This is a genomic window from Amycolatopsis sp. NPDC005003, from assembly GCF_053600695.1.
The window spans coordinates 57,672-115,342 of sequence record NZ_JBSGAI010000030.1 but is presented as its reverse complement, the minus strand read 5'-3'; the positions used below and the strand labels follow the sequence as shown (position 1 = coordinate 115,342).

The window sequence follows — 57,671 nt, the reverse complement described above, 5'->3', positions numbered from 1 at the left end:
CCCACGCCCAGCGGCGCGGGGGTCTCCCACTCCACGGATTCGATGTTGGCGTACCACTCCGGCGCGTGGGAGGGATCGATCGCATACGCGGCGACGTCGTCGCGAGGAACGTCGATCACGATCTCGGTCTGTACGTCGACAGCCATTCCCGCCTCCGACTGATGGCCCCGGAGCGGCCCACCCTACGGACAGCAGGACCTTGACGCGACACGAAGAACTCCTATTATGAGAGCCCGATCTCATCAAGGGAGTACTTGATGTCGAACGCCGAAATCTTCCGCACCTACCTGACGAGATTCACCTCCGGTGACCGCGAAGGCGCCGCCGAGCTGCTCACCGAAGACTTCCGGTTCCACGGCCCGATGCTGCAGTCCGAGGGCAAGGCGGGTTTCCTGGAAGGCTCCGCCGGGCTGTGCCCGATCATGCGCGGCGCCGATCTGCAGCGGCAGTGGGAAGACGGCGACGACGTCTGCTCGATTTATGACTTCAAGATCGAGACCGCGACCGGGGTCGTCTCGATCCCGATGGCGGAATGGACCACCTTCCGCGACGGCAAGCTCGCCGCCGCGCGCCTGCTCTTCGACACCGCGGCCCTCAACGCCGCGCTGCAGCCCGCCACCTGACATGCCCCGAGCCCCCTGGACCGGCTACGGGCGGTTCTGCCCCCTGGCGAAGGCCCTGGACGTCGTCGGGGAACGGTGGACGCTGGTGATCGTCCAAGAGCTGCTCAAGCGGCCGTCCCGCTTCACCGAGCTGCTCGCCCGGCTCCCCGGCATCGGGACCAGCGTGCTCACCGACCGGTTGCGCACGCTGGAGCGCGCCGGGGTCGTGGTTCGCGAACCCGGCCCGGTCGGCGGTGGCGTGGTCTACGCACTGACCGACCGCGGCCGGGCACTCGAAGGCGCGCTGCGCGAACTGCGGCAGTGGGGGGTCGGGTTCCTCGCCGACCCGATCGCCGATGGTTCAGCGGAGCAGCGCTTCGACGTCACCTACGTACGCGGCATCCGCGACCTGGCCGACGGCGAGTTCGAACTGACCATCGACGACGACCCGACCACCTTCCTCTTCGCCGAGGGCCGGCTGCACCAGCGCCCCGGCCCGGCCGAAGAACCGGAACTGGCCATCCGCACCACCGCAGAGTTCCTCCATCGCTGGGCCGCCGGCGAGGCCGGCTGGGACGACGGCCGAGCCACCGGCGAAGTCGTCATCGAAGGACCGGAGTCGGCCTGGCCGCGCTGGCTCGCCGCCACTGGCTACCTGCTCAGCGTCGATCAGGAGGAGGTAGCGCCGTGACCGGATCCCCGACCGCCTTCTTCCACGAAATGAGCGCAGACGCACTCGCCCGTCCCGGCGTCGCGCCGGGCTCAATGATGGGCTTCCCGTGCCTGCGGGTGTCGGGAGAGTTCTTCGCCTCCTGCGACCACCGCACCGGCGACCTGATCGTCAAACTGCCCGGTGACCGGGTACAGCAGCTGATCGCCGACGGCGTCGGCAAGCCGTTCGCCCCGGCGGGACGGGTGTTCCGTGAATGGGTCCTGATCACCGGCCGGGACCAGTCACTGTGGACCGCACTCATCAATGAAGCCCATGAGTTCGTCGATGGGACGCGGTAAGCGAGCCCTCGGCCGGGCGCCCGCGGTCAGATCTCGTCGAGTTGGAGGATCATGGCGCGCATGGGTGCGTAGCGGGCCAGGTTCGTGGCGTCATCGGCGGTGCGTCGGCCGATGTCGGAGGTGAACGCGGCTTCCAGGGCGGCCATGTTGTCCCAGTCCAGCATCACGACCAGGTAGCACGGCTCGCCCCGCACCGGTGCCGGTTCGTGACTGCGGGTGTAGCGGCGCAGGCCCGGAAGCTGTTTCGCCAGCGGGATGTGCACGTCGTTGTAGTGCCGTTCGAACGCTTCGATGTCGGACGGGGTTTCGTACAAGACGACGAATCGCACGGGTGTGGCGGCCGGGTCGGCGGTGGTGGTCATCTGGTGCGGTTCCTGTTCTGCCATGGGGTCTCCGGTACGCGGTGTGACGGTCTGGTCAGGGCAGCAGGGCGAGCTTGCCGACTGTGGCGCGTGCTTCCAGTTCCGCGAGGGCTTCCGGTCCGCTGACTAGTTCGTAGGTGGTGGGGCGGCTCGGGGTGAGCACTCCGGCGGCGAGGAGTTCGAACAGCTCGGTCATGACCTCGCCGAAGATCTGCGGGGCGGTCTGGATGAGGACGCCGATGTTCAGGCCGATCAGGTGGACTTGGTGCCGGTAGACGAGGTCCCAGTTGGTGAGTTGCGCGTCGCCGCCGGCGAGGCCGTAGACGACGACCCGGCCGGTGACCCGCTTGGCTGCGGCCAGGCTCGCCTCGAAGGTGGCGCCGCCGACCGATTCCAGCGCCAGGTCGACGCCTGTGTCGTCGGTCAGCCTGCGGACTTCGGCGGCGAGGTCCGCGGCGCGGGAGTCGAGGACGTGGTCGGCGCCCAGGGCCCGTACCACATCGTGCTTGCCCGGTGAGGCCGTGGCGATCACCGTCGCGCCGTAGTGTCTGGCCGCCTTCACCGCGGCCTGACCGGTCGCGCCGGCCGCGGCGTGGATCAGCACGGTCTGCCCGGCGCTGAGCCCGCCCAGCGGCTTCAGCGCTGCGAGGGCGGTCGGCCAGTTCACGACCAGCCCCAGCGCCTGCTCGTCGGCCCAGCCGTCCGGCACCGGCAGCGCGGCGGCCGCGGGCAGCACCAGGTACTCGGCGAAAGCGCCGCCGGTGATGCCGACGCCGACGACGCGAGCACCGGGAACCGGGTCGGTCACCCCCGCGCCCACGGCGACGACCTCGCCCGCGCCCTCGATACCTGCCAGGTACGGCGGCTGGGGGCCGCCGGCGAACGTGCCGCGGGCCTGGGAGAGGTCGACGAAGTTGACGCCGGCGGCGGTGACCCGGATCAGGACCTCGCCGGGACCGGGGCGCGGCACCGGCGCATCGGTGATCAGGTGCAGGTCCGGCGGACCCGTCAGGGTCCGCTGCTGGAGGGCGCGCATGGTGACGGGGAGGCTCATGGTGGTCGACTTCCTGTTTGTTTATCGAACGACCAACAAACCGTGTCATGACCGGCGAGCCCGGTCAAGGTAAACTTGATCGAACGACAAACAAGTACGGAGACCCATGGCTGCTCGTGGCAGGCCCCGCACCTTCGACCCGGACGTCGCGCTGCGTCAGGCGCTGGAGTTGTTCTGGGAGCGCGGCTACGAAGGCACCTCGCTCAACGACCTGGCCGAGGCCATGGGAATCGCCTCGGCCAGCATCTACGCCTGCTTCGGCAGCAAGCCGGAGCTGTTCGGCAAGGTCATGGCCCTCTACGGCGCGACCTCCGGCGAGCCGCCCCGGCGCGCCCTGCGTGAACAGCCGACCGCGCGCGCCGCGATCCACGCCATGCTGCGCGCCACCGCCGACGAGATCACCCGCTCGGACGCCCCGCACTACTGCATGCTGATCCTGGCCGCGCCCACCGGCGCGATCGAGAACCACGAGGTCCGCGAGTTCCTCGCCGACCGCCGGCGCGACCAGTTCGCGACCATCAAGGACCGGCTCGCCCGCGGCGTCACCGACGGCGACCTCACCATCCCGCCGGCCGGCCTCGAAGCCGTCGCCCGCTACTACACCACCGTCGTGCAGGGCCTGTCGATCCAAGCCCGCGACGGCGCCACCCGCACTGAACTCGAAACGGTCATCACCTGCGCGATGGCCGCCTGGGACGCCCTCACGTCCGCACCGCAAGAGGCCATGGGCTGAGCGTCAGGGCAGGTAACGGTCAATGCGCCGCAGGAACGTCCCGAGCAGGCCACGCTGATGCCAGCCCCTGCGGACAACGGCAGTTCGCGCGACGCGGATGCCGGCCCGCAACCGAGCCGCGAGGGTGGGGTCGTGGGCGTCTTCGAGTTCGATCGCACTCCGCTTCACCCAGCGCGCGCAACGGGTACAGATTCCGACCTCGGGATGATTGCCGAGGTGAACCAGCTCATCGTCTCGTCGTTCGGCGCCGCAGCACCAGCATGTCGGCTGAGCTGGGGGCGCCGCTTCGTGATGCGGCTGCGCTGACATGGTCGGCCTCTCGGAAGCAGGTGGCGTCAAGCATCCACCCCGCCCTCCGCGGTGCCAAGGCACCGGCCGGGCCTGACGCGGAGTGGACAGGCTAAGCCGTGCTGAGGTCCGGCAACCGGGCCCGCGACGCCCGCGTTTGCTGGGCGATCCCGCTTCGGCTTGACTCGATAGCCGGGCACAAGGGCCGACCATGACCATGGACCCACCGATACGCCCACGGAGATTTACGCGATGAAGATCGAGATCCTGCACGTGCCCGACTGTCCCCACCTCCGGCTGCTCGGCGATCGGCTCGAACAGGCTCTCGACGCCGACCCCGCGCCCGGCCGCCACACGATCACCCATGTCGTCGTAACCGACCTCGATGCCGCCGTCGCGACGGGCATGACCGGCTCACCGACCCTGCTCGTGGACGGCACCGACCCGTTCGCCGAACCCGGCAGCGCCGCCAGCGTGTCGTGTCGCCTGTACCGCGACGCCGACGGCCGGATCTCCGGAGCTCCCTCGGTCGCTGCCCTGCGCCACGTCATCGCGGCCAGTCTCGGGCGACCAAAACCGTGACCGGAACAGCCGCGAGGGCAAACAACCCCGATCGCACTTACGCAGCAGGGATTGGGACTTGACACCCCTCCCCCACGGGTTGCCTTGACCTGTGCCAGTTTGGGGCGATAGCCGTTCGCCGCCCGCTGCGTTATCGGTTGTGTCGGAGTCGTGTCGAGAGCCCGGTGCGGGGACGGTGAGGCGTTCGTCGTCGAGTTCGGCGAAGACGCCGACGGCGGAGCTGAGGTCGGTGCATTCGAGGTCGGCGAGCCAGAGCCATGGCGAGGGGGCGTGGTCGGTGAGGTCGTGGGTGAGAGTTGCCAGGACCCGCAGTCCTGCCCACAGCAGTGCCCGGAGCTGCTCGCGGCTGCGTCGTTCGTCGGCGTCGTCGTAGTCGATGGCCGGCTGGTCGATCTCGCCGCGCACCGTCTCCAGCAGCTGCTGCGCCAGGGCGGAATCGCCGCCGCCGTGCCCGGTCAGGGGGCGGAGGGTGACGGCGCCGGCATCGACGGCTTCGGGGGTATGGCTCACGTGAATCTGCACACGCCGCGCCGGAAACGGTTTCCGGCGCCATAACCGTTGCAGGGCAGGAGTTTCCGGCTTGGCCCGTTCAGTGGAGTAACGATCTGTGCAGGCTTGGTAATCTCTCAGTGAAGCTGTGTCTCGTCCCGGACCCCGGCGATGCACGCCCCGCGGGAAGAGCCGGGAGGCAGCATCATGGGTGTGCGCCTGCAAGTCGGGTCGATGCCGGGCAGGGATCACCGAGACGTGCCAGTCCGGCGATGGGCGACGACGTGCCTGCGCGCGGTCCGGCGCCTCCCGATGCCGGCTTTCGGCGGCCATCCGGGGAAGAGCACGGCGTGAGCACCGAGGAACAGTGGCTTCCCGGGCCGGACCGCCGGGTGCGGCCGGACGACCACGGCTGCGGCGGTTCCATTGCAGGTCGTGGTGTTCCATGAAGTCTTCGACGAGGACGTGGCCGCGCATCCGGTCGTCGTCGTAGTCGATGGCCTGCTGATCGATCTCCGCGCGCACCGCCTCCAGCAGCTGCTGCGCCAAGGTAGTGTCCCCGCCGCCGTGGCCGGTCAGCGGCAGACGGGCGCCGGAGGTGGCCTCGTGACGGCCGGCGGCGATCAGGAGCGTGCCGAGTTCGCCGGCGACTTCACGGCCCCAGGGGTGTTGGGTGACGGCGCCGGCGACGAGGTCGGCGGCGTCGACGGCTTCGGGGGTGTGGCGGCTTTCGCCGGTCGGGTCGTGCAGGTCGCGCACGGCGCCGGCGATGAGGAACTGGGCGGCCATCTCGAGCAGGTCGTGGCGCAGGTGTTCCGCGACCGGGAACCGCGGCCCGTCCTCGCGTAGCGGCGGCAGCCAGTCGCCGTCGGGGTCCGGGGCGGTCAGTTTGGTGGCGCGGAGGGATTCGGTGGTCCAGCCCAGGGGTGCGGGTGCGGCGTCGGCGAGGTGGCGGCCGAGGCTGGCGCCGATGGTCGTGGCGATCTCGAGGATGTCGGTGTCGATGGCAAGGCCGATCATGGCGCCGTCGCGGTAGCCCAGCACGCGCATGTCGAGCAGACCGGGCCCGGCAGCTGCGTCGTCCTCGGTGACGGCAGGATTGTCGTCTTCGTCGTCGAGCCATGGGACTGCGGGTACTTCCCAGCCGGTTTCCAGCAGCTCGACGATCAGCCCCGGCAGCTGAGCTGCGGCCGCTGCGTCGGTTATCGGCTCCGGTGCGGTCATCTCCAGCCACACGGCGTATGGCACGCCCCTCACCCCTCCACCCACGGGTTGCCTTGACCGGTGCCAGTTTAGGGAGAGAGCCGTTCGCCGTCCCGCCGCGTCATCGGCGGTACCGAATTCGTGTCGAGCGGGCGCGCCGGACGGGACGCCGCGGTGCGGGCCGGGTGCCGGTGGCGTCGTGGAGGAGGCGTGCGGTGGCTTCGGCGGCGTGGTGGGCGAGGTCGGGGAGCACGGTGGCGTAGGTGTCGGCGGTGAGGGTGATGCTGGAGTGTCCGAGCAGGGCTTGGACGGTGCGCAGGTCGTTGCCTGCGGCGAGGGAGAGGCTGGCGGCGCCGTGGCGGAGGTCGTGCAGCCGTACCGGCGGGAGACCCGATGCGGTGTTGAGCCGGCGGAAGATGACGGTCAGAAAGTCCGGCCGCAGCGGGGCACCGCGGTGGTCGGGGAAGAGGAACCCGACCGGTTCGCTGGCGCCGGGGTGGGTGGCCAGCCACTCGATACGCAGTCCCTGCAGGAGGGTCGCTGTCACGTGGTCCAGGGCGATCACCCGGTTACTTGAGGCGCTCTTCGGTGCGGCAAGCTCCAGGTGCTTGCCGATCTGGCGGACTTGGCGGGCCACGGTCACCGTTCTGGCGCGAAGGTCGACGTCGGCCCACTGCAATCCGGCTGCTTCGCCTCGTCGCAGCCCAAGCAGGGCGACGAGGTGGAACAACACGTAGAGAGGATGGTCGTGGTGGCGGAGCCAGGCGAGGAACTCGGCGGTCTGTTCGGCGGTCCACACCGCGACCGCCGGCCGGATCCCGCTTGCCTGCCATAGGGCGATCCGGGTCGGGGTCCACACCACCGGATGCGGCTTCTGTCCGGACGGTAGCTCTACGAAGCGAGCTGGGTTCGAGACCAGCAGGCCTCGGCGGACGGCGGCGTTGAGCGCGGCGCGCAGGGTGGCGTGGATGCGCTGCAGCGTGGCCGTCGACAACGGTCGGCCGGCGGCTGCGTGGGTGCGGATGAGGGAGGTGAACATCGCTTGCAGCCGGGCCGGGGTCAGCTCGGCGACCGGCTCACGTCCCAGGTGTGGGATCAGGTGGCGTCGGGTGTGCATGGCGTAGCTGCGCATCGTGGACGGCGCGAGGTTCTCCCGGCTTTCCAGCCACAACCGCAACCACTGCGCCACCGTGACCGCCGACCCTGAAGCGCCGTCCAGGGTGGTGGGGTTGTGCAGGAAGTCCCGCGCCGCACCTGCCGCTTTCCGTGAGGCGAACCCGCCGCGGCGCAGCTGCCGTCGCCTGCCGTTCTTTCCCGGCGGCAGCTCCAGCCTGAAGTACCAGCTCCCGTGCCCTCGTTCAGCCAGTTGTGGACATTGGCTCCCCAGCCTGCGACCCGTCCTGGGATCGAGGCACCCGCATCGCTTGAACAATCCATTGCCTGATGCCATGGTCATGCGCCTCATTCAGAAGAAACACCCGCGACCGGTTCCTCATGTGGTCGCGGAGGTGGTGTGCTGCCGCGATCACGGCGAACTCACCACGGGCGATGATCGTGAACCCGAATCAGGCTGATGTCCATAAACGACAGTCGATTCGTAACAAAATCCTTTGGAGGGAGAGGGTTTTGGCCGTGTGGCATCGGCCTCGGCCACGCAGTCAGCGTAGATCACCAAGGCACCTGGCCCATGCTTGACGGTGCGGCGGTTGATCGTGGCGCGCTTGCCTGGGGCGGCTGCGTCGACGCCACCGGTCGTGCCGGCCTCGCCTGTAACTTCGAGGTCGCCGGCCCCGATGACGCCGTCTCCGCCAGCGGCCCTCCAACGTGCAGAGGAGCTGCGAAAGAACGTCCACACTGGACCCAGAATCGGCGTCACTGCGTCTCCGATGGGGCTCCGTTGCTGGCGTAGTGCCTGACACTGTGCGACACTTGACGACACTGAAAGGCGGTGAGTCTGTCGCCTGACCTGCATTTATTGGCAGAGTCCGACATTTAGCGACACTCGCCGACATTAGTTTCCCGTAGACTTTTAATCCGTAGGTTCTGGGTTCGAGCCCCAGGCGGCCCACTACGATCATGCTTCTGACCTGCGGAAACGTTCGATTTGGCGAACTTTCTGCAGGTCAGGTGGATCTGTGTGTCCCGTTGTGTGTCCGCGGCCATGGGCTCCGGTGGACGGGTTGGCCTGTGAGTGCACGTCGGCACCGGATGTTCGATCTGGCGGCGGCGGTCGTTGTTGTTGCTGCGGGGAAATCGTCGTTGTGGCGGTGGGCGGTCGGGGCCCTCTTTGGGGGTGGGTCCGCGTCTGTGTTCGTCGGGCGTGGTGTGGCCGGGCGGTGTCGGAGGGGTTCGGCACGGCGCGCGTAACGGAGATGCATCGGAGCCCCTGGTGCTGGGCCGTTACCATCGAGTGGCCCTGTTTCCCCAGCCCAGGGTCGATATTTGGTGCTTGGTGAAGGGGTGAACCTGCGGACTTACTGACCGAGGGTCCGGTCTGCGCAGTTGCTGGCATGTGTCGGCACTGGGTGGTACTGCCCGCTACGTATCGGCAGTGGAGTGGGGTGCCGGGTCCGGTGCATACAGCCGGACGGTGCCGTGAACGGGGACGTACCAATCTTTGCGGCGGCCTGGTGGCGGTTGCTGGGGCAGAGCGAGACGTAGTAGTTGCCACCCGAGGTCGCCGGTCGTGGTGCTTTGGTCGGCCTGCGAGCGCATGCTGGCAGTGGGTGTTCGAGCCGGGGGTAGGCCCGGGGGCTGCTGGCGGTGCCGGAGCGGTTCGGCACGGCGTGACGAACGGAGACGCATCGGAGTCCCGCGGCGCTTGGCGTAGCCGCGTAGACGGGTGTTTATCCAGCTCGAGGTCGGCGCTTGGTGCTCAGTGAAGGCGGCGAACCTGCGGATTTGTCGTCCGAGGGTCAGGTTTTCGAAACAGTTGCCGATCTGTGCGGGCACTGGGCGGCCTTGCCCGCTACGCGTCGGCTGTGGAACGGGAGCCGTGCTCGGTGCGTACGGCCGGACGGTGCGGCGAACAGGGACGCGCTGATCTTCTCGGCGGCCTGGTGGCGGGTGCCGGGGTAGAGCGAGACGTAGTAGTCGGCGGTGGAGTACATCGAGGCGTGTCCGAGCGTTAGCCGCGGAAGGCGTTGATCTGTTGCCAAATGGTGTCGTGTGGTGCGTCGTGGTCGTTGAGGTTGCCAAGGGTCTCGACTGTTGTGATCACAGCTGATGCGCGGCTTCGTTGGTCGGGGCGCTGCTGCCAGTATGCCTGCGGGATCTTCAGCACAGTTGTGAGCAGGTCGCCTGGATAGAAGTCACCTTCGGCGAGCGGGTTCTGCTCGAGGTGGTTCAGCGCGATGGGGACCAGCACGTCGACGCTCTCTTGCTGGAGCAGGAGAAGGCGGAGGTCTTCGATGTCCATGGAGCCGACTGGCTTGTGGCGCAGCTCGTAGGCGGTTTGGATTAGCCGAGTGGCGTCGGCTGGTGGGTTGCCCCAGTGGTGGTCTTCGATTTGCTCGAGGGTGAGCGATTCGTCGACGTCAGGACTGGTCCCCATGGCTCCTCATGTCAGCTGTCTTGGTCGTGTACGTGAGGCGGCTATCCGCGTGGTACCCACTGCTCACTGTAGTCGAGTAGGCCACTGGCCTCGGAGAGTTCGGCCTCGATGGCGGGGCGGTCTTCGGGCGCCAGTCGTGAGTCGCTGAGCTGACGTTTCAGCCGGTTGATCTGGTTTGAGAGGCCGTTCTGGGCCTCTCTGACTTCGGTGACGTGGTGATCCTCGGCGGAAGGCTTCCGATCGGCGTCCTGCGCGGTCGCCGGCTTCGAACGCGCCTGATGGCTCCAGGTCGAGGAGCCGCGTCGCGGCCGCGGCGCTTCCGCCATGGTTGCCGGTGAGCCGAAACGTAGCACCTGTTCGCACCACGGCCCCTGGACCCGTTGGAGCGCGCCGCGAACCGTCAACGAACCAGGCCCACGGCGCCGACAGCGGCACGTAGTCCGCCTTGCGACGGCAATCCGTTCAGTCCAACGTGGACAGGTCGATTGAGTTGGCCAACACGGCGTAGCCGCTGTCGTTGGGGTGGATGCGGTCGCCGCTGTCCCACGCGGGGTTCAGCCAGTTCTGGTAGTCGGGTGCGCCGGAGTTGGGGTAGTTCGGGTCGGTGTTGCGCATGATCGCGTCGAAGTCGATGATCGCGTCGAAGTGGTTGTCGGTGCGGATGAACTGGTTGACCTGGACACGGTTGGTGTCCTTGGCGTCGTCGTTGCCGAACCACCCGCCGCGACGCGGGGTCACAGTGGCACCGACGACTCGTAGGCCGGCGGCGTGTGCCCGGTCGGCCAGCTGTTTGAGTCCGTCGATCAGGGTGGCGGCGTCCGTGCCCAGGTAGAGGTCGTTGGAGCCTTCGGCGATGATCACTGTTCGAGCGCCGTTGTGGCCGAGTACGTCCCGGTCGAACCGCTGTGCCCCGGTCGGGCCGACTCCACCGGGGGTGATCAGGGTGTTCCCCGCGACCCCTTCGTTGACCACCGACAGCGGCGTGCCCGCGGCCTGCAACCTGCGCGATAGCACGTCCGGCCAAGTGCTGAAGGTGTTGACAGTGGCGTGTGCTCCGTCGGCGACCGAGTCACCGAGGACGATTACGGCGCCGGTGGTGTGGCCACCAGCCACCTCGATGCTGGACACCCAGGCCACGTTGATCCCGTGGCCCGGATACGGGCCGGGATCACCTGTGTGATCTCCGGCGCCGCCGCCGAAGTCGGTGCAGTACTCACCGATCAGCCCTAGTTCGTGGTTGGGGTACTCGGTGACGGATCCGGCGGAGAATACGCTGACCGCGAGTTGCTCGCCCGCAGTGACCGGCATGGGTACCGGGTCGCTGAACACCTCGCCGCCGGATGGGATCGTGACCACGGATCGGCCGCCGAAGGTGACCTCGTGCAGGGTGGCGGGGACGATGGTGCTGTCGGTGTCGCGTTGCGCGACAGTGACCCGGTTGAACGTGGTGGGCGTGCGGACGAACTGGTTGGTCAGCCGGATGCGGATCCGTGTGCCGTCCGCGCTGACGCGTTCGGCGTTGCGGCAGCTGAAGTTCGAGGCGTTCAGCGGCATCGCCTCGTGCATGGCAGTGCCCCAGGCCGCGATCCACTTGGTGTCGGTGGTTCCCGAGGACGCCGACCCGGCCGCGCACGCCACGGCGGTCAGCGCAGCCAGGCTGACGCCGATACTTCTGCTCCACGGGTTCAACAACTGCTCCCAGTTCGTAGCGGTATTGATGCGGTTCGTTCGGGTTCAGCACTGGTGCGCAAGCGCTTTCGGTGGCTGAGAGCGCGGCGTGATCGACAAAACGGGGCTTACCGCCGCCATCGGGCCCATCCCGGGCGGGTAGGGCAGTGGCGTGGACCGTTGGGACAGAGTCACCTTGTCGCTGTTCAGCCCAGGTTGGGTGCACCATCGGCGGTGTCGTCGTGGGCACGACGGCATCGTTCGGTGTCTCGGCTATTGGCCGAGGTCTGTCCAAGGTCCCTGAAGGTTGCCGCTCTGGACGCGGCATTGCCCTGTCTGGACGATTCCGATGCGGTTGCCGGCCAGGTCGAAGGCGGTTGTTCTGTCGGACTCGGCGAGCCAGCCGAGGTTGGGAAGAGCGTCGTCTTCGACCCAGACTTCGCTGTTGGTCCGGAGGACGCCGATTCGGGTGCCGTCGAGGCGGACTGTGGTGACCGTACCTCGTTGGGTGTCCCACGGGGTGGTCCAGCCGCCTCTGAGGTCGCCGTCCTTGATGTAAACGTTTCCGTTCTTGACGGCGGCGAAGCGTTGACCGGAGAGAGCGAAGTCGGTGGTTGCGTCGATCTCGGCGAGCCAGCCGAGATCGGGGAGAGTGTCGTCTTTGACCCAGACTTCGCTGTTGGTCAGGAGAACCCCGGTTCGGGTGCCGTCGACGTGAACTGTGGTGACCGTACCTTGCTGGGTGTCCCACGGGGTGGTCCAGCTGCCTTGGAGGTTGCCGTCCTTGATGTAGACGGTTCCGTTGTCGACGGCGGCGAGGCGTTGGCCGGAAAGGTCGAATTCGGTGATGTCGGTGGATTCATAGAGCCAGCTCAGGTTGGGTAGCGCGTCGTCCTTGATCCAGAGGTCGCCGTTGGCCAGGAGAACACCGACGCGAGTGCCGTCGGCCCGGATCTTGGTCACCGGGTTGTTGCGGCCGTCCCACTGCAGGCTCCAGGCGCCGTCACCGTTTTTGAGGTAGGCGGAGCCGTTCTGGAGACGCATCGCCCGGGCGTCGGTCAGCGAGATGTCGGTGGCGTAAGTGATCTGCCGGATCCAGTCGGTGATGTTGTCGATCCGGGCTTCGGTGCCGCCTTGGCGGGTTTCCGTGACCGCCAGGCAGCCGTGCTGCCAGGAGGTGCTGTGCAGTGTGACGAGTTCGGTGGCGGTTCCGGTCTGGCGCAGGGTCGGGCCGCCGGCGTCGCCCTGGCAGGTGTCCACCCCGCCGGTGCCGGTGATCGTCGTGGTGGTGTCGGTGGTGGCAGCGACGGTGACCGGGGCGGTCCGGGCCTGGTTGGGCACCCAGGTGTCGGCCGTGCGGCCGTACCCGACTGCGATCAACGTCTCGCCGGGGGCGGGTGCGGTCGTGCTCAGGGCCGGTGGCGCGATGTCGGTGACCGGGGTGTCCAGGAGGGCGAGAGTCACATTGGTGCCTGCTTTCGGCGTGACGGAGGTGACGTGCGCGGTTCGCCCGGCGTTGGTGGCGGTGCGGCCCAGCGTGACGGTGGTCGGCTGGGGAGGTGCCCCGGTTCGGAGGCCGGCGTCGCCGAAGCAGGATGTGGCGGTGAGGATCCAGGAGCTGTTGATCAGCGTGGCCGTGCAGGAACGCTGACCGGCTCCAGGATGCCCGACGTCCAGCCGGCCGGCGAACGGGTATGTCCCGTCGGGTGCTGATGAGCCACCGCTGGTCGTGGGGCCGGCCGCTGTGGCAGGTGTGCCGGCTGTGAGTTGCAGCAATGTGGTCGGCGGGTCGCCGGGCTTGGCTCCGGCGCCGACGGGTGTGGGCCCGCTGGGGTTCACCTGGACCGTCGTGTGCTGCCCGGCGTCCGTGGTCAAGTCGGCCTGGACCTGGTGGCCGGTACCGGCCACTTGGCCGTCGCCGCGGATCTCGAAGACCGCGGGCACTTTCAGTGACAACTGCGCAGGTGTTGAGAGGATCTTGAAACATATCCTCCCACCGGCGCCGGCGGAGGTATTGCTCGTGCGGACCCGGAGAAGACCGATGTTCCCCTCGGGCGGTGTTGCACAGTCGGCGAACACCAGATGGCCGTCACCGGAGATCAGCGTGACGTTGTAGGTCGCTTGGATCGCTGCGGCACCAGGGTAGGCGTAGTCTTCGACCAGCGCAGCCTGCTGGTCACCATCAACTGTGGCGGCATTTGCCGCGGGTTCGGCGGCCAGGGTGCCTGGCAGGGTGGCCACGGCGAGAGTGCTCACGATGAGCGCGATCCGTTCTTTCATGAGCTCCCCCTGTTATGTCGGACGCGACGCTCTGCTCACTTCGGCCGCGGTATGACGTCCTTCGGCACCGCGAAAGCATCCCGGCATCAATGTCCGATTTATCCGCTCTCTGGGTGCTGCGAGTTGAACGTCGCCCAGCCCTATCGCGAAAAAGCGGATATTCTTTACTGGTGCCGGGGGTGATTTAGGTCATATTCTCACGCTTCATGATAGGTGGTTAGCGTGAGCAAAAATGTCGTTTCGCGACGACTTTCGGGGGCTGTATACGCCATTTGGCGGTATGGGCGTTGGTTTAAATGGGGGCTGAGAGATGTTCGCGCGTCGGGAATCGGAACGGTTTGTTGTCGGGCTGCTCTTGCTGGTCATCGCGTTGTTTGCGGGAATGTTGACCGCACCGGCCGCGCTGGCTGATTCGGAGCCGCCGCCGGACGCCCCGGCTCCGCCGATGACCGACCGCGATCGGGTGGTGCAGCTGTGGCGGCTGGGCAGCCCGACGGTCAAGGCGGATGCGGCGGCGGCGCTGATCGGGACTGATGCCGACATCACGGCCTTCTTGACGGTCAAGCTGCCGCAGGATCGCAAGGCCGACGACCGGATCAGCGTGAACCGGATGCTGACCGCCGGCGGCCCGACCATCAAGGACGCCGCTCAGCGCGCCCTCGACGCGACCGACGACGCGGCCATCTCCGCGTTCCTGTCCTCGGGCTGGCAACTGCCCGCGAGCGTGGATCGGCGCATCCACGTCGACCAGATGCTCGCGGCCGGCGGACCGGAACTCCAGAAGGCCGCACAGGTGGCGCTGGATGCCGACACCGACGACGCCATCCAGGACTTCCTCGACAGCGGTTGGAAGGCTCCCTACGAGGTCGACCAGCGGATCCGCGTCGACCAGGCGTTTGCCGCCGGCGGGCCGGAGACCCGCGTGGCCGCGCAACGGGCCCTCGACGCCGACACCCTCGAGGCCTACGCCCAGTTCCTCAACCACGATCGGGAGGTCGCCGAAGCTCACGACCTGGAAACGGCCACGATCGCGCAGCTGGCCGCGGCGGCCAAGGACGCCGGCGAGGAAGCAGCGAGAGAGACGGAGGCGTCCAAGGAGGCCTCCGCCCGTGCGGTGACCGAAGCGCAGCTGGCCAAACAAGCCGCCGAGGCGGCGGCGACCGCGAGCGCCAACGCCCACAACGACGCGAACGCTGCGAGTGCCGCGGCGGTGCAGGCCGCGGACGCTGCCGACAAGGCTGCCTCGGCCGCGCGGGAAGCCGTCGGTGCGGCGAACGCGGCCAGTGTCGCCGCGCGGGTTGCCTCCGGTGCCGCAACGCGTGCGGCGACCGCGGCGACCAAGGCCGGACAGGCCGCGTCGCAGGCCTACAAGTCTGCTTCGGCCGCGGCGACAGATGCGCAGAACGCCGATACGGCTCGCCAAGATGCGGAAACCGCACGGAACGCCGCACAAGGCGCCCGAAACGCGGCCGCGGCCGCCAAATCCGCCGGCGACGCGATCACCGCGGCCAAGAACGCGATCTCGGCGGCCGGTTCGGCCGGGAACAACGCCGCCGCCGCGGCCCGCGCGGCCGAAGCGGCCAGCAAGAACTCCGCCGTGGCCCAGGCCCAAGCCGCCAAGGCCCGTCAGGCCGCCGCCAGTGCGGCCGCCAGCGCCGCCCGCGCCACGCGATCGGCGCAGGCCGCCAGCGCATTCGCCGACACCGCGGCCAACGCCGCCTACGCCGCCCAAGCCGCCGCGGAACGAGCCGCCACCAACGCCGACGCCGCCGCAGCAGCCGCACTCGACGCTGCCAACCACGCCCACAACGCCACCGAAGCGGCCAGCCTGGCCACCACACACGCGAACGCCGCGACCCAGGCCGCCCAAGCCGCCATCACCGCAGCCAACCAAGCCAAGACCGTCTACGACGCCGCCCGGACCGCCGACGCCGCCCGCCTCGCCACCCAATTCGAACGCGACGACGAGCTCGCCCTCCGTCTGAGCGCCGCAGCCGACCAAATCTCCATCGCCGACCGGTGGAACAAAACCCAGAACGACCTGCGGACGGCCGAGACGAACCGGCTGATCATCGAAGCGACCGCCCCAAGCACTGCCCCTGCACTCGCCTTGACCGACGCCCGCAAGGCTGCCCTAGCCCTGGCTACCAGCGGCGGGCCTTGGACCCAGGCAGCCGCCCAGAACGCCTTGGCCGGCCCGGACATCATCGCGATGGACTTCATCCGCACCGGCCTCGCGATCGCCGCCGGCCAGGACGACCGCGTCACCCTGGCCAACCTCGAGCGAACCGCAACCGACGGCTTCAAGAAGGCCGCCGACACCGCCCTGGCCGGGAGCGACGCCGATGTGCAGGCGTTCCTGCGCAGCCAGGACTACCCCGACCGCGAGGTCGATGACCGGATCGCTGTGGACCAGATCTTCGCCGAAGCCCAGCGGGAGGGGAACTTCGCGACCCAGGCTGCGGCGCAGCAGGCCCTGGACGCTGATACCGACCAGGCCCTCCGGCAGTTCCTCGACGCCGGCAAGACCGCGAACGCGATCAACGACGACCTGATCAAGGCCAACCAGATCTACGCCGCCGACACCAGCGGACCTGAACTGAAAGCAGCCGCCCAGATCGCGCTCGACGGCACTCCTGCGATGGTCCGAGACTTCCTCGTCTCGGGCCAATACGTGGCAGCCCAGCGGGACCAGGACAGCGCCGCCCACGACGCCCAGGTCTCCGGCTACCTCGCCCAAGCACTGCAGACCGCGCAGACCGCGGCGCAGAACGCGGATCTGGCCCAGCAGGTCGCAGCGACCGCTCGCGGTGCCGCCGCCGAGGCCACCGGCTACGCGCAGCAAGCCGAAATCGACCGACTGGCCGCCGCTACCAGTGCGCAGCAAGCCCACGAGTCGGCCGTGGCGGCCCAGGACGCCGCCACCCGAGCCGCACACTCCGCCGCGACCGCCAACACGGCCGCGGCAAACGCCCGGACGTCGTCGCGCAAAGCCGCGATGTCGGCGGCTTGGGCGAACTCGTCGGCGAACTTCGCCGCACGGATGGCCTCGGATGCGTACGGTTCTGCCCGTGACGCGTTCAACAGCGCCGTGGCGGCCGGGGGCAACGCCGAGAAGGCCAAGACGGCGGCGAACGACGCGGTCTCCGCGGCACTGGCCACGGTCAAACGGAAGCAGGAGGAAGCCCACGGGCTCATCCTCTTGCACTGCAAGAGCCTGCCGGGTGGCATCGGCTACGACGAGTGCATCCAGTTCGCGCAAATGCCCGACGCCGACCAAGCGATGCGCATCCTGGACAACGACTGGCTCTGCTGGCACACCGCGAACATGGGACAGGCGTTCCAGCGGGCATGCCTCGACGCCAGGACCAGCCCAACGTTCGGCACCGACCTCGCTTTCACGGCGGCAGCTCAGGCTTTCAACGAACTCGGCGCAATCTACAGCGCCGTCGGCGCCGTCGAGGGCTTGACGATCGGTGGAGTGCTGTGCGCCGCTTTCGAACCGTGCGGTCTCCTGGCTTCCTCGATCATCCCCGAGGGAACAGCGTTCACCTCGTGGATGGCCATCGCGACGGGCGACGCCCTCGTCACTGCCCGGGTCGGCGGCCTCATCGAGGAATCGTTCGTTGACTCGGCCGTGTCGAATTCCCGGATCTCGGGTGCTGCCGACGACTTCTGGCGTTTGTGCTCACCGAACAGCTTCGCCGGCGACACACAGGTTCTCATGGCCGTCGGCGGCTTCCGGCCCATCAAGGAACTCCGCCCGGGCGATCGGGTCACCGCTACGGACCCGGTCCGGGGGATCACCGGCCCGGAGACGGTGGTGCAGACCATCATCGGCGCTGGCCACAAGCGGCTCATCGACCTGGAAGTGTCGTCGCCGAACGGCGCGTCGGTCATCAAAGCGACCGAAGGGCATCTTTTCTGGGAGAACGGTACGCACTCGTGGATCGCGGCCGGCGCTCTCCGGCCCGGGCAGAACCTGCTGACCGAGTGGGGCATCCCGGCGGTCGTCGGTTCGGTTCGGCCGCACGACGAGGTGCTCGACGTCTACAACCTCACGATCACGAACGTCCACACCTACTACGTGTCCGGCGGCCGGACACCGGTCCTGGTGCACAACAGCAACACCGCCTGCGGCCTCGGTGGTTTCAAGATCGGCGTGGAGGGTGCTGATATCGAATCCGTAGCCCGTGGGTTCGGAGGAGAATTCCTGCTCAACGGGTCGCCCAGCAACATGATGATCAACGCGAGCCGTTACGGAAGCTTCTGGGAAAAACTCGCCGTCGTCATCCGCGACATTGCGGGCAGTCACATGTACAACAACGGAAACAAGCGCACGGCTCTGGCGGTCGCCGAACTGCTGATGGCGCGCAACGGGGTGACCAGTGGCCCGACGTCGGCGGACCTGAGTAACGTGATCTACCAGGTCGGCAAGGGGCAGTTGACCAGTGTCGAGGACATCGCGGCCGCCTTGCGCGGGTACTGAGAGGACTCTTGTGGACATCGAAACTCTGATGACCCGGCTCGCGCGGGCCGGTGTCACCACCCTCATCAAGGCCGATGACGAGCGGATGGCCGAGGACGGGGAGACCTGGACCGTGGTCCTCTCGGGGGCCGGACTGGGTGATCAGGGCGGTATCCGGGCCGAGGCGGCCGATCTGCATTCCGGGTTGACGGAGGTTCTCGGACGGCTCGCGACCCGGCCGGGTGATTGGTCCTGGCTTGGTGAATTCCAGGAGTGAGTCCGTTCGGGCACCCGGATAAGACGCGTTGCACGAGGCTCAGCTCTCCGCCGGTTTCGTCCACGCCACCTGGACCAGCCCTGTCCCGTGTCGCAGCGCTGCCCAAGCCGAACACAACCCCCAGCTCGTCGCCGACGCCCTCACCTACGGACAGCAGCAGCTGGCCACCGGGCAGTTCCCGCGCCTCGCGGCCCTCTACCAACAACAGTCAGCGGCCGATCAGAAGAGCAACGTCGACCCGCTCACGGTCCAGTTCGAACACGGTCTAGTCGCTCTCCTGGACGGGCTCACCCGCGCAAGAACAGCGACGATGCCCTTCCCGGCCGGTCAGGCCCGAGCGGCCCGGCATGACCCGCGCCAAACCGGGCCCGCCCAGCGGTGAGGACGTGGTCGGGGGCGCCGTGGCCTTGGTAGGCGTCCCGGACGTGGCGATGAGTAGTGCTCGAGCTGCTGTTTGTCGAGCAGCTCGCAGGGTGCCGGGGACGAACGCGATGGTCGATCGGGGCGGCAGTGATTGCGGGGGAGCGCGGGCGTCCGTTGTTCGGCCGGGGCGTTCCAGTCTGGACGCGGCCGGTGTCAGGTCATTCTCGTGTGTTCCAGACCAGGGGCGCTTTGCGGATCCATGCGTCGTCCTCGAGTGTCTGGATGAGGAACTGGGCTAGGTCGGCGCGGTTGATCCGTGCGCCGGGCTTTTCGGTGCCGGGCTCGGCGGCTCGCACCGGGCCGCCGGTGGGCTTGTCGGTCAGGGTGACGGCGCGGGCCAGGGTCCAGTCGATGCCGGAGGAGGCGCGGAGGACCTGGTCGACGCCGGTGTGGTCGTCGAAGCCTGCCTTGATGTTCGACAGCCTGATGAACGCCTTCACCAGTGGGTTGAGCCTGGCCCAGTCGTCGCCCGCGCCCTGTGTGGACGCCAGCACGATGCGGTGGATGCCCTGCTCGCCCATGACATCGAGAGTTCGGCGGGCGGTGTCGGTCATGAACATCGGCGGGCTGACCGGCTTGGCCCACGGGTTGTCGGAGGCGCGGGCGTTGTTCAGCACGCTGATCACCGCCTCGGTGCCTTTGGCGGCCCGGCGGATGTCGTCGATGTTGGCCGGGGTGCCCTGGATGAGCTCGACGCCGGCCGGTGCGTGCACCTTGTCGGGGTCGCGGACCAGGGCGCGGACGCGGTGGCCGCGCTGGGCCGCGTGTTCCAGTACGTGAACGCCGGTGCGGCCGCTGCCGCCGAGGACCAGGAGGTTGCTCATGGTGATCAAAGTGCCTTTCGGGAGTGCGGGGGTCCATTTCCTACAACTTGTGCGTAACGCCATGATGGACCAGCATGGAAGGCGATACAAAAGGCACATCGGTGTGCGTACCGGAGAGGAATGTGCGTCATGGCGACGGCCGACGGAGCAAAGGTGACGGCACGAGCGGCGGCGGTCGGGCCGTGCGCGGCCATCCCCGCCGAGCACATGGACCTCATCCGCCAGACCCTCGACCGCGTCGGCGACAAGTGGAGCCTGCTGCTCATCGCGGTCCTGGAGTCCGGACCGCTGCGCTACACCGACCTGCAACGGCAGGTCCCCGGCATTTCCCAGCGCATGCTCACCCTCACCCTCCGCCAGCTCCAGCAGGACGGCCTGATCACCCGCACCGCCTACGCCGAGGTCCCTCCGCGCGTCGAGTACACCCTCGCCCCGCTGGGCCGCGGCCTGCACGAGATCGTCACCTCGCTGATCGGCTGGGCCGCCGACCACCACGACGAGATCCGGGCCAATCGCGAGCGCGCCGCAACGGCCGGACCATGACCACCGCGAGGGCTGATGTCGCCCTCAGCCGCTGACCTCCGCCAGCACCGGGAGTTGCCCGCTCAGGTAGCGCTCGGCGCAGAGTGATCGCTGCACCTTGCCGGACGTGGTGCGCGGGATCGTGTTCGGGGCGAGGGCCACGACCGCGTCGGGCGCGTGTCCGATCCGCTCGCGCAGCGCGGCCAGTACCGCCGTGGCCACCCGGTGCGGGGAGTCGTTCTTCTTCCGCATCTCGAAGGCCACCACCATCCGCTCGCGCCCGGGCACGCCGAATGCCGCGCACACCGGGCGCGCTCCGGGCACGGCCGTTGTGACGTGCTCGTACTCCTCGGGGTGGATGTTGCGGCCGCCCACGATGATCACGTCCTTGATCCGGCCGCACACCACCAACCCGTCCGGAACCAGATAACCGAGGTCGCCGGTGTGCAACCAGCCATCGCGCAGGATTTCCGCGGTGGCCTCGGGCTCGTTCCAGTACCCGCGCATCAGCGACGGGCTGCGTACGGTGATCTCCCCGACGGTGCGCTCGGGCAGGGCGTTGCCGTGCGCATCCCGGATCTCCACCGACACCCCGGGCAGGGGGCGCCCGCAGACCGCGAGGGACCGCACGTCCTCGGTCGTCTCCGGCACCGGCGCGGCGATCCGGTCGCGCTCCAGCCGGTTGCGGTCGACGTGGTCCCAGCGCGGCTCGTCGCCGTCGCCGATGGTCACCGCCAGGGTGGCCTCCGCGAGCCCGTACATCGGGGTGATCGCCCGGGGCGACAGGCCGTACGGCGTGGTCGCGGCGAGGAACTCGGCCACCGAGTCCCGGTCGATCGCTTCCGCGCCGTTGCCGCACACGCGCAGCGCGGACAGATCCAGCTCCCTCGGCCGCAGCTTGAGGATCTTCGCGGCCAGCTCGTAGGCGAAGTGCGGGGCCACGGTGCTGGTGGCGCGGTACGTGGAAAGCGCGTCCAGCCACGAGTCCGGCCGGGCCACGAAGGACTCGGTGGGCTGCAGCACGAGCCGTACCCCGTGGGCGATCCCGCCGATCGTCGAGACCAGCCCCATGTCGTGGAACAACGGCAGCCAGCTCACGTGCAGGCTGTCGAGGGGGTTCGGGGCCAGCGCGGTGCAGCAGAGCGCGGCGTTGGCCAGCAGCTGCCGGTGGGTCAGCGTGACCGCGCGCGGGGACCCCGTGGTGCCCGAGGTGAACTGCAGGTACGCGACGTCGTCCGGGTGCGGGTCCGGGGGAGGCGGTGCGCTTTCCTCCCTCGATTCGGTGAGCAGCTCGCCGCACCTCACCAGCCGATGCCGGCGCCCGAGGTCGCCGGACGCCAGCTCAGCGAACGCGTCGGCGACGACCGTGCAGGTCGCACCGATGTGCGCCAGCCGCCGGCCGAATTCCGGCCCGGACCTGCCGAGCTGGCTCGAGCGGGGCGGCAGCGGCAGGATCGCGGGCACCGCCCCCAGCGACCACGCCCCGAACAGGCAGGCGAGCAGCGCCGGCGAGGTCGGCGAGATGAGCGCCACCCGGTCGCCGCGGCCGACCCCGAGGCGGGCCAGGCCACCGGCGGCGCGCCGGGCCGTCTCCACGAGCCTGCCGTAGGGCAGCGGTGTCTCGCGCAACCGGCTGTCGATCACCGTGATGCCGCCGTAGCCGCGGGACGCCGCCTGCGCGAGGACCGCGGGCAGGGTTTCCGCGCCGAAAAGCTCCCACGACCCGAGGTATGGCGTTCGGCGCCCGTACGCGGTCATCTTTCCCCTGTTCTGCCGATCGCATTTCCGGCGGTTCGGTGCGAATCTAGCTGAATCGACGCGGTGTGGGGAGGTTGCCCGAAGCTGCGGTTAGCCTGGAGTAAGCCGGTTTTTAGCGCTCCTTAAGACAATTCCCTTGACTGTCCGGGCCGGTGTCCCTAACGTGCTCCGTGTGGGGGTGGCCGACGTGCTGCGGCGCGGCCATTTTCGAAGCGGGGGTTCGGTTTTGTTCGAGCGGGGGGGCTTTTCTGGTGAGTACCTATCGAGAAGCGGGTCGTGGTGCCTGCGCCGCGCTTCCGGTGGCCGAGGTGGTCCGGCAGTCGCTGGCCAAGGTCAATCCGGACGCCGAAGCGGCCAATTCGACGGACGATTCGCTGTCCGCGCTGAACCTCAGTTCCCTGGAAATGGTGGCCGTTGTGATGCACGTCGAGGATCACTACGGGATTCAATTCGATGAAGACCGGCTGGCGTTCTGCGACACCGTGGGCGAATTCTGCGCCTACGTGGAAGAGGAATTGTCGAGTCGCCGATGAGCCGGGGTGGCACGCCGGGCGGAAGCGCGTCCGCCTGGCGAAAAGAAGCGCTGAGCCTGTGGTCGGACACCCGTGATCCGCAGTTCTACGGCCGCTTCGACGTGGACGCCGCCGAGGCGCTCTCGGTGGTCGCGGCGGCCGAGGCGCACCACGGCCGGTCGCTGGGCATCTACCCGCTGGTGGTCAAGGCGGTCGCGACGGCGGTCGCCGAGTTCCCCGACCTCAACCACACGCTGCGCCGGGGACGGTCCCGGCCGCACGGGACGGTCGCGCTCGCCCAGCTCGCCTACGACCCGGCGGACGGCCCCGCCCGCGCTGCCCTGCACAAGTACGTCGTCCACGACCTGCACACGATGACGCTGGACGAGATCGCGCGGGTGAACACCGCCCGGCTGCTGCGCACCTTCCGCCGCACCGACCCGGTGGCCCGGCGGCGCGAGCGGTTCACGGCCGCGCTGCCCGGCGGCGCGGTCGGCGCCACGCTGCGGGTGGTCGACTGGCTGGTCCGGTGCGGCGCCGACCTGTCGGTGATCGGCTTCCCGGCCGGGCCGCGGGGGTGCGGGATGGTCAGCAACTTCACCGGTGCCGTCGTCGACGACGTGGGGGCACGGATGAGCCCGCTGTCCCGCGCGCCCTTCCTGATCACCGTGCCGTCGGTCCGCAGCCTGCCGTGGGTCCGGGACGGGCAGGTGGTCGCGTGGCCGGTGCTCAGGCTGTTCGGCACGTTCGACCACCGGCTGGTCGACGGCGCCCGTGCCGTGCTGTTCGGCTCCCGGGTCCGCGAACTGCTGGAACGCCCGGCCGAGCTCGTCGCCGGCGAAGGGTTCGCCGTCCCCGAGGCGGTGCGGGCACCGTGACCGAGCCGGCCAGCCTGCAGCCGCTCCGGTTCGCGGTGCGGAAGTTCGTCCGTGAGCAGGTCGTCCCGTACGCCGAAGACTGGGAAGCGGACCGCCGGTTCCCCCGCGAGCTGCTGGCGGACCTGGGCGACCGGGGGTTCCTGGCCGCGGCGGACGGCGCCGATCCCGGGGCGGAGCTGTGGCAGCAGGTCGTGCTGACCGAGGAGCTGGCCGCGAGCGGGTACCTCGGCCTGACCCTGTCGGTGGGCATCCACGCCGCGGTCTGCCTGCCCGCGCTCGCCGGTCTCGCCGGCGGGACACCCGAACCGGCGGCGGCGGCCGGCCAGGCGGCGCGCGGTCGCGTGCTGCTCGGCCTGGCGCTCACCGAACCCTCGGGTGGGTCGTCCCTGCGCACGCGCACCACCCTGGCGACGCGCCGCGGCGGCGACTACGTGCTCAACGGGGAAAAGATCTTCATCACCAACGCCCCGATCGCCGACCACCTGCTGGTGCTCGCCGCCACCGACCCCGAGCGGAACCACCGCGGGCTGAGCCTGTTCTTCGTGCCGGCCACCACCCCGGGCTTCTCGGTCAAGGAGACGATGGCGCTCGACGGGCTGCGCAGCTCGCCGACGGGCCGTGTGGTCTTCGAGGACTGCGTCGTCCCGGAACGCTTTCTGCTCGGCAAGCGGGGTCTCGGGTTCACCTACGCGCAGCGCTACGCGGGTTACGAGCGGCTCTTCGGGGGGATCGGCTGCGTGGCGTTCGCGGAGATGGTGCTCGACAAGACGATCGAACGCCTCCGCACGCGGCAGCTCGACGGTGTGCCGCTGGCCCGGCACCAGGCTGTCCGGCACCGGATCGGCGAACTGTCCGCGGGCCTGGAGGCCGGGCGCCAGCTGGGCTACGCGGCGGTGCGGCTGCTCGCCGGCCGCCGCCGGGCGCACCGGGAGATCGCGATGACCAAGCTGCTCACCACCGAGACCGCGCAGGAGGTGGTCGCCCAGTGCGCGCAGTGGCACGGCGGATACGGGTTCCTGGCCGATCACCTCGTCGCGCGGGCGATGCGCGACGTGCGGATGGCCACCGTCGGTGGCGGGCCGTCCGAGGTGATGAAGGAAATCGTCGCGGCCTATCGCGGCGTCTGAGATCGTGGAGCCGGGCCGGGAGGCTCCCGGCGCCCGGCCGGAGAGAGCGGAGTACGCGGTGAACCTGTGGTTGCGCCTGTTGCTGGTTTTCATCCGGGCCCGGTCCGCCGGCCGGACCGAACCGCTGGCTCCGCACACCATCACCCTGCGCATGCTGCCCACCGACCTCGACCTGAACGGCCACGTGAACAACGGCCGCTACCTGTCCATGCTGGATCTCGGCCGCACCGACGTCGTGGTGCGCAGCCGGCTGTTCGAGAACGCGCGGCGGCACCACCTCAACGCCGCCGTCGCCGGGGCCGCCATCCGCTACCGCCGTCCCCTGTCGGCCGGGCAGCGGATCCGGCTCCGCACCCGGCTGGTCGGCTGGGACGACCGCTCGTTCTACGTCGCTCATCGCATCACCGCGCGCGGCAACGTGGCCAGTCTCGCGCTGGTCCGCCTGCGGGTTTCCGGTCCGGCCGGTCCGGTCTCCACGGCCGAAGCGACGCCGTTGCTCGGGTTGCCCGCTCAGTCGCCGCCCCTGCCGGAGGCGGTCGCCGCCTGGGCCCGCGTGGAGACGTCGCTGGACGCCGCTTCCGCCGACGACCCGGCACAGACCGGTGCCGAGTGACCGCCGGGCCGCGCACCGTCTTCATCACCGGAGCGTCCGGCGGCATCGGGCGGGCACTCGCCCTCGAGTACGCCCGCCGCGGCGCCGACCTGGCCCTGCTGGCGCGGCGGGAACCCGAACTCGCCCGCCTGCGGGCCGAAATCACCGCACTGGGCCGCCGGGCCCGGATCTTCGTGGCCGACGTGACCGACCCCGAGCAGGTGCGGCTCGCCGTGCACGAAGCCCAGCACGACCTGGACGGGCTCGAACTGCTGCTGGCCAACGCGGGCGTCGGCGCGTACGCCGAGCTCGCGGCGATGCCCTGGCCCGACATCGCCGCGGTGCTCGACGTGAACGTGCGCGGCACGATCGCCACGGTGGCGGCGGCGGTGCCGGACATGCTCGCCCGCGGGCGCGGGCAGGTGGCCGGGATCAGCAGCATCGCCGGGCGCCGCGGGGTGCCGGGCGGTTCGGTCTACGGCGCCAGCAAAGCGGCCGTCTCGGTGTTCCTGGACGCACTGCGGCTCGAACTCGCCGGCACGCCGGTGCGGGTCACCGACATCCAGCCGGGATTCGTCGACACCGGCATCATCGTCCGGGGCGCCTACCCGACGCCGTGGATGTGGCCGCCGGAACGCGCGGCCGCCGTGATCGCCGATCGGCTGCCGGAAGCGCCGGCGGTGCTGGCGTTCCCCTGGCAGACGCACGTGCTGGGCACGGTACTGAGCCACCTTCCCCGCGGGATCTTCGACCGGCTCGCGCGGGGCGTGGCGCGTCGCTGAGCCGGACCGCACGGAGGTGGTCGTTTAAGTGCTCCTTTACAGGGTCTTTTGGCGCTGCTGATAGCGTCCCAGACCGAGATTGATGATCTGGGGTTTACTGGCGCGCCGATCAAAGGGCCCGCTAATTCTTAAGCACTCCTTTAGTTCTGTTTTATGAATTGTTGTTAAGCTCGCCTTTGAATAGTGGATATTGAGGGGACGCTATGACCGTGCGTGAAATGCTGGTCACCAAGCAGGAGGACGCCAAATTCGGTGTCGTCGTCGAGGGGTTCGACGCGATCACCGCGACCGACGCGGAATTCGCCGAGCTGAAGCGCCAGGTTTACGAAAGCAAGATCGCCGTGCTCAAGAACCAGAACCTTTCGCCCGACGAGTTCGTCGAGATGGGCAAGCGGATGGGTGAGCCGTCCGCTTACTACGAGCCGGTGTACCACCACCCGGACAACCCGCTGATCTTCGTCTCGTCGAACGTTCCCAAGGACGGCAAGCAGATCGGCGTGCCGAAGACCGGGAAGTTCTGGCACGCGGACTACCAGTTCATGGACAAGCCGTACGGTCTCACCCTGATCTACCCGCAGGTCGTTCCCGAGAAGAACCGGGGCACCTACTTCATCGACATGGGTGCCGCCTTCGAGGCGCTGCCCCAGTCGCTCAAGGACGAGGTCGCCGACGCGGTCGCGGTGCACAGCCCGCGCCGGTTCTTCAAGATCCGGCCGAGCGACGTCTACCGGCCGGTCGGCGAGCTGCTGGCCGAGATCGAGGAACGGACCCCGGAGGTCCGGCACCGCGCCGTGGTCAAGCACCCGGTCACCGGCGAGCAGGTGCTCTACATCAGCGAAGGCTTCACCACCGGGCTGGAGGACGAGAAGGGCGAGGAGATCCGCGGCGACCTGCTGAAGCGGCTGCTCGAAGCCGTCGGCCAGCTGGACATGACCTTCGAGCACGAGAACATCCACCTGCAGCGGTTCTCCAAGGGCGACATGCTGGTCTGGGACAACCGCAGCCTGGTGCACCGCGCGCTGCACACCGTCACGCCCGAGCCCGCTGTCTCCTTCCGCGTGACGCTCTACGACGAGCACCCGTTCGATGCCGACGCGTGAGCCGTTGCCGACGTCCCCCGTCCCTGCGCCAGCGAAGAGGAATTCATGACGAGCAAGTGTCCTTTCAGCGGGGAAGACGCAGCCCCGGTGTTCGACGCGGAGTACTTCGCCGCTCCCTACTCCCGGTACGCAGAGCTTCGCGAAGCCGGCCCGGTCCACCGGATCTGGTTGCCGGAGGGCATGCCCGCGTGGATCGTCACGCGGTACGACCTGGTGAGCGAGCTGCTCAAGGACAAGCGGCTGGTCCGCAACCGCAGGCACGCCAACGAGACCTACAAGAACGAGCTGCTGCCCGAGGCGGTGCGGGAAGGCAACCTCCACATGGAGGACGGCGAGCTGCACACGCGGCTGCGCCGGTTCATGAACTTCGCGTTCACGCCCAAGCGGATCGACGCGCTGCGGCCACGGATGAGCAAGGTCGCCGACGAGCTGCTCGAGTCGTTCGCCGCCACCGGCGGCGGTGACCTGATGACGGCGTTCGCCGAGCCGATGCCGATCGCGATCATCGTGGACATCCTCGGCATCCCGGCCGACATGCACGGTGACTTCCACACGTGGAGCGACATGATCATGTGCGGCGACCTGGAGGACGCGCACACGGCCGGTGGCAACCTGATCAAGTACACCTTCCAGCTGATCGAGCGCAAGCGCGCCGAACCGCTCGACGACCTGCTTTCGCACTGGGTGCACAGCAAGGACGAAGAGGGCAACGGCCTCAGCGACACCGAGATCGTCGGGATGACCTTCTTCCTCCTGCTCGGCGGCTACGTCACGACGTTCGGCTCGTTCGGCACCGCGGTGCTCGGGCTGCTGACGCAGCCGGACAAGGCCGAGCAGCTGCGGGCGAACCCCGGGATGATCCCCGAAGCCGTCGAGGAGTTCCTGCGCTGGGACGGCTCGGCGCAGAACTCCATGCGGCGGTTCGCCCTCGAAGACATGGAGATCGAAGGCGTCACCATCCCCAAGGGCGACACGGTGATCCTCTCGCTGGGTTCGGCCAACCGCGACCCGCGCCGGTTCCCCGACCCGGACGTGCTCGACTTCGACCGCGAGGACAAGCAGCACTGGACCTTCGGCCGGGGACCGCACCACTGCCCCGCCAAGGAACTGGCCCGGATCGAGCTGCAGGTGATGATCGGCAAGCTGCTCTCCCGGTTCCCGGACCTGTCGCTGGCCGTGCCCGCCGAGTCGATCGAGTGGCGGCCGAACTACATCTTCCGCGCACCGCGCAAGCTGCCGGTGTCGATCTGATGCCCGAGTCGTTCCACAGTGAACTCCGACGAGGTTGATATGCCGAGCAAATGCCCAGTCCACGAACTGCCCGTGCCGTTCGACGAGGGATACTTCGCCGATCCCTACCCCATCTACGCGAAGCTGCGGGAAGACGCGCCGATCCACCGGGTCTGCCTGCCGGAGGGCCCGCCGGTCTGGCTGGTCACCCGGTACGACGACGTCGCCGAACTGCTGAAGGACCGGCGCCTCGTGCGCAACCGCAGGCACGCCAACAGCGACTACGAGAGCGAACTGCTGCCGGTGCTCGTCCGCGAGGGCAACCTGCACATGGAGGACGGCGAGCTGCACACGCGGCTGCGCCGGTTCATGAACTTCGCGTTCATGCCCAAGCGCATCGCCATGCTGCGCACGCGGATCGAGGAGGAGACCAAGCGCCTGCTCGACGAGATCGAAGCCAACGGCGGCGGCGACCTCATGCACATGCTCGCCGCGCCGCTGCCGATCCAGATCACCATCGACCTGCTCGGCATCCCGCGCGACATGGGCGGCAACTTCCGCGGCTGGAGCGACGCGATGCTCGGCGGGGTGATGGAGGAGGCACGCACCGCCGGCAAGCAGCTGATCGAGTTCATCTACCACCTCGTCGAGCGCAAGCGCCAGGACCCCGACGACGACCTGATGTCGCACTGGGTGCACGGCAAGGACGAGGAAGGCCACGGCCTGAGCGAGCAGGAGATGGTCGGGATGACCTTCTTCCTCGTGCTCGGCGGGTACGACACCACGGTCGGTTCGATGGGCAGCAGCATCCTCGCCCTGCTCACCCAGCCGGACCAGGCGGCCCGGCTGCGGGCGAACCCGGCGCTGATCCCCGACGCGGTGGAGGAGATGCTGCGCTGGGACGGCTCGGCGCACAACGCGCTGCGCCGGTTCGCCATCGAGGACATGGAGATCTGCGGCACGCCGGTCAAGGCGGGCGACACGGTGATCCTCAGCATCTCCTCGGCCAACCGCGACCCGTCCCGCTTCCCCGACCCGGACGTGCTCGACTTCGACCGCGAGGACAAGCAGCACTGGTCCTTCGGCCGCGGCGCGCACCACTGCCCGGGCAAGGAGCTCGCCCGCATCGAGATCCAGATCATGATCGAACAGCTGCTGACCCGGTTCCCGGACATCAAGCTGGCGATCCCGAAGGACCGGATCGAGTGGCGCCCGAACTACCTGATCCGGTCACCGCGAAAGATCCCGGTGACCATCCGATGATCACCGGTGAACACCCGGCCGGGCAGCTCGCGCGGTACGACACCGACCGCGAGCTGCTCGAGCGGGTCCTGCGGGTGTACCGGGAACACTGCCGGTACCTGAAGACCGCGGAACTGACCGCGCGGCCGGACCCGCCGGCCGAGGTCGCGGTGTCGGGCGCCTTCGCGATCCCCGAGTCGTGCTACATCGACGACACCGGGCACTTCAACGCGGTCGAGTTCAACATCTGTTACAACCAGATGGCGTACTACCTGATCGCCAAGGCGGTCAAGGACGGGCTCCACCCGGTCTTCGCCGGGTGGACGCTCGACGACTTCTGGCGGCTGCAGCTGGGCAACATCCTGATCACCGACTTCAAGAGCACGTTCAAGCGGCAGATGCGCGGGAAGCTCTTCGAAGGCCGGGTGGCCGTCACGGACGTCGTCCGGCTCGAGAAGACCGAACGCTGGGACCCGTTGGTCGTCATCCGCACCAAGTGCGGGTTCTGGGACGAGACGGGCGGAAACTGCCGAGGTGAAGTGAAGATTGCCATCTCCAATCCCGTCTGACGAGCGGCCGCAGGCCGTCGAGGAGCTGCTGGCGCTGCCGAGGCCGGATCGGCGGGACATGCTGGAGGCGCTGATCTCCGCCGAGTTCCGGCAGGCCCTGCTGATGTCCGAAGAGGACGAACTGCCCACCGACGAGAACTACTTCGCGCTCGGCCTCACCTCGTTGCGGGCGGCCGAGATCAAGCAGCGGCTCGAAGCCCGGCTCGGCTGCGAGCTGGACACCTCGGTGCTCTTCGACAGCGCGACCATCCGGCAGGTCGTCGACTTCGTCGCCGAAGTGGCGCTGCCCGGTGTCGTCGTGGCCGCCCCGGTGGCCGCGGCGGAGGCACCACGGACGGGTCATCGGCCGCTGGTCGACGACCTGATCAAAGACCTTTACGAGCGCTGACGTCACGCAAAAGCCGCCACGCCAGGCGGTGCAAGGGAGGAAGAACGGTGTCCGAGACTCGTGCCGACCTGTCCCGTGAGCTCGACGATGCCCGCGCGGCTCTGGGCCGGCAGGAGAATCTGCTGCGCGAGCTGCTGCTGGAGAAGTACGAGCCGATCGCCATCGTCGGGGTCGGCCTGCGCTTCCCCGGCGGCAGCACGACGCTCGCCGAGTTCGAGGAGTTCCTGCGGGCGGGCCGGTCGGGAACGGGCCCGATCCCGGACGACCGGTGGGACGTGGACGGCTACTTCTCCGCCGAAGGGACGGTGAAGGGCAAGACGTCGGCGTCGGGTGGCGGTTTCCTCGGCCAGATCGACCGGTTCGACCCCGGGTTCTTCAACATCTCCCCCAAGGAAGCCCAGTACATCGACCCCCAGCACCGGCTGGGGCTCGAGACGGCGTGGGAAGCGCTCGAGGACGCCAACATCGACCCGTCCGCGCTGCGCGGCGCCAACGGCGGCGTCTACGTCGGCATTTCCTGTTTCGACTACACGCTGGAGATCGGGGCGCTGGCCGACGACGAGCTCGACGCGTACGTCGGGACCGGAACCGCGCACAGCGCGCTGCCCGGCCGGATCTCCTACCTGCTCGGCTGGCGTGGCCCGAGCATCGCGATCGACACCGCCTGCTCGTCGTCGATCGTCGCGCTGGACCTCGCGGTGCAGGGACTGCGCCGCGGCGACTGCGAAATCGCCATCACCGGCGGGGTGAACGCGATCCACCACCCGTTGAACCACATCGTGTTCTCCCAGGCCGGCATGCTGTCCACGGACGGCAGGTGCAAGACGTTCGACGAGTCGGCGGACGGCTACGCCCGCAGCGAGGGCGCCGGGATGATCGTCCTCAAGCGGCTCTCGGACGCCAAGCGGGACGGTGACCGGATCCTGGCGCTGATCCGCGGCACCGCGGTCCGCCAGGACGGGGAAAGCGGCGGCCTGACCGTGCCCAACAGCGTCGCGCAGGAAGCGGTCATGCGCGCGGCGCTGGATCACGCTTCGCTCCGACCGGACGACGTCCAGTACGTCGAAGCGCACGGCACCGGGACCTCGCTCGGCGACCCGATCGAGATGCGCTCGATCAGCGGTGTGTTCGCCGGCTCGCACACCCCCGAAAAGCCCGTCGTCGTCGGCTCGCTCAAGACCAACATCGGCCACATGGAGGCCGCCGCGGGCATCGGCGGCGTCATCAAGACCGCGCTGCAGCTGCACCACGGCCGGATCTACCCGCACCTGCACGTGGACCACCCGTCCGGCCACATCCCGTGGGACCGCGCCCCGGTTGCCGTGCCGCGGCAGGTGGTGCCGTGGCAGGCACCGGTGCGCCGGGCCGTGGTCAACTCGTTCGGCTTCGCCGGCACCATCGCGTCGGCCGTCCTCGAGCAGACTCCGGACAAGCTCGCCGCGCCCGCCGAACCGGCCGCCGTGCCCGCCGGGGAGAGCGAAGTGTTCGTCCTCTCCGCCAAGAGCCCCAAGGCGCTTCGCCTGCAGGCGGCCAAGTACCACGACTTCCTCACCGCCCACCCGGAGGTGGAGCCGCGGGACGTCTGCTACACCGCGGCGGTCGGGCGGGCGCACTTCGACGAGCGGCTGGCCGGCGTGGTGTCCGGCCGGGACGAACTGCTCGAGCTGCTGGCCCGCGAGCCGGCCGCCGCGAGCGGTGACACGTACAAGGTGGCCATGCTGTTCACCGGCCAGGGCTCCCAGTACCCCGGCATGGGCCGCGCGCTCTACGAGCGCTACCCGGAGTTCCGCGCGCGGCTGGACGAGTGCGACCGCTTGTTCGCCCGGCACCTCGGGCTGTCCATCCGGGACCTGATGTTCGACGCCGACGCCGACCGGCTGGAGCGGACCGAGTTCGCCCAGCCCGCGCTGTTCGCCGTCGAGTACGCCACCGCGAAACTCTGGCTCAGCTGGGGGATCGAGCCGAGTGTCCTGATCGGGCACAGCATCGGCGAAGTGGTCGCCGCCGCCATCGCGGGGCTGTTCTCGCTCGAGGACGCGGTGCTGCTCGTCGCGGCGCGCGCCAGGCTGATGCAGTCGGTCTCGGCGGCCGGGGGCATGGTGTCCGTCGCGGCGACGGCCGACGAGCTCGCCCCGCTCGTGGCGGAGTACCCGGACCTGGCGATCGCCGCCGTCAACGCGCCCGGGTTCTGCGTCGTCTCCGGCGCGGCGGACGCGCTCGCGGAGATCGTCGAGCGGCTGACCGCGCAGGGTGTGAAGACCAAGCCGCTGGCGGTCTCGCACGCGTTCCACTCGCCGCTGATGCACCAGGTCTTCGACGCGTTCGCCGCGGCCATCTCCGGCATCGCGTTCCGTGAACCGGACCGCACGCTGATCTCCAACGTCACCGGCGCGGTCGCGCCGCCGGAGCTGATCTCGACCCCGGAGTACTGGGTCCGGCACATCGGCGCACCGGTGGACTTCGCCGCGGGCATGGCGGCCATCGCCGAACGCGGCAGGCACGCGTTCGTCGAGGTCGGCCCGGCGGCGACGCTGCTCGGTCTCGGCCGCCGGTGCGTCGACCCGGGCGGGCACCTCTGGCTGGGCAGCCTGAACGCCGACGACACCACGGGCGAAGTGCTCAGGAAGTCGGCCGCCGAGCTGTACCGGGCCGGGTTGCCGATCTCCTGGGCGGACTACTTCCGCGGCCGGGAAGGCCGGCGGATCACGCTGCCGGCGTACGCGTTCGACCGCAGGCGGTACTGGCTGCCCGCGACGGCAGGCCGCAAGCAGGACGGCGGCGGGGCGAGCCTGCACCACCCGCTGCTCGGCGCGCCGGCGCAGCACGAAGACGGGACCAGGGAGTTCCGCGCGACGATCAACCCCGACCAGCCGCGCTACCTGCGTGACCACGTGGTCATGGGCCAGGTCGTGGTGCCCGCCGCCGCGTACGTGGAGGTGCTGCTCGCGCTCCAGGACGTGGTGTTCGGCGAGACCGGCCGCCCGCTGCGCGACGTCGGTATCCACGAGCCGCTGATCGTCTCCGACGAATACGAGGTCGAGGTGCGGACGGTGGTGCGGCTGTCCGGAGACGGCCGCGCCGAGGTCGGGATCTTCAGCCGGATCGCGGGCGAGGAGAACGGCATCGAACGCCGTCACGTCACCGCCGTCATCGACGCGCCCGCCGGCTCGCTGCTGCCCGAACTCGCCGAGTCGGCATCCGTGCTGCGTGGCCGGGCGGCGGCGCCGGTGGACGCCGAGCCGGTGGTCACGTCGCCCGAAGACCTCTACGCCGACTTCGACGACCTCGGCCTGTCCTACGGCACCGAGTTCGCCCGGATCACGTCGCTGGTGCGGGAAGGCGAAGGCGTCGCGGTCGCCGAGCTCCGGGGGTACGACACCGGTTCCCTCGAGCACCTGCCGCCGTTCCTGCTCGACAACGTGATCCAGTCGGTCGCGGGCGTGCTCGACGACGGCGAAAGCTACCTCCCGGTCGGGTTCGGCACCCTGCAGCTGCTCAAGAAGCCGAAGGGGAGCACGCTGCGCAGCCTGCTGCGGATCACGAGCGACGACCTCACCAGCCGCGAGCTGACCGCCGACATGCTGCTCCTCGACGGTGACCGCCTGGTGTTCGTGGCGCGCGGCCTCGCCTTCCGGCGCGTCGTCGCCGGACCGAACGAGCAGCGCCGGCAGCTGTTCCACGAAACCCGCTGGATCAAGCGTTCGCTCGTGCGCACGTCCCGGGCCGAGCCGCGCGACGTCGTCGTGGTCAACCGCACCGCCGACCGGTTCGGCAACCTGGCCGGCGCCCTGGAGTCCGCCGGGATCCGGGTGCGGTACGCCGCGGACGCGGCCGGCCTCGCGGCGTTGCTCGCCGAGCGCAAGCCGACGGACGTGTGCTGGTTCTGGCGGCCGGCGGCCGCGGGCACACTGCACGAAGAGGCCGAGCGCAACTACACCGACCTGCTCGCCGCACTGGACGTCCTGCAGCGGAACAGCTTCGGCCAGGGCCAGCGGTGCTGGCTGGTGACCGAGGGTGCGCAGCGGCTGCCGGGTGATCCCGCCGGTGCCGGCACCCCGCCGCTCGCCGCTTCGCTGTGGGGCTTCGGCCGGTCACTCTGGTCGGAGAGCCCGGCGTACCGGCCGACCCTGGTCGACGTCCCCGAAGGCGATTACGCGCCGCTGCTGGACGAGTGGCAGCTGGCCGAAGCCGACGAGTTCCAGATCGCCTACCGGGACGGGCACCGGCACGTACGCCGGATCCAGGCGGTCGGCCCGGCCGGACCCCGTGACGAGAACTTCACCCTGTCCACCGGCAAGGACGGCGAGTTCGCCGGGATCCGGCGGACGCCGATCGAGGACGTGGACCCGCAGGGCACCGAAGTGCAGGTCCGGATCCACGCCGCGGGGATCAACTTCAAGGACGTGCTCAACGCGCTGGGGCTGCTCGAACAGCACGCTGTCGACACCGGTACCGAGTACCACGAGCTGCCCCTCGGGTTCGAGGGTGCGGGCACGGTGCTCGCGGCCGGCCCCGACGCCGAGTTCGAGCCCGGCGACGAAGTGATCGTCAGCCACCTCGGCTGCATGCGCAAGCGCGTGACCGTGCCGTCGGTGATGGTGGTGCGCAAGCCGCCGAACATCGGCTTCGCCGAAGCCGCCGGCCTGCCGACGGCGTACGTGACCGCCTACTACGCGTTGCACACGCTGGCCGGGATCAAGCGGGGCGACCGGGTGCTCATCCACGCCGCGGCCGGCGGGGTCGGCCAGGCGGCCGTGGCGCTGGCCAAGCTCGCCGGGGCCGAAATCTACGCCACGGCGAGTCCCGGGAAGCACGAATTCCTGCGGGCGCAGGGCATCGAGCACGTGCTGAACTCCCGCACCCTGGAGTTCGCCGACCGGCTCCGGGACCTCACCGGCGGCCGCGGTGTCGACATCGTGCTCAACAGCCTCAACAAGGACTTCATCCCGGCGGGTGTCGGCGCGCTGGCCGACGGCGGCCGGTTCGTCGAGCTCGGCAAGATCGGCATCTGGTCGCCCGAGCAGGTCCGTGCGGTGCGCCCCGACATCGCCTACCACAACTTCGACCTGAGCGAGTTCCCCGAGGCACAGCTGCAGCGGATCAACAAGGACATCCTCGAGACCGTGTCGGGCCTGCTGGCCGCCGGCGAGATCGCGCCGATCACCACGACCGAGTACACGCTCGACGAGATCGAGGAGGCGTTCGGCGTCCTCAGCCGCGGCGCGAACATCGGCAAGCTGGTGCTGGACTTCACCGGGCGTCCCGCGCTCGGGGCGGGACCGGGGATCGCCGTCGACCCGGACGAGACGTACCTGATCACCGGCGGCCTCGGCGCGCTCGGCGTGGTCACCGCCCGCAAGCTGGTCGACGAGGGCGCCCGGCACCTGAGCCTGGTCAGCCGCCGGCAGCCGGACGAGCGAACCCTCGCCGAACTCGCCGGGCAGCTCGGTGCGGACGTGCAGTTCGAGCTGTACCAGGGCGACATCGCCGACGCCGTGGACGTCGAGCGCATCGTCAAGGCGATCGGCGCGAGCGGCCGGCCGCTCGGGGGCATCGTGCACGCCGCCGGTGTCCTGGCCGACGGGCCGATCTCGTCGATGACGTGGGACCAGATCGACAAGGTGTTCCGGACGAAGGTCTACGGCACCTGGCTGCTGCACCAGGCCGCGGCGAAGTTCCCCGAGCTGAAGTTCTTCGTCGGCTACTCGTCGATGTCCGCCGCGCTCGGCCCGGCGGGCCAGGCGAACTACGCCGCGGGCAACGCGTTCATCGACGCGGTGATGGAGGACCGCGCGGCCGCCGGCCGGCCGGCGCTGAGCGTCGGCTGGGGCCCGTGGGCGGAGGTCGGCATGGCGGCCGGCCTCACCGAGCAGATGATCAAGGGCATCGAGGGCCAGGGCCTGCGGTTCCTGAAGCCGCGGACGGGCGCGCGGGCCCTGTGGAAGCTCCTCGGCCAGCCCGTGACCGGAGTACTGGTCGGCGAGGTCGAATGGGACCGCTTCGTCCCGTCGCGGCCGGCGGCCAACGCGCTGTTCCGGTCGGTGGCGCGCAGTGCCACGGTCGCCGACCGGTCGGTGGACCTGGCCGCGCTGCTGGCGCTGCCGAAGAACGACCGGCGGGCGGCGATCAACGAGGCCGTGCGCCGCCGGATCGCCGACCTGCTGCGGTTCGACGACGCCGACGACATCTCGCCGCAGGCGAAGTTCATGGAACTCGGCGTGGACTCCCTGATGGCCGTGGAGATGAAGAACGTGCTGGAGTCGGCGTTCCGGGTCGCGCTGCCGACCTCGGCGGTGTTCGACTACCCGTCCGTCGCGCTGCTCGCCGCGTTCGTCGACGAGCAGCTCGTCCCCGCGTCGGCGACGGAGGACACCGGGACCGGTGCCGTGGCGGTCATGTCCGAAGAGGACATCGACGCCGAGCTCGCCGCGCTGCGGGGGATGTGAGCGGTGAAGGACTACATCGACTCGCTCGAGCGGCTTCCGCACAAGCAGCTCGTGATGCTGCTCGCGCGCCAGCGGCTGGCGGCGACCCAGGGCATCGCCGTGGTCGGCATGGGTCTGCGCTTCCCGGGCGAGCTCGACGGTCCCGCGGCGCTGTGGTCGGCACTGCGGGACGGCCGGGTGGTCTTCGACGGGGCGCCGGCCGTGCCGCTCGACAGTGCGGGCCGGCCGCGCTGGAACCTCGCCGCGCCGGATCTGCGGCCGTACGCGGACCTGCTGCGCAAGGGTTCGTACCTGCGATCGATCGACCTCTTCGACGCGGAGCGGTTCGGGATCGGCGACGAGGAAGCGCGGTACCTGGACCCGCAGCAGCGGCTGCTGGTGACGTGTGCGGCGGAGGCGCTCGCCGACGCGGGCGTCGACGACGTGACCGGCTTGCGGGCGGGCGTCTTCGCGGCGGTGAGCACCGTGGAGTACAACTACGCCGCGCTGCGCAACGGGGTGAGTGACGACGGCCTGTCCGCCTACATGGGACCGGGCAGCGCACTGAGCGCGGCCGCCGGCCGGATCGCCACCTGCCTCGGGCTCGACGGTCCCGCGCTCACCGTCGACACCGCGTGTTCCTCCGCGCTGACCGCGCTCCACCTGGCTTGCCAGTCGTTGCGGGCGGGCGAATGCGACGTCGCGGTCGTCGGCGCGTGCCACCTGCTGCTGGCGCCGGGGACCTTCGGGGTGTTCGCGAAGTCGGGGATGCTGTCGCCGACCGGGCGGTCACGGCCGTTCGACGCCGCCGCGGACGGCTACGTCCGCGGCGAAGGCTGCGGGGTCCTCGTGCTGCGACGGCAGCAGGACGCGGCGAAGGCCTACGCGGTGATCAAGGGGACCGCGGTGTACCAGCACGGTTCGCGCGACACGATCGGCCGGGTGTCGGCCACCGGCCAGGCACGCGTGATCCAGCACGCCCTGCGCGCCGCGGACGTCGAGCCAGAACAGGTCCGGTACGTCGAGGCCCAGGCGAACGGGGTGCGCCTCGCCGCCGTGATCGAGGCCGAGGTGCTCGCGGACGTCTACGAGCGCAAGGGAGCCGACCGGCCACCGCTGCTGGTCGGCTCGGCCAAGGCGAACCTGGGCTATCTCGAGACGGTCTCCGGGATGGCCGGCCTGATCAAGGCCGTGCTGGTGGTCCGGAACGGCGAAATCCCGCGGCAGGTGGGTGTTTCCGTGCCGGACCCGGACGTGGCGTGGTCGCGGCTGGGGCTGGAGATCCCGCGGGAGAACACCCGGTGGCCCGGCAGCGGCCGCCGGCTCGCGGCCGTGAGCTCGTTCGGGTTCACCGGGACCTACGGCCACGCGATCGTGGAGTCCGTCCGCGACGAGGTGTCGTACGCCGGTTCCGAAGTCGCCACCCGCACCGGCCGCAGCTACTGGCCGGAGACGCACCGCTGGTCATGAACGGACAGGAGCGAAAAACCACCATGTTCTACGGCGAGCTTCGGACTCTCGACGAGACGGTCGCGTTCCACGCCCGGAACCGGCCTGGGCACCCGGCGATCCTCTGCGAGGACCGCCGGGTCAGTTACGCCGAGCTGCACCGCCGCAGCAACCGCGTCGCCCGCGCGCTGGCCGCCGCGGGCGCCGGGCCGGGCGCCAGAGTGGTCTGGCTGGGCCGGGACTCCGAGCACTACTACACCCTGCTGTTCGCGTGCGCCAAGGCGAAAACCGTGCTGGTGCCGGTCAACTGGCGGCTCACCGCGTCCGAGACCGAGCACGTGCTGCGCGATTCGGGTGCGCACATCGTCTTCGCCGAACACGACTTCCGCACGGTGGTCAAGGAAGCCGGGGCCGGCCTGGCCGTGGCACCCGAGGTGGTGACCGTCACCGCGTCGGACCCGGACGGCGGCCTCGACGAGTGGGCGCGCGAAGCCTCCGACGACGACCTGGGCCTGCCGGTCGACCCGGACGACCCGATCGTGCAGATGTACACCAGCGGAACCACCGGGCTGCCCAAGGGTGTCGTGCTCGCGCACCGGAGCTTCTTCGCGGTCCGCAACGCCCTGGCCGAGGCCGGTCTCGACTGGATCGACTGGCGGGCCGGGGACATCAGCCTGCTCGGCGTGCCGGGGTTCCACATCGGCGGCCTGTGGTGGGCGCTGCAGGGCTTCCACGCCGGCATCACCAACGTCGCCCTGCGCACCTTCACCAGCGGGGACGCGGTGCGCCTGATCCGCGAACACCGCGTCACGACCATGTGCGTCGTGCCGGCGATGCTGCAGATGATGCTGGCCGAGCGCGCGGTGACCGACGACGACTTCGCCAGCGTGCGCAAGATCGTCTACGGCGGCTCGCCGATCGGCGAGCGCCTGCTCGCGCAGGCCATCGAGCGGATCGGCTGCGAGTTCGCCCAGATCTACGGCCTGACCGAGTCCGGCAACACCGCGGTGTGCCTGCCGCCGTCCGAGCACGTCGTCGGCGGACCGCGGATGACCGCGGCCGGCCGGCCGTACCCCGGGTTCGCGCTGCTGGTCAAGGACGAAGACGGCAACGAGCTCCCGCCGCGCGAGATCGGCGAGGTCTGGATCCGCACCCCCGGCCACATGCTGGAGTACTGGGGGCTCGCCGAGGCGACGGCCGAGACCCTGGTGGACGGCTGGCTGCGCACCGGTGACGCCGGCTACCTGGACGAGGATGGCTTCCTGTTCATCTGCGACCGGATCAAGGACACCATCATCGTCGCGGGCGAGAACGTCTACCCCGCGGAGATCGAGAACGCGCTGACCAAGCACCCGGCCGTGGCGGAGGCCGCCGTCGTCGGGATCCCGGACGAGCGGTGGGGCGAGGCGGTGCACGCCTTCGTCGCGCCGGCGCCCGGTGCCCAGGTCAGCGGCCGCGAGCTGATGATCTTCCTGACCGGCCGCCTCGCCGGGTTCAAGATTCCGACCGGTTACGAGTACATCGACAAGTTGCCGCGCAACGCCAGCGGGAAGATCCTCCGGCGGCAACTCAGGGATTCCTTCTGGCAAGGAGCCACCCGTAAGGTGAACTGACCGGCAATCGGAAGGATCGAGAATGAACTCGTTGGCTGCCATCCAATTCGGCCTGAAAGCCGCGGCCGCGGTTTCGCCGGGCCTTGCGGGGAAACTGGCGTTCCCGTTGTTCGTGCGCACCGGGGCACGGGCGCCGGTGCGCCCGGCCGAACAGGCGGTACACGACGCGGCCACGACCGAGCGGCTGCACGTCGACGGCAAGGAGCTCGCGGTCTACAGCTGGGGCGAGAGCGACCGCCGCGTGCTGCTCATGCACGGGTTCGACAGCCGCGCGTCGAGCTGGGCCGCGCTCGTGCCGGGCATCTTGGACCGCGGCATGTCGGCGGTGGCGTTCGACTCGTTCGGGCACGGTGCTTCGGAGGGCGACCGGTCGACGATCGTGGACACCGCGGCCGCCGCGCGGGCCGTGGCGGACAAGTACGGGCCGTTCCACGCGATCGTCGCGCACTCGTTCGGCGGGCTCTGCGCGTACCACACGATCCGGACCGGCGTGCCGGTCAACCGGCTGGTCACCATCGCGGCGATCTGCGATTTCGGCTACCTGCCGGTGCTTTTCACCAAGCGGCTGGGGCTCGGCAGCAAGGTCGTCGACGACCTGCGGCGGCGCAGCGAGCAGTACTTCCTGCCCGAGCAGGACATCTGGAACCGGTTCTCGGCGACCTACCAGGCGGCCGACCAGACGTGGCCGCTGCTGGTGATCCACGACGACAAGGACAAGGAAATCGACGTAGCGCAGGGGCGGAAGATCGCGAGCACCTACGAGCAGGCCGAGTTCGTGGAGACCTCCGGCCTCGGCCACCGCCGGATCCTGGCCGACAGCGAGGTGGTCGGCCGGACGCTCGAGTTCATCGCCCGGGACGAAACCGGGTGAGCTGCTGATGGAACAGGAAGGGGACCGATGACCACGGGGCACCAGGCTGGGGAAGTCGACGCCGGGATCCGCGACGAGATTCGCCGGATCGTCGCCGACATCGTCGAGGTCGACGTCGAGGAGGTCGGCTGGAACAGCCACTTCTGGGACGAGCTGGAAGCGGATTCGCTGCAGGGCATCGAAATCCTGTCGGCGCTGGAACGCAAGTTCCGGATCACCATCGAACAGTCGGCGCTGTCGGTGATGCACGACGTGCAGAACACCTACGAGGTGGTCGTGGCCGCCCTGCGGGTCGCCCAGGCCGGAGCGCGCTGACATGCCGGTGCAGCAGTCCGGTCGCGAGCCTGTCGTCATCACCGGGCTGGGTGTCGTCAGCAGCATCGGTACTGCCGTGGGGGAGTTCGCGGACGGGCTGCGGCAGGGGCGTTCCGGCGCCCGCCCGATCACGGCGTTCGACACCGAGGGGTTCGCGCACACCACCGCGTGCGAGGTCCCGGATTTCGAGCCGGAACGGTGGATCACCCGGCTGGCGCCCGGCGAACTCGGGCGGGCGACCCAGCTTTCGGTCGCCAGCGCGCGCATGGCGCTCGGCGACGCGGGCCTGACCGAAGAGGCGGTCCGCGAACGGCGGGCGCTGGTCGCGATCGGGACGACCTACGGCGAGTCCGGCGAGCTGGACCACATCGTCCAGCGGCAGGTGGCGAGCGGCACCGACGGCGTCGATCCCGCCGCGGCGGTGCGCTCGTCGTCGAGCAGGCTTTCGGTGGACGTGGCCAGGGAACTGGCGCTCACCGACGTCGAAGCGGTGACAATCCCGACCGCGTGCGCGGCCGGCAACTACGCCATCGGCTACGGGTTCGACGCCGTGGCCGGCGGCGAGGCCGAAATCGCGTTGTGCGGGGGCGTCGACGCGTTGCTGCGGATGACTTTCGTGACGTTCTACCGGCTCGGCACCATCGCGCCGGAGCACTGCCAGCCGTTCGACCGCAACCGCAAGGGCATCCTCACCGGCGAGGGCGGCGCCGTGCTGGTGCTGGAGACGCGGGCTTCGGCGCTCGCCCGTGGCGCGCACATCTACGCGGAGGTGCTGGGCTACGGCTTGGCCTGCGACGCCCACCACCCGGTCGCACCCGACGAGGCGAGCGTGGCCCGCTGTGTCCGGCAGGCGCACCGCAATTCCGGGATCGCACCGGACCAGGTCGACTACATCTCCGCGCACGGCACGGGGACCCGGGCCAACGACGTGATCGAGGCGGCCGCGATCAAGCAGGTCTTCGGTTCGGCACCCCCGCCGACGTCGTCGATGAAGTCGATGCTCGGCCACAGCATGGGCGCGGCGAGCGCGCTCGCCGCGGCGGGTTGCGCGCTGGCGCTGGAAAACGGGTTCATCCCGCCCACCGTCAACTACACCGAGCCCGACCCGGAGATCGACATCGACTGCGTGCCCAACGTGGCGAGGAAGGAAGAACTCCGGGTGGTCCAGAACAATTCGCTCGCCTTCGCCGGCAACGACGCGGTGCTGATCCTCGGCAAGTACGACCAGAGCGGATGGCGATGACCACTTCAGTGATCACGGCGTGGGAAACGTTCTCGCCGTTGGGGCACGGCGCGGAAGCCCACGTGGCCGGCCTGTTCTCCGGCGAAGGGGTGCGGGACGCGGTCGAGGGCTTCGACGTCCGCGCGATCCTCGGGAAGAAGGGGACGCGGGCGATGGACCGGACCGCGGGCCTCGCCGTCGCGACGACGGGCCGGCTGCTGGACAAGATCGGCCGGGACCGGTACGCGGCGGACGACCTCGGCCTGGTCCTGGGCACCAACGACGGCGTCCAGAGCGTGATGGACTTCCTCCGCGACACGTGGACCAGGGACAAGCCGTACGACGTCGATCCGGCGCACGTGCCGCGGACCCTGATGAACTTCGCGGCCGGGCAGTGCGCGATCTGGTACGGGATCAAGGGCCCGAACACGACCATCTGCGGCAGCCACGCAACCGGGTTGCTGACGTTGAACTACGCGCGCCGGATGCGCGGCAACGGGCACGCGAAGGCGGCGGTCTGGGGTGTGGTGGAGGAGCTGTCGGCCGGCCGCAAGGCGGTCGAAGCGGCCCGTTCGGCCGAGCCGAACCCGAGCGAGGGCTGCGTGATGTTCCTGCTCGAAGCGCCGGAGGCGGTCGGCGAAGACCGCCGCGCGCTGGCCGAAATCCTCGCCGTGGACTTCGGCGTCTACCACGAACCGGACGAGCTCACGCAGGCACTCGGCGCGTGCCTGCGCCGGGCCCTGCGGCGCGCGGGTGCCGACGCCGGCCAGGTCGCTGCCGTCGTGCCCGCGTCTTCGCTGAGCCGCGGCGCCCGCGAACGGGCGGCCGTCGCCGAGGTGCTGCCGGACGCGCCGGTGCGCACGAAGACCGCGGAACGACTCGGCGACACCGGGGCGGCGTCGGCCGCCTACCAGATCGTCGAGCTGCTCGCGGAGCCCGGAGAACCGGGCCGGATCGGCGTGGTGACCACCTCGGACGCGGAAGGACGGGTGGGATGCGCGGTGCTCCGGATCTGCTGACCCCGCTCGAATGGCGGTTCACCCGGACGGGCCCGGACACGGTACGGACCGGCGTCGACCCGGGCTCGGCGTTGTTCGCCGGGCACTTCCCGGCGCGGCCGGTGGTTCCCGCCGTGTGCCTGATCGACCTGGTCCACCAGGCCGCCGTGGAACTGGGGCGGCCGGTGGGGACCGGGCGGCTCGACGTCGCCAGGGCCCGGTTCGTCGGCGCGGTGCGGCCGGGTGACGAGCTCGAGGTGACCGTCACCGTCCAGCCCGACGGGCAGCTGGTCGGCGAGGTGCGCAGGCTCGGCGAGCCGGCCTGCCGAGTCCGGTTCTCGGCGCCGTGACCGCCCGGCACGCACTGCGCGACCTGCTTCCGCACCGCAGCCCCATGCTGCTGCTCGACGAGATCACGACGGTCGAACCCGGGGTCCGGCTGGTGGCGCGCCGGACGATCGCGGCGGACGCGCCCTGGTGCCGGACCGGGCTCGCGCCGTACCTGCTCCTCGAATCGTGGCTCCAGGCGTGCGCGGCGCTGGCGTGCTGGGAGGCCCCGCAGCCGGAGGGGGAGGTGCTGGTCGCCGGGCTGCGTGACGTGCAGGCCGTCCGGCCCGCGCGGCCCGGCGAGACCGTGGAGCACCACGTGGAACTGGTGCGGCGGGTGACCGGTTCGGCGATCTGCACGGGCACGGGCTCGATCGGCGGCGAGACGGTGCTGTCCGTCGGCCAGGTGACGATCGGTTTCGAAGACGGGAGGGGACGATGACACAACGCCGGGTGGCGCTCGTGACCGGTGGTTCGCGGGGGATCGGGCGCGCGATCGTGCTGCGGATCGCGCAGTCGGGTTACGACGTGGCTTTCTGCTACCACTCCCGGCGGGACGAAGCGGCCGAGGTGGAGAAGCTGGCGGCCGAGCACGGCGCCGCCACGCTGGCCTGCCAGGTCGACGTCACCGATGCGCAGGCGGTGCAGGCGTTCGTGCGGCGGAGCGAGGACGAGCTCGGCCCGGTCGAGGCGGTGGTGACCTCCGCGGGGATCACCCGCGACCGGCCGATGGTGGCCATGTCCGACGAAGACTGGAGTTCGGTGTTCCGGACCAATGTGGACGGAACGTTCTTCGCGTGCCGGGCCGCGGTCTTCGGGATGATGAAGCGCCGCTCCGGCACCGTGGTCACGCTGTCGTCGATCGCCGGCCGGGACGGCCAGCCCGGGCAGACCAACTACGCGGCGGCCAAGGCCGCGATCTCGGCGTTCACGAAGTCGCTGGCCAGGGAGGCCGGCCGGTACGGCATCCGGGCGAACACCGTGGCTCCCGGTTACATCAGGACCGGGATGACGGAGTCGATGTCCCAGGACGTCCTGGACAAGGCCATGCCCCGGATCCCGCTCGGGCGGCTCGGCACCGCGGAGGAGGTCGCGGACCTGGTCGAGTTCCTGGTGTCCGGCCGCGCGGCCTACATCACCGGCCAGGTCTTCGCGATCGACGGCGGCCTCCTGCTCTGACCCCTTCGGCCGGGCCCGCGCCGCCGCGTCCGGGCCCGGCTCCGGCACGCCCGCGGGTCTGGCACGAACGTTCGTTCGTATGTTAGGGTAAGATCACTTTCGAGTTCAGGGGGCGGGGTTGTGGGTGTCGGCGCAACGAAATCGCGGGACACGGGGCTGAGCTCGCGGGAGCTCGTCCTGAAGCACGCGCTCGACCTGGCGTCGCTGGAAGGGCTGGACCGGCTTTCCATCGGCAGGCTCGCCGGCGACCTGAACCTCAGCAAGAGCGGCCTCTTCGCGCTCTTCGGCTCGAAAGAACGGCTGCAGCTGGCCGTCATCGAGGCCGCGCGCGCGTTCTACGTGGAGCACATCATCCTGCCCGCGCAGCGGGTGCCCGCCGGCGTCGGCCGGCTGCTCGCGCTGATGGACCGGTTCCTCCTCAATTCCGAAGAACACTGGCTGCCGGGTGGCTGCTTCTTCACACCCGTGGCCCACGAATTCGATTCGCGTCCCGGCCCGATCCGCGACGCGATCGGCACGCTGATCCAAGAGGGGAACGACGTCCTCGCCCGGCAGGTCCACATCGCGGTGGCCAAGCGCCAGCTGCGTCCCGGCACCGAGGTCGCCCAGATCGCGTTCGAGCTCCAAGGGCTGCTCTTCGCGGCCAACCTGCACGGCCAGCTCGGTTTTCCGGGTGCCTTCGCTGTGGCGCGGTCCGGGGCCCGCAAGCTGCTGCTCTGCCACGCGGCCGACGAGAACGCACTGGCGGAGCTGTTTCCCCAGACCTGATCTTCCGACGGTGAACCAGCAGGACAGCACAAGGGCGGGAGCTGTATGCGCAACACCTCTGAGCTGCCGGTACTCGACGACGCGGTCCGGTCCGCGCAAGGACCGTGGTGGGAGTGGATACCGGACGTCGGGAAGGAGCACCGGTTCAGCCGGCTCGGCGACATGGTTTTGGTGCACCGCTACGAAGACTGCTGGGAGGTCCTGCGGGACACCAAGCGGTTCCGGGAAGGCGTCTTCGCCGCTGTGCAACGGCTCGACGGGATCGACCCACGGTTCGTGGAACGCCGCAGCAAGTCCATCCTGTCGCTGGAGGGCGAAGACCACCAGCGCCTGCGCCGGCTGGCGCTGCCGGCTTTCCGTGCCCCGCTGATGGATCCGCTGCGGCCGCGGATGCGCCGGATCTTCGCCGAAATGGTCGATGCCGCCTCCGCCGGCACCGCGGTCGACGCGGTGTCCGCGTTGACGAGGCAGTACCCCCTTTCGGTGATCTGCGCCGTGCTCGGCGTGCCCACCGACGACCTGGCGTTCTTCTCCGAAATCGCCGAAGCCCAGGTCAGCGGGCTGAGCGGTTCGCCGGACACCTTCCCGGCCGCGATGCGCGCCTACGACGAGCTCGACCGGTACCTGACCGAGCTGCTCCAGCAGCGCAGCGAGCGGCCGACCGACGACCTGCTGACCAACCTGGTCCGCGCGGAGGAAGACGGTGACCGGCTCAGCCGTGAAGAACTGATCTCCCTGGTGGCCACGCTCCTGGTGGCCGGGACCGACACGACCAGGACCACGCTGGCCAGTGCCGTCTACCTGTTCGCCAAGTACCCGGAGCAGTGGGACGACCTGGTCGCCAACCCGGAACTGGTGTCCGGTGCGGTCGACGAGGTGATGCGGTTCGCGCCGACGGTGTTCGTGATCAAGCGGATGACGCTGACCGACGTCGTTCTCGGTGACCTGGACATCGCGGCCGGAACCCAGGTGGCGACCCTGGTGGTGATGGCCAACCGCGACCCCGACGTCTTCGCCGACCCCGACCGGTTCGACATCCGGCGGGTCACCCGGCGGCCCAACCTCGGGTTCGGCGCCGGCTACCGGCACTGCATCGGCAACGCGCTGGCCCGGGCGGAACTCGAAGAGGCGCTGAAGGTGCTCATCGAGCGCTTCGAACGCATCGAGCCTGCGGGCGCGCCGTCGTGGCGTCGTCCGGACAACATCCAGGGGCCGACTTCACTGCCGGTCCGGCTGATCCCGTCCGGTGCGGACCGGCTGCGCGAGAAGGTGTCGAGATGACCGAGCAGGTTTCCCCGCGGCAGGGTGCCCGTCCCGGCGCCGTGCTGCTGTTCGCCTCGTCGGCGACGTTCGTGGCGTTCCTCGACGTCACCGTCGTGAACATCGCCTTTCCCAATCTGCGGGCGAGTTTTCCCGACGTCCCGGTGTCGTGGCTGACCTGGGTCGTCACCAGCTACACGGTGATGTTCGCGGCGCTGTTGTGCGCGTCCGGCCGGCTGGCCGACGTGGTCGGCAGGCGCAAGCTGTTCAGCTACGCCACCGTCGCGTTCACGGTGGCCTCGCTGTTGTGCGCGATCGCCCCCAGCATCGGGCTGCTGACCGTGTTCCGTGCGTTGCAGGGTGCCGCGGCGTCCGCGCTGATCCCGTCGGCGCTCGGCCTGGTGCTGGCGGAGAGCCCGCCGGAGAAGCGCGCCGCGGCGGTCGGCACCTGGGGCGCGGCCGGGGCGATCGCCGGTCTCGTCGGCCCGGTGATCGGCGGCGGGCTGGTGGAAGCCTTCAGCTGGCGTGCGGTCTTCCTGATCAACGTCCCGCTCGGGATCATCGTCGTGTACGGCACGCTGCGGACGATCCGGCGCGACCAGCCGGTCAAACAGGCCCTGCCCGACCTGGTCGGCACCATCGCGGTCACCGCCGGTGTCGGTGCGTTCGTGCTCGGCCTGTCCGAAGGCGAAACCTGGGGCTGGGGCACCGTCGCGACGCTCGCCACCGTGATCGGCGGCGTCCTGGTGACCGCGCTGGGGCTCCTGCGTTCGCGCCGGCACCCCGCGCCGGCGGTGGAGCTTTCCCTGTGGCGCAGCCACGCGTTCGCGCAGACCAACGTGATCGCGGCGTTCTTCGGCGCCGGGATGTACGCGGTGCTGTTGAGCAGTCCGCTGTTCCTCACCGGGATCTGGCACTACTCGGTGTTCGAAGCCGCGCTCGGCGTGACACCGGGTGCGGTCACCTCCGCGGCCGCCGCGATCGCGGTCGGCCGGTGGGTCAGTCCCCGCGGCCGGCCGCTGATGATCGTGCTCGGCTCGCTGCTGGTCGTCGCCGTCACCGTGTGGATGACCTTCGGGCTGGGCGCGGAGCGGCAGTTCCTGCTGGTGTGGCTGCCCTGCAGCTTGCTCAGCGGCCTCGGGATGGGCGCGGTGCTCACCGGGTTGGCCAGCATTGCGGCGGCTTCGCTGCCCCCGGTCAGTTTCGCCGCCGGCAGCGGGCTGCTGATGGCGGCCCGTCAGGTCGGTGGTGCGCTCGGGGTCGCCGCGGTCGCTGCGATCCTCAGCGTGGGCGGGAACCAGACGCTCGATTCCCTGCTATCGGTGTTCGGCTTCTGTGCGATCACCAGTGGGGTGGCCGCGGTGTTCGGTATCCTGCTGTACGTCCGGCTGCGGGCGCCACACACTCCTGCTGTGCCCGCGGAGAACCAGCAAGCGGGCGTGCGGCCCACCTGACGAAGGACATCGGAGAACCCATGCCAGGCTCGCGAGTGCTGTCCGTCGGCCACTACCAGCCGGCCAAGGTGCTGACCAACAACGACATCGCCCAAATGGTGGATACCAGCGACGAATGGATCCGCACCCGGGTCGGCATCCGGACGCGGCACATCGCGGATCCCACCGAGACCATCGACGAAATGGCGGCCCGGGCGGCCCGGAACGCGCTGGAGGGCGGGGCGGTCGCGGCCGCGGAGATCGACCTGGTGATCGTGGCGACGACCACGGCGACGGACCGGTCGCCCAACATGTCCGCGCGGGTGGCGGCCAAGCTCGGCATCCCGGGCCCGGCCACGGTGGACGTCAACGTGGCCTGCGCGGGGTTCTCACACGCGCTCGCTCTCGCCGACCAGGCGATCCGGGCCGAATCGGCGACGCGGGCGGTGGTGGTCGGCGTCGAGCGGCTGACCGATTTCGTCGACTGGCAGGACAGGTCCGTCAGCGTCCTGGTCGGCGACGGCGCGGGCGCGGTGGTCGTCGAGGCGTCCGATGAGCCGTTGATCAGCCCGGTGGTCTGGGGATCCGTGCCCGAAATGGGCAGTGCCGTGCGGATCGAAGCGGTTCCGGGCACCTTCCAGCAGGAGGGTCAGGCCGTGTTCCGCTGGACCACCACCGCGTTGCCCGACATCGGGCTGAAAATCTGTGCCCGCGCGGGGGTCGAGCCGGCGGACCTCGACGCGGTGGTGCTCCACCAGGCGAACCTGCGAATCATCGAACCCGTGGTGCGCAAGCTCGGCGCGGTGAACGCCGTGGTCGCCCGGGACGTCGTCGACTCGGGCAACACGTCGGCGGCGAGCATCCCGCTGGCGCTGTCGAAACTGGTGCAGCGCCGGGACGTCAAACCCGGCGCGCTGACCTTGCTGCTGGGATTCGGTGGCGGCTTGTCCTACGCCGGACAGGTGATTCGATGCCCGTGACCGGACAGGTGATCTCACGCGACGAACGCTCCTTCGCCCGCGAGCAGCCGGACGCTGTCGCTGTGGTTGAGGATGCTGTCGCGGCTGAGCACCAGCCGGTGGAGCTCCTGCATCTTGCCGGCCGGTTCCATGCCGAGCCGATCGATCAGCCGCTCCCTGAGCCGGGCGTACACGGTCAGTGCCTCGGCCGTCCGGCCGGACCGGTAGAGCCCGATCATGAGATAGCCGTGGAAGTTCTCCCACTGCGGGTACTGGGCGACGAGCGACTGGAGCTCGCCGACCACGTCGTGGTGGCGGCCGAGCCGCAGGTCGATGCACAGTTTGCGCTCGATCGTGGCCAGCCGGCTCTCCTCGAGCCGCTTGGCGAAGTGGTGCAGCATCGCGCCGCCGCGGACGTCGGCCAGCGCGTCACCGCTCCAGAGGCTGAGCCCCCGGTGCAGCTGCTCGGACGCGGTGCGCAGGTCACCGGCGAGTTCGGCTTCCGTGGCCTGCGCCAGCCGGAAGCGGAACAGCGAGAGGTCGATGGCGTTTTCGGCGGTCTGCAGCACGTAGCCGGGCTGCCTGGTCAGGAGCACGGTTTCGGAGTCGTTCATCAGCCGGCAGAGCAGCAGGTGCTTGCGCAGCTGCGACACGTAGACGTGCATCGCCGTGGCCGCGGTGCGTGGTGCCCCCTCCGGCCACAGCTCTTGGGCCAGCTGCGAGACCGGGACCACCTTCCCGGCGTTGATCACCATGGCGGCGAGCAGGATGCGCAGCTTCAACGGTTTGGGCGTGTGGTCCGCGCCGCTTTCGTCAAGCAGGCGGAGTGGCCCCAAGACGGCAAACCTCATCCGGTTCCTTCCCCCAGAAACATCAAGATTCGTCGCTGGTGCTCCGCGCCCGTCCTCCCCAGCAGGCGGGCGCCCACGATCGAATTTGTTTCTCCCCTCACTGTACGCGACACGAGTGCGAGGGGATAGCAGCACGACGCTGTGCCCCGACTTGCGCCGACCAGCTTATCGCACGCCGGGGCGGTTGCGGCACCTTTTATGTCCCTGTCATCGGAATCATCGTCCGTTCGGCGCAATAGGCTGGGCGAGGCGACCGGTTGGCGTAGCGGTGACTGGCTGTATTCGTTGCGGTACAACAAGGTCCTGAGCGCTGGTTTACCACCCGATCTGGCGATTGTGGTGACTCCGCGTCGCTGTTCGGCCTCGCACACGAGGACGCGAGGTGCGGGGAGCTCCCGTTGCCCGATTTGTTCTCGGCCGGGAAGATCGGCACGCGGAAGGAAAGGTGGTCGACCGGAAATGGATGTGGAAATCATGCCGAAACTATCGCGGAATGTAGCGGAAATGCTTTTCCGGCGGCGAAAAACCGATAGCGGCGAGAATGGCGAACGGGTGGAACGGCGGCTGCCGGCGGGGTCCCGCGGTGTGCGCACCGGCACCGCCGGGCCTGCGATCGCGTCGATCGCGAGTGCGGGACGGGGGCGGGCGTGCGTGCTGCCGTGATCACCGGATTCGGTGGGCTCGACGCCCTCGAAGTCACCGACGTCCCGGACCCGGTGCCCAAGCCGGGGCAATTGCTCGTCGACGTCGTGCGCGCCGGCGTGAACTACGCGGACGTGCATATCACCGAAGACAACTACGTCGCTCCCGTCACGCTGCCTTACGTGCTCGGCAGCGAGGTGGTGGGCACGGTGGCCGGCGAAGACCGCCGGGTGCTGGCGTTGACGCTGAACGGTGGCGGGTATGCGGAACGGGCCGCGGTGTCCCGCGTGACCGCCTTCGACGTCCCGGACGACGTGGACGACGCCCAGGCGCTCGCGCTCGCTGTGCAGGGCAACACGGCCTGGCACCTGCTGCACACCTGTGCGCCGCTGCGGCCGGGGCAGTCGGTGGCCGTGTTCGCGGCGGCCGGCGGGGTCGGTGTCCTCGCCGTGCAGCTCGCCCGTCTCGCGGCGGCGGGACAGATCATCGCGGTGGCGTCCACCCCCGCGAAGCGGGAGCTGGCGCTGACCGCCGGTGCCGACGTGGCGGTCGACCCGTCGCCGGTCGAAGACCTCGCCGATCGCCTGCTCGAGGCCAACGGCGGGCGGGGGATCGACGTCGTCCTGGAGATGACCGGCGGTCCCGTCACCGCGGCGGCGCTGGCGGCGACCGCGCCGTTCGGCCGGGTGGTGCTCTACGGGTTCGCGAGCGGGACCACGGCCGTGGTCGACACCCGGGAGGTGATGGTGCGCAGCCAGACCCTGACCGGGTTCGTGTTGCCGCAGCTCATCCGGCGCCGGGGCATGCTGGCCGAGTCGATGCGGGAGCTGTTCCGCCTCGTCGGCAGCGGCGCGCTCGTGCCGCACATCGGCGGCGAGTACGCGCTGACGGACGTGCGGCGGGCGCACGAGGACCTGCGGAAGCGGGCCACGGCGGGCAAGCTGGTGCTGGACGTGTCCCGCTGACCGGGTCAGCGACGATCGGTGCGGTATCCGGAGCCGTCGCCGGCCGCAGTCCCGGTGCGGATCCGGCCGTCCGGCGCGGCGGCGGTGAACGCGAGTGCCACCTGTTCCAGCCAGGCCAGTTCGCCGCCGAGGTCGGCCTCGGCCGGCGCTTCGGTGCCCCCGGCGGTGCCTTCTTCGTCGTACTGGTCGGCTCCGTCGAGCTTCTTGCGGAGCGCGGCCTTGAGCGTGGCGGCCTCGACCACGGCCCGCAGCTCGTCGCCGGTCAGGCCGGCGCGGTGGCCCGCCTCCTCGGCCGACCGCGCGACGCGCCGGTCGCGGTACGGGCGCAGCGCCCGCCGGCCGTCGTGGATCTCGATGATGGTCCGGTACAGCCGGATCTCGATGTCGCGCACCAGCCAGGGCGGGCGGGGCGACCGGCGGCCGTACAGGGTGATGCCGGGAACGGCCTCGCACAGCGAATACCACAGCGGGTGGATCCGCCGCAGCGACCGGATCCGGCTCAGCCGGGTCGTGATGCGCCGGCCCCACCTCGGGAAGGTCGAGCCGAGCACCAGGACCAGCGAGCCCACGCTGGCCAGGATCGGGGCCAGCAGGACGGAAGCGAAGTCGAGTGCGCCGGTCCCGGCCCACCGGCCGACGACTCCGAGTGTGTTGCCCGCGAAGTAGCCGAGCACGAACACGCACCCGAGCGCGGTCAGCCGGAGCCCTCGCTGCAACCAGGGCCGGCTGACGATGACCGGCGAAGACGACCAGGTCCGCCGGGCGGTGTTGATCAGGTTGGCGCCGTACGCGCCGAGGTAGACCACGACGTACGCGGCGACTTCCGGATTCGTGGCGAAGTGGACCATGAAGTCCACCGGGTGTTCCCCCGATGGGGCCGACAGCACGAAGAGCCCGGCCATGACGCCCACGACGGTCAGGTAGCCGCCGCTCACCCAGCGGGCGCGGCGCCGGGCGACCTCCGGGCTGTGGAACCAGTACAGGAGCATCACCTGGGAGGTGAGCGCGCTCAGGATGATGCACGAATTGCTGAGCAGCGCGCCCAGGTTGTGCGTGCCGAGGGCCGCGTCGAGGCGGGTGAACAGCGCCGGTGTGAGGAAGACGTACGCGAGGGCGGTCGACGCCCGGCCCGCGCAGAGCGCCCGCAGGGCCGCGTTGCCCCGGTCGCGGCGGAGGTCTCGCAGCTTGTAGAGGAGTGCGACGAAGCTGGCCAGCGCGCAGATCGGGAACAGGATGTCGAACTGCGCCGTGGCGGCGTCGATCACCGCGGGCCCTCGTCACTGTCCTGCAGTGACCGCTCCAGCCGGGCGACGAGCGCGGCGACTTCCGGGGCGACGCTGGGCGGCTCGGGCGACCAGCTGCTGACCCTGGGCAGGATGAGGGTGGCGAAGACTTCCGCGGCGTACTCTTCCGGGTCGTCGTAGTGGCTGCGGCCCAGCATGTTCCGGATCAGCGCGGGGGAGAAGTCGTCCGGCAGCAGGCTGCGGGAGGCCTCGGCGTCGCCGCCGCCGGCGCGGTGTTCCCACAGGAGGTGGCCGATCTCGTGCGCGATCACGTGCAGCTGGTGCATGGAACTGATCCGGCAGTCGTAGAAGATGTAGTCGGCGGATTTCGTCGACACCAGCAGGCCGCCCGGGCTGTCGGCGGGCAATGCCATCTGCGCCAGCCGGATCGGGCGGTGCCGCTTCGCCGCGAGGCGGTCGCACAGCGACCGGATGTCGAACGGATCCGGCAGGTCCAGACCATTGATGAGTGCTTCGCAGTCGCGCAACAGTTGCCGCGGAAGCGTTCTCGGCGAGCGGCGCCGCCGGCTCATGGTGCAGCCACGTCACGCATCGACATCCCCTCCGGTGCCTCGATCTCATTGTGGCACGAGCGGGATGCGGAAAGGATCGTCGCTTCCGGTGCTGATCACCGGAACCGGATGGCCCGGTGATCGGGACGGGCGCCGGTCAGCCGCCGTCCGCCGGGCCCGGCCCGGCGTGCGGATCTTCGTCCGGGGCGGGCAAGCCTTCCATGGCGCGCAGGTTGTCGAGCACGGCCTCGGCGGCTCGGAGGCCCCGCGGCGAGAGCCCGGCCGCGCGCATCGCGACCCGCTTGATCTCGGCGTCCTGCAGGCTCTGCCAGCGGTCCTGGCCGACGCCGGCCTCCCGGAGCGCCGCCAGTTCGGAGATCTTCGCGTCGGTGTCGGCGGCCACCTCGTCGTCGAAGAAGTAGGCGGGGCTGACGCCGAAGAATGCGGCCAGTGCCGCGAGGTGCTGCATGGTGGGGTTGTTCCGGGACCCGTTCCGGAGGTAGGCGAGGTACGCCTTGGAAATGTCCCCGCCCTGCGCGCGGATCGCCTTGGCCACCTCCTCGTTGCTGTACGGCCCGCGCCCGCGCGGGTGGACCGTGGCGAACAGGTGGTTGAGGCGAGTCGCGAGGCGACCGGCGCCCGGTCGGCTTTCGTCAGTCACCCTGGTTCCCTTGGGGATATTGGAATATTTCAGGCATGGTACCGACCACGTGGGTTGACGGCTACCAGGGTTCGTGTAGCATCGGTTGACGACTGACGTGGTCGCGATAGGGGTTTCTCTGCGGGTGCGCGCCGCGCGGTGATCCGGCGCTGCCCTCGCGCGGCGGCCGGGGCGGGATCGGGACGGTTGCCGGCCAGGGGTGTCCGGCGGGGGTTCCTGTGCGCTCGAAGTGACGTGACGGCTGATTTTGTCACGCGGTCCGACTCGGGACAAGGGGTGGTTCTCCAGGGTGGATGCAGAAGGCCCGGCTGCAGGTTTCCTTGCACGGAAATGGACCGAGTATCCCAGCTTTGGCATTTTGCGAAAATGATGGGGGGAAACGCATGAGGGTGAAGCTACTGGGGTCGTTCGAGATCAGGTCGCCGACCGGGGCCGAGATCACGCCGTCCGGGTTCAAGGTGCGTTCGCTGCTGGCACTGCTGTGCTTGAACGCCGGTCGTGTGGTGTCCGCCGACCAGCTCGTGCGGAGCCTGTGGGACCGCCCGCCCCGGACCGCCGCGACCGCGGTGCAGGTCTACGTGTCGCAACTGCGCAAGCTCCTGGACGGCGCCGGCATCGGGGGATCGGTGCTGACCACCCGGGCCCCCGGCTACCTGATGGACGCCGGCCGGTTGCTGACCGACCGGGCCGAGTTCGAATCGCTGGTCACCGCGGCTTCGGTGGCCGAGGCGGGCGGGGCCCCGGAGCGGGCCTCCGAGCTGCTCGGCCAGGCGCTCGCCCTCTGGGGCGGCCCCGCGCTGGGCGACCTCCGCTCGCTGGCGGCCGTGGAACGGATGGCCCGCCAGATCGACGAACGCCGGATCGTCGTCTGCGAGCGCCGGCTCGGGCTCGAGCTGGGGCTCGGCAGGCTGCCCGCGCTGATCGGCGAGATCTACGGCCTGATCGAGAGTTTTCCGTCGTGGGAAAACCTTTACTACTACTTGATGATCGCCCTCTACCAGACCGGGCGCACGGCGGATGCGCTGCGGGCGTACCAGCAGCTGCGGGAAACCATGGTCGATGCGCTGGGGATGGAACCGAGTGCCCGGCTGCGGCAGCTCCACCGCTCGGTGCTCGCCCGCGAAGAATGGCTCGACGGGAAGCTGGGCGCGCCGGCACCCGTTCCCGTGCCGGTGTGACCGTTCGGTGCGGTGTGACAACTGCCGTTAGGGCGGCTTAAGCGATTTTTTTCCACGTTTTATCGGATGGAACTTAGGCTGGGCGAACGTATTCCGGCCCGCTTGACGGCGCGCCTCTTTCCTCAGGGGAGACATGGCATCGGCCATTCAGGAACAGCAGTTTCGCGGATCGGTCGGCGTACCGGCCACCGCCGACGAGAGGGCGGCTTTGCTCGGCGCGGTGTACGAACACGCCTTGGCCCACTACGCCCGCACCGACGCGGACCCCTTCCCGGAGCCCGCGGACGAGGCACAACTGCACGCGGCACTCGGCGGCGCCCTGCCCCGTGAGGGTGCGGATCCGCGGGCGGCGCTGGCCACGTTGATGACCGCGGGCGAAGCGGGGGTGCTGGCTTCGCATTCCGGCCGGTTCTTCGGGTTCGTCATGGGCGGGGCGCACCCGGTCTCGGTGGCGGCCGACTGGCTGACGTCGGTCTGGGACCAGTGCGGCGCGCTGTATTCGACCAGCCCGGTCGCGGCGGTGGCCGAGGAGATCGTCGTCTCGTGGCTGGTCGAGCTGTTCGGGCTGCCCGCGGGAACGACCGCGGGGATCACCTCCGGCTGCGCGAGCGCCAACCTGACCGGGCTCGCCGCGGCGCGGCACCACGTGTTCGCCGAGCGCGGCTGGGACGTCGGCGAGCGCGGCCTCGTCGGTGCTCCGGTGCCCCGGGTCCTGGTCAGCGAGGGGTGCCACGTCACCGTCACCCGCGCACTGAGCCTGCTCGGGCTGGGCGGGCAGGTGGCGCGGCTCGCCACCGACGGCCAGGGCCGGCTGCGCCTGGACGCGCTGGACGCCGCGCTCGCGGCAGGCGACGGGCCGCTGATCGTCTGCGCCCAGGTCGGCACGGTCGACACCGGCGCCGTGGACCCGCTGCCCGAGATCGCCGCGCGGGTCCGCGCGCACCGGGGCTGGCTGCACCTCGACGCGGCCTTCGGCATGTGGGCGGCGGCCGGCCCGCGGACGGCCGCCCGGGTGCGGGGGCTGGCCTCGGCCGACTCCTGGGCCACCGACGCGCACAAGTGGCTGAACGTGCCCTACGACTGCGGGCTGGCCTTCGTGGCGCACCCCGAGGCGCACCGGGCCGCGCTGCGGACGCAGGCGGCCTACCTGGCCCACGGCGGGGCGGAGCACCGGGATCCCCTCGACTATTCGCCCGAAATGTCGCGCCGCGCCCGCTCGCTGGTGCTGTGGGCGACGTTGCGCCACCTCGGCCGGGACGGCGTGGCCCAGCTCGTCGAGCGGTGTTGCCGGCTCGCCGGCCGGCTGGCCGGCCGCTTGGGGGCCGAACCCGGCGTGCGGGTCGGCAACGACGTGGTCCTCAACCAGGTGCTCCTGCTGTTCGACAGTCCCGATGACGCGGCCGGGCACGTCGGCCGGGTCGTCACCGAGCTCCGCCGCGGGGGCGTCGCGTGGGCCAGCGCGACGACCTGGCGGGGCACCCCGGCGCTGCGCCTGTCGGTCTGCAACTGGCAGACGGACGACCGGATCGCGGACGCCTGCGCGGACGCCGTCATCGCCGCGCACCGGTCGGCCACGCGGGCCGGACACCGATCCCGAGCGGGTGAGGAGCCCCGATGATCGTCACCGAAGGATCAGCGCTGATCAGCAGCACCGACGTCGAAGCGACGACCCGCACCCTGACGGCCGCGTTCGCCGGCGATCCGGTGCTGGAGTGGATCTTCCCCCTGGACACCGCGGGGCGGGCCGAGCTCATGGACGGCTTCTTCCGCGTCACCACCGAGCTGCTGCTCGACCACCACGGGAGCATCCTGGCCACCTCCGGCCACGAATCCGTGGTCGTGCTGTCGCCGCCGGGTGAACCGGACCTCACCGAGCAGGCGAACGAGGCCTACCTGGACGCGCTCGCCGCGGCCACCGGCTCGGGCGGGGAACGCTCGGTCACCTGCATGCGCCTGCTCGACGAGCACGCGCCGGCCGGCCTGCCCGAGCACTGGCACGTGATGTTCGCGGGCACCCGGCCGGAACAGCAGCTCGAGGCCGTCCGGGCCGGCACCACGAAGGAGGTCTGCGCTCTGTTCGACGCTCATGACGTGGCGGTCTACGCGGAGGCCTCGAGCAAGGTGAACCTGACCCTCTGGCGCTGGCTGGGCGCGCACCCGCTGGGAGCCGAGATCCCGCTCCCGGGCGGCCCGTCGCTCCACCCGATCTGGCGGCCGAGTGCTTCGTCGCGCCTGGCCCACCG

The 57,671-nt window shown here is 69.9% G+C and carries 51 protein-coding genes (2 of these 51 cut by a window edge); 36 read left to right on the top strand and 15 right to left on the bottom strand.

The features are described from left to right. Window positions 1-146, bottom strand: the 5' end (the start) of a protein-coding gene (locus ACWED2_RS30795; protein ID WP_449694009.1) for an SRPBCC family protein. It extends 313 nt beyond the left edge of the window; only the first 146 of its 459 coding nucleotides appear in the window; it begins with the start codon at window positions 144-146; its stop codon lies beyond the left edge, outside the window. A gap of 111 nt (window positions 147-257) precedes the next feature. Here ACWED2_RS30795 and ACWED2_RS30790 point away from each other — a divergent pair, with 111 nt between their 5' ends. Genes ACWED2_RS30790 through ACWED2_RS30780 form a run of 3 tightly spaced genes read left to right on the top strand, consistent with a single transcriptional unit; the run spans window position 258 to window position 1,613 of the window. After that, on the top strand, window positions 258-623 hold the full coding sequence (locus tag ACWED2_RS30790; RefSeq protein ID WP_449694008.1) for a nuclear transport factor 2 family protein: 366 nt from the start codon (window positions 258-260) through the stop codon (window positions 621-623). Between the two features lies 1 nt (window position 624). After that, on the top strand, window positions 625-1,293 hold the full coding sequence (locus ACWED2_RS30785; protein WP_449694007.1) for a winged helix-turn-helix transcriptional regulator: 669 nt from the start codon (window positions 625-627) through the stop codon (window positions 1,291-1,293). Further along, entirely contained in the window at window positions 1,290-1,613 is a 324-nt protein-coding gene (locus tag ACWED2_RS30780; RefSeq protein ID WP_449694006.1) for a hypothetical protein, read from the top strand. The genes ACWED2_RS30785 and ACWED2_RS30780 overlap by 4 nt, the downstream gene beginning before the upstream one ends. 26 nt (window positions 1,614-1,639) lie before the next feature. On the opposite strand, the gene ACWED2_RS30775 is transcribed toward ACWED2_RS30780, so the two are convergent. Both ACWED2_RS30775 and ACWED2_RS30770 read right to left on the bottom strand, forming a co-directional pair. Next, on the bottom strand, window positions 1,640-1,999 hold the full coding sequence (locus tag ACWED2_RS30775; protein WP_449694005.1) for an EthD family reductase: 360 nt from the start codon (window positions 1,997-1,999) through the stop codon (window positions 1,640-1,642). Window positions 2,000-2,030: 31 nt separating this feature from the next. Continuing rightward, complete coding sequence (locus ACWED2_RS30770; RefSeq protein ID WP_449694004.1) at window positions 2,031-3,029, bottom strand: NADPH:quinone oxidoreductase family protein; 999 nt, start codon at window positions 3,027-3,029, stop codon at window positions 2,031-2,033. Window positions 3,030-3,135: 106 nt separating this feature from the next. On the opposite strand from ACWED2_RS30770, the gene ACWED2_RS30765 reads away from it, so the two are divergent. Next, complete coding sequence (locus ACWED2_RS30765) at window positions 3,136-3,762, top strand: TetR/AcrR family transcriptional regulator (protein ID WP_449694003.1); 627 nt, start codon at window positions 3,136-3,138, stop codon at window positions 3,760-3,762. A gap of 132 nt (window positions 3,763-3,894) precedes the next feature. After that, entirely contained in the window at window positions 3,895-4,068 is a 174-nt protein-coding gene (locus tag ACWED2_RS30760) for a hypothetical protein (RefSeq protein ID WP_449694002.1), read from the top strand. A 396-nt stretch (window positions 4,069-4,464) separates the two neighbouring features. On the opposite strand, the gene ACWED2_RS30755 is transcribed toward ACWED2_RS30760, so the two are convergent. From ACWED2_RS30755 to ACWED2_RS30730, 6 genes are all read right to left on the bottom strand, one after another. After that, entirely contained in the window at window positions 4,465-6,369 is a 1,905-nt protein-coding gene (locus ACWED2_RS30755) for a hypothetical protein (protein ID WP_449694001.1), read from the bottom strand. 76 nt (window positions 6,370-6,445) lie between these two features. Continuing rightward, on the bottom strand, window positions 6,446-7,780 hold the full coding sequence (locus ACWED2_RS30750; RefSeq protein WP_449694000.1) for a tyrosine-type recombinase/integrase: 1,335 nt from the start codon (window positions 7,778-7,780) through the stop codon (window positions 6,446-6,448). A 1,671-nt stretch (window positions 7,781-9,451) separates the two neighbouring features. Beyond that, entirely contained in the window at window positions 9,452-9,877 is a 426-nt protein-coding gene (locus ACWED2_RS30745) for a contact-dependent growth inhibition system immunity protein (RefSeq protein ID WP_449693999.1), read from the bottom strand. A 41-nt stretch (window positions 9,878-9,918) separates the two neighbouring features. Continuing rightward, complete coding sequence (locus tag ACWED2_RS30740) at window positions 9,919-10,230, bottom strand: polymorphic toxin type 28 domain-containing protein (RefSeq protein WP_449693998.1); 312 nt, start codon at window positions 10,228-10,230, stop codon at window positions 9,919-9,921. 109 nt (window positions 10,231-10,339) lie between these two features. Next, on the bottom strand, window positions 10,340-11,566 hold the full coding sequence (locus ACWED2_RS30735) for a GDSL-type esterase/lipase family protein (protein ID WP_449693997.1): 1,227 nt from the start codon (window positions 11,564-11,566) through the stop codon (window positions 10,340-10,342). A gap of 252 nt (window positions 11,567-11,818) precedes the next feature. Further along, complete coding sequence (locus ACWED2_RS30730) at window positions 11,819-13,825, bottom strand: trypsin-like serine protease (protein WP_449693996.1); 2,007 nt, start codon at window positions 13,823-13,825, stop codon at window positions 11,819-11,821. 310 nt (window positions 13,826-14,135) lie between these two features. On the opposite strand from ACWED2_RS30730, the gene ACWED2_RS30725 reads away from it, so the two are divergent. Next, window positions 14,136-18,314 (top strand): polymorphic toxin-type HINT domain-containing protein, encoded by a 4,179-nt coding sequence (locus tag ACWED2_RS30725; protein ID WP_449693995.1) that lies wholly within the window; start codon window positions 14,136-14,138, stop codon window positions 18,312-18,314. A gap of 28 nt (window positions 18,315-18,342) precedes the next feature. Beyond that, on the top strand, window positions 18,343-18,570 hold the full coding sequence (locus ACWED2_RS30720; RefSeq protein ID WP_449693994.1) for a hypothetical protein: 228 nt from the start codon (window positions 18,343-18,345) through the stop codon (window positions 18,568-18,570). Window positions 18,571-19,151: 581 nt separating this feature from the next. Here ACWED2_RS30720 and ACWED2_RS30715 read toward each other — a convergent pair. Continuing rightward, complete coding sequence (locus tag ACWED2_RS30715; protein WP_449693993.1) at window positions 19,152-19,817, bottom strand: NAD(P)-dependent oxidoreductase; 666 nt, start codon at window positions 19,815-19,817, stop codon at window positions 19,152-19,154. A 153-nt stretch (window positions 19,818-19,970) separates the two neighbouring features. On the opposite strand from ACWED2_RS30715, the gene ACWED2_RS30710 reads away from it, so the two are divergent. Beyond that, entirely contained in the window at window positions 19,971-20,360 is a 390-nt protein-coding gene (locus ACWED2_RS30710; RefSeq protein ID WP_449693992.1) for a winged helix-turn-helix transcriptional regulator, read from the top strand. Window positions 20,361-20,384: 24 nt separating this feature from the next. On the opposite strand, the gene ACWED2_RS30705 is transcribed toward ACWED2_RS30710, so the two are convergent. Continuing rightward, window positions 20,385-22,097, bottom strand: a complete 1,713-nt coding sequence (locus ACWED2_RS30705) for an AMP-binding protein (RefSeq protein ID WP_449693991.1) — start codon at window positions 22,095-22,097, stop codon at window positions 20,385-20,387. Between the two features lie 251 nt (window positions 22,098-22,348). On the opposite strand from ACWED2_RS30705, the gene ACWED2_RS30700 reads away from it, so the two are divergent. The 24 genes from ACWED2_RS30700 (at window position 22,349) to ACWED2_RS30585 (ending at window position 49,357) form a co-directional block, all read left to right on the top strand. Next, the gene (locus tag ACWED2_RS30700) at window positions 22,349-22,630 is read left to right on the top strand and encodes a phosphopantetheine-binding protein (RefSeq protein WP_449693990.1); all 282 of its coding nucleotides are present in this window, start codon (window positions 22,349-22,351) and stop codon (window positions 22,628-22,630) included. After that, window positions 22,627-23,487 (top strand): 2-oxo acid dehydrogenase subunit E2, encoded by an 861-nt coding sequence (locus ACWED2_RS30695; RefSeq protein ID WP_449693989.1) that lies wholly within the window; start codon window positions 22,627-22,629, stop codon window positions 23,485-23,487. The genes ACWED2_RS30700 and ACWED2_RS30695 overlap by 4 nt, the downstream gene beginning before the upstream one ends. Then, a complete protein-coding gene (locus ACWED2_RS30690; protein ID WP_449693988.1) occupies window positions 23,484-24,614 on the top strand; it encodes an acyl-CoA dehydrogenase family protein in 1,131 nt (376 codons plus the stop codon). Before ACWED2_RS30695 ends, ACWED2_RS30690 begins: the two co-directional genes overlap by 4 nt. Window positions 24,615-24,672: 58 nt before the next feature. Continuing rightward, window positions 24,673-25,227: an acyl-CoA thioesterase gene (locus tag ACWED2_RS30685; protein WP_449693987.1), complete on the top strand. Its 555-nt coding sequence runs from the start codon at window positions 24,673-24,675 to the stop codon at window positions 25,225-25,227. After that, on the top strand, window positions 25,224-25,988 hold the full coding sequence (locus tag ACWED2_RS30680; protein WP_449693986.1) for an SDR family NAD(P)-dependent oxidoreductase: 765 nt from the start codon (window positions 25,224-25,226) through the stop codon (window positions 25,986-25,988). Before ACWED2_RS30685 ends, ACWED2_RS30680 begins: the two co-directional genes overlap by 4 nt. A gap of 203 nt (window positions 25,989-26,191) precedes the next feature. Next, window positions 26,192-27,088, top strand: coding sequence for a (3R)-3-[(carboxymethyl)amino]fatty acid oxygenase/decarboxylase (gene scoE / locus ACWED2_RS30675; protein ID WP_449693985.1), 897 nt, complete (start codon window positions 26,192-26,194; stop codon window positions 27,086-27,088). A 45-nt stretch (window positions 27,089-27,133) separates the two neighbouring features. Beyond that, on the top strand, window positions 27,134-28,339 hold the full coding sequence (locus ACWED2_RS30670) for a cytochrome P450 family protein (RefSeq protein WP_449693984.1): 1,206 nt from the start codon (window positions 27,134-27,136) through the stop codon (window positions 28,337-28,339). Window positions 28,340-28,411: 72 nt separating this feature from the next. After that, window positions 28,412-29,581, top strand: a complete 1,170-nt coding sequence (locus ACWED2_RS30665) for a cytochrome P450 family protein (protein ID WP_449693983.1) — start codon at window positions 28,412-28,414, stop codon at window positions 29,579-29,581. Continuing rightward, window positions 29,578-30,129 carry an FcoT family thioesterase gene (locus ACWED2_RS30660; RefSeq protein WP_449693982.1) on the top strand — a complete coding sequence of 184 codons (552 nt, stop codon included), beginning with the start codon at window positions 29,578-29,580 and terminating at the stop codon, window positions 30,127-30,129. Before ACWED2_RS30665 ends, ACWED2_RS30660 begins: the two co-directional genes overlap by 4 nt. After that, window positions 30,107-30,517, top strand: coding sequence for an acyl carrier protein (locus tag ACWED2_RS30655; protein ID WP_449693981.1), 411 nt, complete (start codon window positions 30,107-30,109; stop codon window positions 30,515-30,517). The genes ACWED2_RS30660 and ACWED2_RS30655 overlap by 23 nt, the downstream gene beginning before the upstream one ends. 47 nt (window positions 30,518-30,564) lie before the next feature. After that, on the top strand, window positions 30,565-36,963 hold the full coding sequence (locus ACWED2_RS30650) for a type I polyketide synthase (RefSeq protein WP_449693980.1): 6,399 nt from the start codon (window positions 30,565-30,567) through the stop codon (window positions 36,961-36,963). Window positions 36,964-36,966: 3 nt separating this feature from the next. Further along, window positions 36,967-38,412 (top strand): beta-ketoacyl [acyl carrier protein] synthase domain-containing protein, encoded by a 1,446-nt coding sequence (locus ACWED2_RS30645; RefSeq protein WP_449693979.1) that lies wholly within the window; start codon window positions 36,967-36,969, stop codon window positions 38,410-38,412. Next, window positions 38,409-40,004, top strand: a complete 1,596-nt coding sequence (locus ACWED2_RS30640) for a long-chain-fatty-acid--CoA ligase (RefSeq protein WP_449693978.1) — start codon at window positions 38,409-38,411, stop codon at window positions 40,002-40,004. The genes ACWED2_RS30645 and ACWED2_RS30640 overlap by 4 nt, the downstream gene beginning before the upstream one ends. Before the next feature lie 22 nt (window positions 40,005-40,026). Further along, window positions 40,027-40,875: an alpha/beta fold hydrolase gene (locus tag ACWED2_RS30635; RefSeq protein ID WP_449693977.1), complete on the top strand. Its 849-nt coding sequence runs from the start codon at window positions 40,027-40,029 to the stop codon at window positions 40,873-40,875. A gap of 27 nt (window positions 40,876-40,902) precedes the next feature. Continuing rightward, window positions 40,903-41,190 (top strand): acyl carrier protein, encoded by a 288-nt coding sequence (locus tag ACWED2_RS30630; RefSeq protein WP_449693976.1) that lies wholly within the window; start codon window positions 40,903-40,905, stop codon window positions 41,188-41,190. A 1-nt stretch (window position 41,191) separates the two neighbouring features. Beyond that, a complete protein-coding gene (locus tag ACWED2_RS30625) occupies window positions 41,192-42,433 on the top strand; it encodes a beta-ketoacyl-[acyl-carrier-protein] synthase family protein (protein WP_449693975.1) in 1,242 nt (413 codons plus the stop codon). Next, complete coding sequence (locus ACWED2_RS30620) at window positions 42,430-43,431, top strand: beta-ketoacyl synthase N-terminal-like domain-containing protein (RefSeq protein WP_449693974.1); 1,002 nt, start codon at window positions 42,430-42,432, stop codon at window positions 43,429-43,431. The genes ACWED2_RS30625 and ACWED2_RS30620 overlap by 4 nt, the downstream gene beginning before the upstream one ends. Then, window positions 43,407-43,760, top strand: coding sequence for a hypothetical protein (locus tag ACWED2_RS30615; protein ID WP_449693973.1), 354 nt, complete (start codon window positions 43,407-43,409; stop codon window positions 43,758-43,760). The genes ACWED2_RS30620 and ACWED2_RS30615 overlap by 25 nt, the downstream gene beginning before the upstream one ends. Then, on the top strand, window positions 43,757-44,179 hold the full coding sequence (locus ACWED2_RS30610; RefSeq protein ID WP_449693972.1) for a 3-hydroxyacyl-ACP dehydratase FabZ family protein: 423 nt from the start codon (window positions 43,757-43,759) through the stop codon (window positions 44,177-44,179). The genes ACWED2_RS30615 and ACWED2_RS30610 overlap by 4 nt, the downstream gene beginning before the upstream one ends. After that, window positions 44,176-44,916: a 3-oxoacyl-ACP reductase FabG gene (fabG, locus tag ACWED2_RS30605; RefSeq protein WP_449693971.1), complete on the top strand. Its 741-nt coding sequence runs from the start codon at window positions 44,176-44,178 to the stop codon at window positions 44,914-44,916. The genes ACWED2_RS30610 and fabG overlap by 4 nt, the downstream gene beginning before the upstream one ends. 120 nt (window positions 44,917-45,036) lie before the next feature. Next, the gene (locus tag ACWED2_RS30600; RefSeq protein ID WP_449693970.1) at window positions 45,037-45,684 is read left to right on the top strand and encodes a TetR family transcriptional regulator C-terminal domain-containing protein; all 648 of its coding nucleotides are present in this window, start codon (window positions 45,037-45,039) and stop codon (window positions 45,682-45,684) included. A 45-nt stretch (window positions 45,685-45,729) separates the two neighbouring features. After that, window positions 45,730-46,965, top strand: coding sequence for a cytochrome P450 (locus ACWED2_RS30595; protein ID WP_449693969.1), 1,236 nt, complete (start codon window positions 45,730-45,732; stop codon window positions 46,963-46,965). Continuing rightward, a complete protein-coding gene (locus ACWED2_RS30590; protein ID WP_449693968.1) occupies window positions 46,962-48,398 on the top strand; it encodes a DHA2 family efflux MFS transporter permease subunit in 1,437 nt (478 codons plus the stop codon). Before ACWED2_RS30595 ends, ACWED2_RS30590 begins: the two co-directional genes overlap by 4 nt. Before the next feature lie 20 nt (window positions 48,399-48,418). Further along, the gene (locus ACWED2_RS30585) at window positions 48,419-49,357 is read left to right on the top strand and encodes a beta-ketoacyl-ACP synthase III (protein WP_449693967.1); all 939 of its coding nucleotides are present in this window, start codon (window positions 48,419-48,421) and stop codon (window positions 49,355-49,357) included. Between the two features lie 14 nt (window positions 49,358-49,371). Here the strand turns inward: ACWED2_RS30585 and ACWED2_RS30580 are convergent, their stop codons facing one another. Beyond that, window positions 49,372-50,118, bottom strand: coding sequence for an AfsR/SARP family transcriptional regulator (locus ACWED2_RS30580; protein WP_449693966.1), 747 nt, complete (start codon window positions 50,116-50,118; stop codon window positions 49,372-49,374). A gap of 716 nt (window positions 50,119-50,834) precedes the next feature. Here ACWED2_RS30580 and ACWED2_RS30575 point away from each other — a divergent pair. Then, a complete protein-coding gene (locus ACWED2_RS30575; protein ID WP_449693965.1) occupies window positions 50,835-51,794 on the top strand; it encodes a quinone oxidoreductase family protein in 960 nt (319 codons plus the stop codon). A 5-nt stretch (window positions 51,795-51,799) separates the two neighbouring features. Here ACWED2_RS30575 and ACWED2_RS30570 read toward each other — a convergent pair whose 3' ends face one another. The 3 genes from ACWED2_RS30570 to ACWED2_RS30560 form a co-directional block, all read right to left on the bottom strand. Then, a complete protein-coding gene (locus ACWED2_RS30570; RefSeq protein ID WP_449693964.1) occupies window positions 51,800-53,059 on the bottom strand; it encodes an MAB_1171c family putative transporter in 1,260 nt (419 codons plus the stop codon). Beyond that, window positions 53,056-53,610, bottom strand: a complete 555-nt coding sequence (locus ACWED2_RS30565) for a hypothetical protein (RefSeq protein ID WP_449693963.1) — start codon at window positions 53,608-53,610, stop codon at window positions 53,056-53,058. The genes ACWED2_RS30570 and ACWED2_RS30565 overlap by 4 nt, the downstream gene beginning before the upstream one ends. A gap of 136 nt (window positions 53,611-53,746) precedes the next feature. Further along, window positions 53,747-54,250, bottom strand: a complete 504-nt coding sequence (locus ACWED2_RS30560; RefSeq protein WP_449693962.1) for a helix-turn-helix domain-containing protein — start codon at window positions 54,248-54,250, stop codon at window positions 53,747-53,749. A gap of 383 nt (window positions 54,251-54,633) precedes the next feature. On the opposite strand from ACWED2_RS30560, the gene ACWED2_RS30555 reads away from it, so the two are divergent. From ACWED2_RS30555 to ACWED2_RS30545, 3 genes are all read left to right on the top strand, one after another. Beyond that, on the top strand, window positions 54,634-55,428 hold the full coding sequence (locus ACWED2_RS30555) for an AfsR/SARP family transcriptional regulator (RefSeq protein WP_449693961.1): 795 nt from the start codon (window positions 54,634-54,636) through the stop codon (window positions 55,426-55,428). Window positions 55,429-55,561: 133 nt separating this feature from the next. Beyond that, window positions 55,562-57,046 (top strand): pyridoxal phosphate-dependent decarboxylase family protein, encoded by a 1,485-nt coding sequence (locus tag ACWED2_RS30550; RefSeq protein ID WP_449693960.1) that lies wholly within the window; start codon window positions 55,562-55,564, stop codon window positions 57,044-57,046. Beyond that, window positions 57,043-57,671: the 5' portion of a hypothetical protein gene (locus ACWED2_RS30545; protein WP_449693959.1), read on the top strand. Its footprint extends 19 nt past the window's final position; only the first 629 of its 648 coding nucleotides appear in the window; its start codon is at window positions 57,043-57,045; its stop codon lies off the right edge, out of view. Before ACWED2_RS30550 ends, ACWED2_RS30545 begins: the two co-directional genes overlap by 4 nt.

Coding starts and splice junctions, on each gene's coding strand:
- ACWED2_RS30790 (WP_449694008.1), top strand. CDS start 258: ATGTCGAACGCCGAAATCTTCCGCACCTACCTGACGAGATTCACCTCC.
- ACWED2_RS30785 (WP_449694007.1), top strand. CDS start 625: ATGCCCCGAGCCCCCTGGACCGGCTACGGGCGGTTCTGCCCCCTGGCG.
- ACWED2_RS30775 (WP_449694005.1), bottom strand. CDS start 1,999: ATGGCAGAACAGGAACCGCACCAGATGACCACCACCGCCGACCCGGCC.
- ACWED2_RS30770 (WP_449694004.1), bottom strand. CDS start 3,029: ATGAGCCTCCCCGTCACCATGCGCGCCCTCCAGCAGCGGACCCTGACG.
- ACWED2_RS30765 (WP_449694003.1), top strand. CDS start 3,136: ATGGCTGCTCGTGGCAGGCCCCGCACCTTCGACCCGGACGTCGCGCTG.
- ACWED2_RS30750 (WP_449694000.1), bottom strand. CDS start 7,780: ATGACCATGGCATCAGGCAATGGATTGTTCAAGCGATGCGGGTGCCTC.
- ACWED2_RS30745 (WP_449693999.1), bottom strand. CDS start 9,877: ATGGGGACCAGTCCTGACGTCGACGAATCGCTCACCCTCGAGCAAATC.
- ACWED2_RS30730 (WP_449693996.1), bottom strand. CDS start 13,825: ATGAAAGAACGGATCGCGCTCATCGTGAGCACTCTCGCCGTGGCCACC.
- ACWED2_RS30725 (WP_449693995.1), top strand. CDS start 14,136: ATGTTCGCGCGTCGGGAATCGGAACGGTTTGTTGTCGGGCTGCTCTTG.
- ACWED2_RS30720 (WP_449693994.1), top strand. CDS start 18,343: ATGACCCGGCTCGCGCGGGCCGGTGTCACCACCCTCATCAAGGCCGAT.
- ACWED2_RS30715 (WP_449693993.1), bottom strand. CDS start 19,817: ATGAGCAACCTCCTGGTCCTCGGCGGCAGCGGCCGCACCGGCGTTCAC.
- ACWED2_RS30705 (WP_449693991.1), bottom strand. CDS start 22,097: ATGACCGCGTACGGGCGCCGAACGCCATACCTCGGGTCGTGGGAGCTT.
- ACWED2_RS30695 (WP_449693989.1), top strand. CDS start 22,627: ATGAGCCGGGGTGGCACGCCGGGCGGAAGCGCGTCCGCCTGGCGAAAA.
- scoE (WP_449693985.1), top strand. CDS start 26,192: ATGACCGTGCGTGAAATGCTGGTCACCAAGCAGGAGGACGCCAAATTC.
- ACWED2_RS30670 (WP_449693984.1), top strand. CDS start 27,134: ATGACGAGCAAGTGTCCTTTCAGCGGGGAAGACGCAGCCCCGGTGTTC.
- ACWED2_RS30660 (WP_449693982.1), top strand. CDS start 29,578: ATGATCACCGGTGAACACCCGGCCGGGCAGCTCGCGCGGTACGACACC.
- ACWED2_RS30640 (WP_449693978.1), top strand. CDS start 38,409: ATGAACGGACAGGAGCGAAAAACCACCATGTTCTACGGCGAGCTTCGG.
- ACWED2_RS30635 (WP_449693977.1), top strand. CDS start 40,027: ATGAACTCGTTGGCTGCCATCCAATTCGGCCTGAAAGCCGCGGCCGCG.
- ACWED2_RS30630 (WP_449693976.1), top strand. CDS start 40,903: ATGACCACGGGGCACCAGGCTGGGGAAGTCGACGCCGGGATCCGCGAC.
- ACWED2_RS30625 (WP_449693975.1), top strand. CDS start 41,192: ATGCCGGTGCAGCAGTCCGGTCGCGAGCCTGTCGTCATCACCGGGCTG.
- ACWED2_RS30620 (WP_449693974.1), top strand. CDS start 42,430: ATGACCACTTCAGTGATCACGGCGTGGGAAACGTTCTCGCCGTTGGGG.
- ACWED2_RS30615 (WP_449693973.1), top strand. CDS start 43,407: ATGCGCGGTGCTCCGGATCTGCTGACCCCGCTCGAATGGCGGTTCACC.
- fabG (WP_449693971.1), top strand. CDS start 44,176: ATGACACAACGCCGGGTGGCGCTCGTGACCGGTGGTTCGCGGGGGATC.
- ACWED2_RS30595 (WP_449693969.1), top strand. CDS start 45,730: ATGCGCAACACCTCTGAGCTGCCGGTACTCGACGACGCGGTCCGGTCC.
- ACWED2_RS30590 (WP_449693968.1), top strand. CDS start 46,962: ATGACCGAGCAGGTTTCCCCGCGGCAGGGTGCCCGTCCCGGCGCCGTG.
- ACWED2_RS30585 (WP_449693967.1), top strand. CDS start 48,419: ATGCCAGGCTCGCGAGTGCTGTCCGTCGGCCACTACCAGCCGGCCAAG.
- ACWED2_RS30565 (WP_449693963.1), bottom strand. CDS start 53,610: ATGAGCCGGCGGCGCCGCTCGCCGAGAACGCTTCCGCGGCAACTGTTG.
- ACWED2_RS30555 (WP_449693961.1), top strand. CDS start 54,634: ATGAGGGTGAAGCTACTGGGGTCGTTCGAGATCAGGTCGCCGACCGGG.
- ACWED2_RS30550 (WP_449693960.1), top strand. CDS start 55,562: ATGGCATCGGCCATTCAGGAACAGCAGTTTCGCGGATCGGTCGGCGTA.